At 49.1% G+C, this 56,226-nt stretch carries 56 protein-coding genes and 1 tRNA gene (2 of these 57 cut by a window edge); 44 read left to right on the top strand and 13 right to left on the bottom strand.

What is annotated here, in order from left to right:
* From TDIS_RS02660 to TDIS_RS02570, 19 genes are all read left to right on the top strand, one after another.
* Positions 1-240, top strand: the 3' portion of a protein-coding gene (locus tag TDIS_RS02660; RefSeq protein WP_068669031.1) for a flagellar biosynthetic protein FliO. 21 nt of this gene lie to the left of the window's left edge; only the last 240 of its 261 coding nucleotides appear in the window; the start codon falls outside the window, past its left edge; the stop codon is at positions 238-240.
* Positions 241-259: 19 nt separating this feature from the next.
* Complete coding sequence (gene fliP, locus TDIS_RS02655) at positions 260-964, top strand: flagellar type III secretion system pore protein FliP (protein ID WP_279614531.1); 705 nt, start codon at positions 260-262, stop codon at positions 962-964.
* A gap of 12 nt (positions 965-976) precedes the next feature.
* The gene (gene fliQ / locus TDIS_RS02650; RefSeq protein ID WP_068669027.1) at positions 977-1,246 is read left to right on the top strand and encodes a flagellar biosynthesis protein FliQ; all 270 of its coding nucleotides are present in this window, start codon (positions 977-979) and stop codon (positions 1,244-1,246) included.
* On the top strand, positions 1,243-2,028 hold the full coding sequence (gene fliR / locus TDIS_RS02645; RefSeq protein ID WP_084270917.1) for a flagellar biosynthetic protein FliR: 786 nt from the start codon (positions 1,243-1,245) through the stop codon (positions 2,026-2,028). The genes fliQ and fliR overlap by 4 nt, the downstream gene beginning before the upstream one ends.
* A 2-nt stretch (positions 2,029-2,030) precedes the next feature.
* Positions 2,031-3,098 (top strand): flagellar biosynthesis protein FlhB, encoded by a 1,068-nt coding sequence (gene flhB, locus TDIS_RS02640; RefSeq protein WP_068669023.1) that lies wholly within the window; start codon positions 2,031-2,033, stop codon positions 3,096-3,098.
* Positions 3,098-5,179 (top strand): flagellar biosynthesis protein FlhA, encoded by a 2,082-nt coding sequence (flhA, locus tag TDIS_RS02635; protein WP_068669021.1) that lies wholly within the window; start codon positions 3,098-3,100, stop codon positions 5,177-5,179. The genes flhB and flhA overlap by 1 nt, the downstream gene beginning before the upstream one ends.
* Positions 5,169-6,152 carry a flagellar biosynthesis protein FlhF gene (locus TDIS_RS02630; RefSeq protein ID WP_068669019.1) on the top strand — a complete coding sequence of 328 codons (984 nt, stop codon included), beginning with the start codon at positions 5,169-5,171 and terminating at the stop codon, positions 6,150-6,152. The genes flhA and TDIS_RS02630 overlap by 11 nt, the downstream gene beginning before the upstream one ends.
* Positions 6,153-6,166: 14 nt before the next feature.
* Positions 6,167-6,961, top strand: coding sequence for a MinD/ParA family protein (locus TDIS_RS02625; RefSeq protein ID WP_068669017.1), 795 nt, complete (start codon positions 6,167-6,169; stop codon positions 6,959-6,961).
* On the top strand, positions 6,958-7,716 hold the full coding sequence (locus TDIS_RS02620; RefSeq protein ID WP_068669015.1) for a FliA/WhiG family RNA polymerase sigma factor: 759 nt from the start codon (positions 6,958-6,960) through the stop codon (positions 7,714-7,716). The genes TDIS_RS02625 and TDIS_RS02620 overlap by 4 nt, the downstream gene beginning before the upstream one ends.
* 1 nt (position 7,717) lies before the next feature.
* Positions 7,718-8,101, top strand: coding sequence for a chemotaxis response regulator CheY (locus tag TDIS_RS02615; protein WP_068669014.1), 384 nt, complete (start codon positions 7,718-7,720; stop codon positions 8,099-8,101).
* 2 nt (positions 8,102-8,103) lie between these two features.
* Positions 8,104-8,967 carry a flagellar basal body-associated FliL family protein gene (locus tag TDIS_RS02610; protein WP_068669012.1) on the top strand — a complete coding sequence of 288 codons (864 nt, stop codon included), beginning with the start codon at positions 8,104-8,106 and terminating at the stop codon, positions 8,965-8,967.
* A 164-nt stretch (positions 8,968-9,131) separates the two neighbouring features.
* Positions 9,132-9,533: a DUF6115 domain-containing protein gene (locus TDIS_RS02605; protein WP_068669010.1), complete on the top strand. Its 402-nt coding sequence runs from the start codon at positions 9,132-9,134 to the stop codon at positions 9,531-9,533.
* The gene (locus TDIS_RS02600) at positions 9,530-10,405 is read left to right on the top strand and encodes a flagellar hook-length control protein FliK (RefSeq protein ID WP_068669008.1); all 876 of its coding nucleotides are present in this window, start codon (positions 9,530-9,532) and stop codon (positions 10,403-10,405) included. Before TDIS_RS02605 ends, TDIS_RS02600 begins: the two co-directional genes overlap by 4 nt.
* Positions 10,406-10,431: 26 nt before the next feature.
* Complete coding sequence (locus tag TDIS_RS02595) at positions 10,432-10,803, top strand: response regulator (RefSeq protein ID WP_068669006.1); 372 nt, start codon at positions 10,432-10,434, stop codon at positions 10,801-10,803.
* Positions 10,800-11,873 (top strand): protein-glutamate methylesterase/protein-glutamine glutaminase, encoded by a 1,074-nt coding sequence (locus TDIS_RS02590; protein WP_068669005.1) that lies wholly within the window; start codon positions 10,800-10,802, stop codon positions 11,871-11,873. Before TDIS_RS02595 ends, TDIS_RS02590 begins: the two co-directional genes overlap by 4 nt.
* On the top strand, positions 11,870-12,691 hold the full coding sequence (locus tag TDIS_RS02585; RefSeq protein WP_244147466.1) for a CheR family methyltransferase: 822 nt from the start codon (positions 11,870-11,872) through the stop codon (positions 12,689-12,691). Before TDIS_RS02590 ends, TDIS_RS02585 begins: the two co-directional genes overlap by 4 nt.
* Positions 12,692-12,710: 19 nt before the next feature.
* Positions 12,711-15,401 carry a hybrid sensor histidine kinase/response regulator gene (locus TDIS_RS02580; protein ID WP_068669001.1) on the top strand — a complete coding sequence of 897 codons (2,691 nt, stop codon included), beginning with the start codon at positions 12,711-12,713 and terminating at the stop codon, positions 15,399-15,401.
* Positions 15,401-16,339, top strand: a complete 939-nt coding sequence (locus tag TDIS_RS02575) for a DnaJ C-terminal domain-containing protein (RefSeq protein ID WP_084270916.1) — start codon at positions 15,401-15,403, stop codon at positions 16,337-16,339. The genes TDIS_RS02580 and TDIS_RS02575 overlap by 1 nt, the downstream gene beginning before the upstream one ends.
* The gene (locus tag TDIS_RS02570) at positions 16,311-16,784 is read left to right on the top strand and encodes a chemotaxis protein CheW (protein WP_084270915.1); all 474 of its coding nucleotides are present in this window, start codon (positions 16,311-16,313) and stop codon (positions 16,782-16,784) included. Before TDIS_RS02575 ends, TDIS_RS02570 begins: the two co-directional genes overlap by 29 nt.
* Here the strand turns inward: TDIS_RS02570 and TDIS_RS02565 are convergent.
* The gene (locus TDIS_RS02565; RefSeq protein WP_084270914.1) at positions 16,769-17,374 is read right to left on the bottom strand and encodes an HNH endonuclease; all 606 of its coding nucleotides are present in this window, start codon (positions 17,372-17,374) and stop codon (positions 16,769-16,771) included. The genes TDIS_RS02570 and TDIS_RS02565 overlap by 16 nt on opposite strands.
* A gap of 89 nt (positions 17,375-17,463) precedes the next feature.
* On the opposite strand from TDIS_RS02565, the gene ychF reads away from it, so the two are divergent.
* From ychF to TDIS_RS02550, 3 genes are all read left to right on the top strand, one after another.
* Positions 17,464-18,570, top strand: coding sequence for a redox-regulated ATPase YchF (ychF, locus tag TDIS_RS02560; protein ID WP_068668997.1), 1,107 nt, complete (start codon positions 17,464-17,466; stop codon positions 18,568-18,570).
* A 76-nt stretch (positions 18,571-18,646) separates the two neighbouring features.
* The gene (locus tag TDIS_RS02555) at positions 18,647-18,814 is read left to right on the top strand and encodes a hypothetical protein (protein ID WP_153303730.1); all 168 of its coding nucleotides are present in this window, start codon (positions 18,647-18,649) and stop codon (positions 18,812-18,814) included.
* A 125-nt stretch (positions 18,815-18,939) separates the two neighbouring features.
* Positions 18,940-21,102, top strand: a complete 2,163-nt coding sequence (locus tag TDIS_RS02550; RefSeq protein WP_068668993.1) for a putative bifunctional diguanylate cyclase/phosphodiesterase — start codon at positions 18,940-18,942, stop codon at positions 21,100-21,102.
* Here the strand turns inward: TDIS_RS02550 and TDIS_RS02545 are convergent.
* Positions 21,082-21,648: a hypothetical protein gene (locus tag TDIS_RS02545; RefSeq protein WP_068668991.1), complete on the bottom strand. Its 567-nt coding sequence runs from the start codon at positions 21,646-21,648 to the stop codon at positions 21,082-21,084. The two genes, TDIS_RS02550 and TDIS_RS02545, sit on opposite strands and share 21 nt — an antisense overlap.
* A gap of 473 nt (positions 21,649-22,121) precedes the next feature.
* On the opposite strand from TDIS_RS02545, the gene TDIS_RS02535 reads away from it, so the two are divergent.
* The 13 genes from TDIS_RS02535 to TDIS_RS02475 all read left to right on the top strand — a co-directional run bounded on the left by TDIS_RS02535 (position 22,122) and on the right by TDIS_RS02475 (position 31,968).
* Positions 22,122-22,196 (top strand) — tRNA-Val (locus tag TDIS_RS02535).
* Positions 22,197-22,269: 73 nt separating this feature from the next.
* A complete protein-coding gene (gene thrS, locus TDIS_RS02530; RefSeq protein WP_068669350.1) occupies positions 22,270-24,174 on the top strand; it encodes a threonine--tRNA ligase in 1,905 nt (634 codons plus the stop codon).
* 10 nt (positions 24,175-24,184) lie between these two features.
* A complete protein-coding gene (gene infC / locus TDIS_RS02525) occupies positions 24,185-24,709 on the top strand; it encodes a translation initiation factor IF-3 (protein WP_084270912.1) in 525 nt (174 codons plus the stop codon).
* Between the two features lie 17 nt (positions 24,710-24,726).
* A complete protein-coding gene (gene rpmI, locus TDIS_RS02520; RefSeq protein ID WP_068668987.1) occupies positions 24,727-24,936 on the top strand; it encodes a 50S ribosomal protein L35 in 210 nt (69 codons plus the stop codon).
* A gap of 71 nt (positions 24,937-25,007) precedes the next feature.
* Complete coding sequence (gene rplT, locus TDIS_RS02515; protein WP_068668985.1) at positions 25,008-25,364, top strand: 50S ribosomal protein L20; 357 nt, start codon at positions 25,008-25,010, stop codon at positions 25,362-25,364.
* Between the two features lie 9 nt (positions 25,365-25,373).
* Positions 25,374-26,384 (top strand): phenylalanine--tRNA ligase subunit alpha, encoded by a 1,011-nt coding sequence (gene pheS, locus TDIS_RS02510; protein ID WP_068668983.1) that lies wholly within the window; start codon positions 25,374-25,376, stop codon positions 26,382-26,384.
* Positions 26,385-28,784 (top strand): phenylalanine--tRNA ligase subunit beta, encoded by a 2,400-nt coding sequence (gene pheT / locus TDIS_RS02505; protein WP_068668981.1) that lies wholly within the window; start codon positions 26,385-26,387, stop codon positions 28,782-28,784.
* Between the two features lie 4 nt (positions 28,785-28,788).
* Positions 28,789-29,088, top strand: coding sequence for an integration host factor subunit alpha (locus TDIS_RS02500; RefSeq protein ID WP_068668979.1), 300 nt, complete (start codon positions 28,789-28,791; stop codon positions 29,086-29,088).
* A complete protein-coding gene (locus tag TDIS_RS02495) occupies positions 29,075-29,386 on the top strand; it encodes a MerR family transcriptional regulator (protein ID WP_068668977.1) in 312 nt (103 codons plus the stop codon). Before TDIS_RS02500 ends, TDIS_RS02495 begins: the two co-directional genes overlap by 14 nt.
* A gap of 73 nt (positions 29,387-29,459) precedes the next feature.
* Positions 29,460-29,861, top strand: a complete 402-nt coding sequence (locus TDIS_RS02490) for a desulfoferrodoxin (protein ID WP_068668975.1) — start codon at positions 29,460-29,462, stop codon at positions 29,859-29,861.
* Between the two features lie 15 nt (positions 29,862-29,876).
* Positions 29,877-30,041: a rubredoxin gene (gene rd / locus TDIS_RS02485; RefSeq protein ID WP_068668972.1), complete on the top strand. Its 165-nt coding sequence runs from the start codon at positions 29,877-29,879 to the stop codon at positions 30,039-30,041.
* 33 nt (positions 30,042-30,074) lie between these two features.
* Positions 30,075-31,277: an FprA family A-type flavoprotein gene (locus TDIS_RS02480; RefSeq protein ID WP_068668971.1), complete on the top strand. Its 1,203-nt coding sequence runs from the start codon at positions 30,075-30,077 to the stop codon at positions 31,275-31,277.
* Positions 31,270-31,968 (top strand): DVU0298 family protein, encoded by a 699-nt coding sequence (locus TDIS_RS02475; protein ID WP_068668969.1) that lies wholly within the window; start codon positions 31,270-31,272, stop codon positions 31,966-31,968. The genes TDIS_RS02480 and TDIS_RS02475 overlap by 8 nt, the downstream gene beginning before the upstream one ends.
* Here the strand turns inward: TDIS_RS02475 and rnr are convergent.
* From rnr to TDIS_RS11135, 5 genes are all read right to left on the bottom strand, one after another.
* A complete protein-coding gene (rnr, locus tag TDIS_RS02470) occupies positions 31,951-34,104 on the bottom strand; it encodes a ribonuclease R (RefSeq protein WP_068668967.1) in 2,154 nt (717 codons plus the stop codon). The two genes, TDIS_RS02475 and rnr, sit on opposite strands and share 18 nt — an antisense overlap.
* Positions 34,105-34,199: 95 nt before the next feature.
* Positions 34,200-36,437, bottom strand: a complete 2,238-nt coding sequence (locus TDIS_RS02465; RefSeq protein WP_068668965.1) for a flagellar hook-basal body complex protein — start codon at positions 36,435-36,437, stop codon at positions 34,200-34,202.
* Between the two features lie 56 nt (positions 36,438-36,493).
* Positions 36,494-37,888 carry a flagellar hook protein FlgE gene (locus TDIS_RS02460; RefSeq protein WP_068668963.1) on the bottom strand — a complete coding sequence of 465 codons (1,395 nt, stop codon included), beginning with the start codon at positions 37,886-37,888 and terminating at the stop codon, positions 36,494-36,496.
* Between the two features lie 11 nt (positions 37,889-37,899).
* On the bottom strand, positions 37,900-38,565 hold the full coding sequence (locus TDIS_RS02455; protein WP_068668961.1) for a flagellar hook assembly protein FlgD: 666 nt from the start codon (positions 38,563-38,565) through the stop codon (positions 37,900-37,902).
* Between the two features lie 9 nt (positions 38,566-38,574).
* Positions 38,575-39,393 (bottom strand): flagellar hook-length control protein FliK, encoded by an 819-nt coding sequence (locus tag TDIS_RS11135; protein ID WP_161939457.1) that lies wholly within the window; start codon positions 39,391-39,393, stop codon positions 38,575-38,577.
* A gap of 770 nt (positions 39,394-40,163) precedes the next feature.
* On the opposite strand from TDIS_RS11135, the gene clpB reads away from it, so the two are divergent.
* On the top strand, positions 40,164-42,749 hold the full coding sequence (clpB, locus tag TDIS_RS02445; protein WP_068668957.1) for an ATP-dependent chaperone ClpB: 2,586 nt from the start codon (positions 40,164-40,166) through the stop codon (positions 42,747-42,749).
* The gene (fmt, locus tag TDIS_RS02440) at positions 42,746-43,684 is read left to right on the top strand and encodes a methionyl-tRNA formyltransferase (protein ID WP_068668955.1); all 939 of its coding nucleotides are present in this window, start codon (positions 42,746-42,748) and stop codon (positions 43,682-43,684) included. The genes clpB and fmt overlap by 4 nt, the downstream gene beginning before the upstream one ends.
* A 3-nt stretch (positions 43,685-43,687) precedes the next feature.
* Here the strand turns inward: fmt and nikR are convergent, their stop codons facing one another.
* The 3 genes from nikR to TDIS_RS02425 form a co-directional block, all read right to left on the bottom strand.
* Positions 43,688-44,107 (bottom strand): nickel-responsive transcriptional regulator NikR, encoded by a 420-nt coding sequence (nikR, locus tag TDIS_RS02435; protein WP_068668953.1) that lies wholly within the window; start codon positions 44,105-44,107, stop codon positions 43,688-43,690.
* Positions 44,108-44,320: 213 nt separating this feature from the next.
* Positions 44,321-45,634 (bottom strand): NfeD family protein, encoded by a 1,314-nt coding sequence (locus TDIS_RS02430; protein WP_068668951.1) that lies wholly within the window; start codon positions 45,632-45,634, stop codon positions 44,321-44,323.
* On the bottom strand, positions 45,631-46,302 hold the full coding sequence (locus TDIS_RS02425; protein ID WP_068668949.1) for a uracil-DNA glycosylase: 672 nt from the start codon (positions 46,300-46,302) through the stop codon (positions 45,631-45,633). Before TDIS_RS02425 ends, TDIS_RS02430 begins: the two co-directional genes overlap by 4 nt.
* A gap of 99 nt (positions 46,303-46,401) precedes the next feature.
* On the opposite strand from TDIS_RS02425, the gene icd reads away from it, so the two are divergent.
* The 4 genes from icd (at position 46,402) to TDIS_RS02405 (ending at position 52,026) form a co-directional block, all read left to right on the top strand.
* Positions 46,402-47,625, top strand: a complete 1,224-nt coding sequence (gene icd / locus TDIS_RS02420) for an isocitrate dehydrogenase (NADP(+)) (protein ID WP_068668947.1) — start codon at positions 46,402-46,404, stop codon at positions 47,623-47,625.
* Between the two features lie 46 nt (positions 47,626-47,671).
* Complete coding sequence (leuS, locus tag TDIS_RS02415) at positions 47,672-50,263, top strand: leucine--tRNA ligase (RefSeq protein WP_068668945.1); 2,592 nt, start codon at positions 47,672-47,674, stop codon at positions 50,261-50,263.
* Positions 50,250-50,759, top strand: coding sequence for an LPS-assembly lipoprotein LptE (locus TDIS_RS02410; RefSeq protein WP_068668943.1), 510 nt, complete (start codon positions 50,250-50,252; stop codon positions 50,757-50,759). Before leuS ends, TDIS_RS02410 begins: the two co-directional genes overlap by 14 nt.
* A gap of 142 nt (positions 50,760-50,901) precedes the next feature.
* Complete coding sequence (locus TDIS_RS02405; RefSeq protein ID WP_068668941.1) at positions 50,902-52,026, top strand: KamA family radical SAM protein; 1,125 nt, start codon at positions 50,902-50,904, stop codon at positions 52,024-52,026.
* Here the strand turns inward: TDIS_RS02405 and TDIS_RS02400 are convergent.
* Complete coding sequence (locus TDIS_RS02400; protein WP_068668939.1) at positions 52,023-52,613, bottom strand: RNA ligase partner protein; 591 nt, start codon at positions 52,611-52,613, stop codon at positions 52,023-52,025. The two genes, TDIS_RS02405 and TDIS_RS02400, sit on opposite strands and share 4 nt — an antisense overlap.
* On the bottom strand, positions 52,609-53,799 hold the full coding sequence (locus TDIS_RS02395; RefSeq protein WP_208595661.1) for a dicarboxylate/amino acid:cation symporter: 1,191 nt from the start codon (positions 53,797-53,799) through the stop codon (positions 52,609-52,611). The genes TDIS_RS02400 and TDIS_RS02395 overlap by 5 nt, the downstream gene beginning before the upstream one ends.
* A gap of 37 nt (positions 53,800-53,836) precedes the next feature.
* On the opposite strand from TDIS_RS02395, the gene argB reads away from it, so the two are divergent.
* Positions 53,837-54,739, top strand: a complete 903-nt coding sequence (gene argB, locus TDIS_RS02390) for an acetylglutamate kinase (RefSeq protein WP_068668937.1) — start codon at positions 53,837-53,839, stop codon at positions 54,737-54,739.
* Positions 54,720-55,256 carry an orotate phosphoribosyltransferase gene (gene pyrE / locus TDIS_RS02385; RefSeq protein WP_068668935.1) on the top strand — a complete coding sequence of 179 codons (537 nt, stop codon included), beginning with the start codon at positions 54,720-54,722 and terminating at the stop codon, positions 55,254-55,256. Before argB ends, pyrE begins: the two co-directional genes overlap by 20 nt.
* A 1-nt stretch (position 55,257) precedes the next feature.
* On the opposite strand, the gene TDIS_RS02380 is transcribed toward pyrE, so the two are convergent.
* On the bottom strand, positions 55,258-55,647 hold the full coding sequence (locus TDIS_RS02380; RefSeq protein ID WP_068668933.1) for a hypothetical protein: 390 nt from the start codon (positions 55,645-55,647) through the stop codon (positions 55,258-55,260).
* Positions 55,648-55,775: 128 nt separating this feature from the next.
* Between TDIS_RS02380 and hcp the strand changes: the two genes are divergently transcribed.
* Positions 55,776-56,226, top strand: partial view of a hydroxylamine reductase gene (hcp, locus tag TDIS_RS02375; protein WP_068668931.1) — the beginning only. It continues 1,163 nt past the right edge of the window; only the first 451 of its 1,614 coding nucleotides appear in the window; its start codon is at positions 55,776-55,778; its stop codon lies beyond the right edge, outside the window.

Below are 56,226 nucleotides of genomic sequence, written 5' to 3'. Positions count from 1 at the left end.
AAGGTATTAGGGGTTACCTTCCTCCTTTTAGGAGGTTTTCTTCTCTTGGTTTACTTTTTCAAAAGAGGAAGGATGCAGGCTTTCTCAAAAGAGGGGGCTATTCGGATAAAAGACGTCAGACCTCTAGGCTTCAAGGCTCAGCTTATTCTGTTGGAAGTAAAGGATCGGACTCTACTCTTAGGTCTTTCGGAAAAGGGAATAAACCTTATTCGGGAATGGGAGAATGTTAAGGAGGCTTAGCCTTTCCCTCATAGGATTAATGTTGATTGCCTCGTCGGCCCTGGCGGTCACCCTTCCCACGGTGAAGTTTTCTTTGGAGCCCGCTAAAGGTCCGGAACAGGTGGCCCCGGTACTTCAGATACTCCTTCTTCTCACCATTCTTTCCGTGGCTCCCGCCCTTTTGCTTATGCTCACCTCTTTTACCAGACTGGTGGTGGTCTTCAGTCTTTTGAGGCATGCTTTGGGAACTCAACAAACCCCTCCTAACCAAGTTCTCATTGCCTTAGCCCTTTTTCTGACTTTCTTTATTATGGCTCCGGTCTTTAGAGAGACCTATAATCGGGCTATCCAACCTTATTTTGATCATCAACTTACCGAGGCTGAAATGTTCCAAGAGGCTATTAAGCCCTTTCGGACCTTTATGCTCAAGAACACCAGAGAAAAGGATCTGGCCCTTTTTGTGAGACTTCGAGGGGAGAAACGGCCTCAAAGCCCGGAAGAGGTCTCCATCCTGACCCTTATTCCGGCCTTCATGATAAGTGAGCTTCGGACAGCCTTTGAGATAGGCTTTTTGCTTTACATTCCCTTTTTGATTATTGATATGGTGGTCTCAAGCGTGCTTCTTTCTATGGGAATGCTCATGCTTCCCCCGATGATGGTTTCTCTTCCTATGAAACTTTTACTTTTTGTTTTGGTAGATGGCTGGAATATCCTAGTGGGCTCCTTGGCTAAGAGTTTCTTTTAAGGAGGATCGGTGATGACCGAAGCTACGGTGATCCATCTTGCCAGACAGGCGGTGGAACTCACTCTCCTTATTTCAGCCCCCATGCTCCTGGCGGGACTTGTGGTAGGCCTTATCATCAGTATTTTCCAGGCGGTCACCCAGATTCAAGAGATGACCTTGACTTTCGTGCCCAAAATCGTGGCTGTTATGCTGGCCTTACTGGTGGCCTTCCCCTGGATGATGCAAAAGCTTCTTGAATTCACCGAAAATATCATCCTGGGACTTCCGGGGCTTATTAAATGACGATGGATCTCTTTTCGCAACTGGTGCCTCTATCCTTTACCTTTGTTTTAGTTTTAGTTCGGGTAGCCTTCTTCCTATTTTTTATGCCTCTTGTGGGAACTTCGATAGTTCCAGCCCCTATAAAAGCCGCTCTTTCGCTTGTACTTTCCTTGATTTTGGTCTTTAGCGTTCCTTATGCCGTAGAACCTCCCACAGAGATCTATCAATGTTTACTCTTAATTATTCCCGAAGCTTTATTGGGGTTCTCTTTGGCACTTGTCTTGCGGTTTATCTTCGCCGGTATCCAGCTTGGGGGAGAACTGGTCGGGATGCAAATCGGTTTCGGAGTGGCCCAGGTTATTGACCCTGTAACCGGAGTGCAGTCTCCCGTCCTAGCGCAACTTACCTATCTTACGGCCTTTCTCCTTTTTTTGACCTTCAATCTCCACCATCCCTTTATACTGGCCCTGGGGGAAGGTTTAAGACATTTTCCTCCAGGCTCTCTCGGACTGAATTCGAAGATCTTCCTTTTTCTCGTCAGAGAAGGGGTAACCCTGTTCGTGATCTCCCTCAAAATTTTGGCTCCCCTGCTGGCTATCATGTTTCTAGTGCAGCTGGCCCTAGGCATTGTTTCCCGATTTGTGCCTCAGATAAATATCATGCTTGTGAGTTTTCCACTCACCATCGGGGTAGGACTTTTCTTTTTTGGGCTTACGTTGATGCTGATTCCAAAGGTGCTTTCTCCGGCCTTTGCTCGGGCTGTAGGGCTCTTTCCGGCCATACTTAAGTCTTTCGGAAGTTAGAGATGCCTGAGGAACCACTTCAGGAAAGAACCGAGGAACCTACACCACGGAGGCGTGAGGAGGCCCGAAAACGCGGACAGGTGGCCCGCAGTCGAGAACTGGCTGCGGTTGCGGTTATAGGTGGAGGACTCCTTGCTTTTATGCTAAGCGGAACCTTTATGCTTACGCAGCTTTTTTACGCCCTAAGATTTTTTTTGGGGAGGCCATTTCCCACTTTTGATCTCCAGGGAGCCTACCTTAGCTTTAAATATGCCCTCAAATTTGGGATTCTCAGTGTTTTACCTCTGATGTTTTTTCTGATAGTTATTTCCTTGCTCTCTCATTTTGCCCAGACCGGAGGGGTAGCGGCCTGGGAGGCCCTCGCTCCCAAAGCTGAACGGATAAATCCAGTCGAAGGCTTTAAACGTCTTTTTTCCCTTCCATCCTTAGTGGAGCTCGCCAAGTCTATTTTGAAGATCGTTATTATCTCTGTAGTGGCTTATTTAGTGATTCGTAAACATCAAGAGGAAATTTTGGCCCTTTTAGGAGAAGATCTTTGGAAGGTGGGGCAGGGGATCTATTCTCTCTCTCGGGATTTGGTCTTCAAATTGCTAATGGCTCTATCGGTCTTGGCGGTTTTTGACTTTTTCTTTCAGCGATGGGAAGTGGAGAGGAAGCTCAAGATGACCCGAGAGGAACTCAAGGAAGAACTTAAACAGACCGAGGGTGATCCCTGGCTTAAGGCCAAGATACGTCAGATCCAGAGAGAGATGGCTCGTAAACGCATGATGGCCGAGGTCCCCAAGGCCGATGTGGTTATTACCAACCCGGACCATGTGGCAGTGGCCCTGAAGTATAAACTGGGAGAAATGCCAGCTCCCCAGGTAGTGGCCAAAGGTAGGGGATTTTTGGCCCAGAAGATAAAAGAAATAGCTCGGGACCATGGTGTTCCCATAGTGGAAGATCCTCCCTTAGCCCGTCTCATCTATGCCAGGGTAGAGGTCGAGGAATACATTCCAGAAGATCTTTATAAGGCTGTGGCCAAAGTCTTGGCCTATGTATACAAGCTGAAAGGTAAGAGGGTGCACTGATGGCCGAAAAAGCGACGACTCTCCGTCAATATCTTGACCTTAGCAACGCCATCGTGGCTGCGGGTGTGGTAGGTCTCCTTACCATCATGGTCTTCCCGGTGCCTCGCACCCTCATGGATATCCTTTTGGCCTTGAGTTTTACCGTTTCTCTAACGGTGCTTCTTATGTCTATGTATATTGTGAAACCTCTTGATTTTACGGCCTTCCCCGCCCTGTTACTGATCACTACCCTTTATCGTCTATCATTGAACATTGCCACCACTCGTTTGATTCTCCTTCACGGTCACGAGGGGCCTTGGGCGGCCGGTAAAGTGATCATGAGTTTCGGTCAGTTTGTAGTGGGAGGCAACTATGTGGTAGGAGCCATCGTTTTTGCCATTTTGGTGATCATCAACTTTGTGGTGATCACCAAGGGCGCCGGCCGAATTGCGGAGGTGGCCGCACGTTTTACCTTGGATGCCATGCCTGGGAAACAGATGGCCATTGATGCCGATCTCAACGCGGGTCTTATTGATGAATCCGAAGCCCGGCGGCGTCGAGAGGAGATTCGGAAGGAGGCCGAGTTTTATGGGGCTATGGATGGTGCCAGTAAGTTTGTCCGCGGCGAAGCCGTGGCCGGTCTCATCATTACTAGCATCAATATTGTGGCCGGACTGGTAATAGGTATTCTTCAAAAAGGTTTGTCCCTCTCCGAGGCGGCCCGTTCTTATACTCTTCTTACTATTGGAGACGGTCTGGTTTCTCAAATTCCGGCCCTTATTGTTTCTACTTCAGCGGGTATTATTGTGAGCCGAGCGGCCTCTGAATCGGGTATGGGCCGAGATTTTGCTCGTCAGTTTTCCGCCCGTCCCGAGGCCCTAGCTATGGCGGCTTTGGCCATTTTCTTTGTTGGCCTTCTTCCGGGATTGCCCACGCTCCCGTTTACCGTTTTGGCCTTTGGGGTAGGAGGTCTGGCCTATGTTTCTTATCAGATAAAGAAAGAAGTGCCTGTGGAAGAAAAGCCTGAGGAGGAAGTCCCGACACCACCTACCGAAGAAGTGGAGAATTTGCTTCCCCTTGATCTTCTGGGCATTGAAGTGGGGTATGCCCTGATTTCTTTGGTGGATGAAGCTCAGGGAGGCGACCTCCTTGAGCGCATCAAGAATCTACGAAAACAATTTGCCCTGGAAATGGGCATCGTTATTCCTCCCATCCATGTAAGGGACAATCTACAACTTAAACCTGCGGAATATGCCATTTTGATAAAAGGAGTAGAGGTGGCTCGGGCGGAACTTATGCCTGGCCATTATTTGGCTATGGCTCCGGATGAACGGGCTCCGGAGATCGAGGGGGCTATTCCTACCCGGGAGCCGGCCTTCGGTCTTCAGGCCTTTTGGATTCCGGAAGACAAGAAGGATGATGCCGAGGCCAAAGGTTATACTGTGGTCAACCTTTCCACGGTTATCGTGACCCATTTTGCAGAAGTAATCAAACGCCATGCAGACGAGCTCCTTACCCGTCAGGAAGTTCAGAAACTCCTTGACGGTCTTTCCCGTCAGTATCCTAAGGTGGTGGAGGAATGTCTTGAAGTCGTAAACCTTGGGATCGTTCAGAAGGTCCTTCAGAACCTGGTAAGGGAAGGCATACCTATTAGGGATCTCTTGACGATTGTGGAGACTATTACCGACTATGGCGAGAAGATCAAAGATCCGGATACTCTTACCGAATATGTAAGACAAAGACTTGCCAGGGTTATCGTAAAGCCTTATTTAGATCCTTCCGGCAAACTTCATGTGGTAGCCGTAGGGGAGGATATAGAGGACACCATTCGAAGGGCGCTTCAGCGAACCTCTGAAGGTATGTTTCTTCTTATAGAACCTCGGTTGGGAAGCCGTATAGTGGCTATTCTTTCCCAGGCGGCTGAAAGGATGGTTCATGCCGGATATCACCCGGTTTTCCTTGCCACGCCCACCGTAAGGAGACACCTGCGGAAGCTCATCGAAAGGAGTCTGCCACAGGCGGTGGTCCTTTCTCATGCTGAAATACCATCGGAGGTAACGGTAGAAATACTCGAAACCGTGAGGATGGGCCGTGAGGATTAAAAAGTTTCGGGGCAAGAACGCTCTTGAGGTTTTGAATGAAGTCAAAAAGGAGCTTGGCGAGGAGGCCCTTATTCTTTCTTCTCGAAGGGTTGAGGTCAACGGGGAACTTCTTTACGAACTTACGGCCGCCGTAGATAAAAAGCCGGACGATTTTAATCGCCGGGCGCAAGATTATGGAAATAGCGATCTAGCTACTTTAAAAGAGGAAATCTCCGGAATCAAAAGGATGCTTGAGGATCTCCTTTCAGAAAAGTTGAAGCGCAGCCGTTATATTCGACTACTTGAAGCCGGTCTTCCTCCTGAAGTTGCTCGAGAAATAGAAGATCCACTTTCTTGGATACGAGCCAAGGTGGCCCAAAGAAAAGAATCTCCTTTTTCCAGAATCCAGATCTTTATCGGTCCTCCTGGTTCCGGTAAGACTACCAGTCTCTTTAAAATTGCTTCCTGGCTTAAATATCGCCGTAAGGCCATGGTGGGCATGATTTCGTTGGATGGAAAGCGTATCGGAGCTAAAGCTCAGGCCCTTCGTCTGGGAGAACTCCTTGAGATTCCGGTCATGGTCACCACTTTGGAAGACAGCGAAGAGATAAAGTCCTTTTCTTCATATTTCGAATATCTACTCCTGGATACCCCTTCTTGGGGAAGGTCCTTTCGCCGGGAAGATATAAAAATCCTCTTAGAGGCCTTGCCTTACGCCCGGATTCAGGCCGTTATAAAGAGCGTGGAAAATCCTCGCGAAATTCTTCGCTTTCTCGAAGAATTGAAGATCCTTCCGGTGGAAGGTCTGGTTTTAACCCACCTCGATAGGTTGACCTTAGGGATAGCCTTGGGGTTTCTGCTGAACAACGGTTTTCCTCCCATAAGTTTTGTTTCTTTGGGAGATAAGGTGCCTGAAGATTTAGCTCGGGCAACTCCGGATATCTTAGAAAGAATTTTTATGCGTGGCCTTGAGGCTATTTGTGATTTAAAATAAAGAAGGAGGATTAAATGCGTATAATCGCGGTTTCAAGCGGAAAAGGTGGGGTCGGAAAGACTAATGTAGTCTCCAATCTGGCCCTAGCCTTGGTTAAAAAGGGCTATAAAGTCCTGATATTTGATGCCGATTTAGGACTTGCCAACGTAGATGTCCTCTTGGGGCTTTCTCCTAAAAAGGATATCAGGGACGTACTTTCTGGAGAGGCCACCCTTCAGGAGATCACTATCTGGACGGATTACGGTTTTGGAGTCATTCCGGCAAGTTCCGGAGTGGTAGAACTAACTAGGCTGGATCCTTCAGAAAAGCTCATGTTGAAAGACCAGTTTGAGGAGGTTACGCAGGGGATCGATTTTCTTTTTTTTGATCTTTCGGCCGGTATTGCAGACAATGTGCTGTTTTTCAATCTTGTAGCTCAAGAAAGGATTGTTATTACGACCCCCGAGCCTACCGCTATGGCGGATGCCTATGCCCTTATAAAGGTCCTATTCCGTCGTTATCAAGTCAAACGTTTCTATTTTCTAGTCAACATGCTCAAAGAGGTTAGGGAGGGGAAAGCGGTTTATCAACAAGTCTCTAGGGTGGTAGAGCGCTTTTTGGGGCCCATTGGTCTTACTTTTTTGGGAGGATTGAGGGAAGATCCCTGTGTAACCCAGGCGGTTAGGAAACAAGAACCCTTTCTCACAGTTTGCCCGGAAGCCAAAGTCAGTCAGGATCTCATGGCGGTTTGTGAAAAACTCCTCAAGCTAAAACCCGAAATTCAGGGAGGACTTGAGGCCCTGTGGTCGGAAACCTTTCGAGTGGCATGAGAAATTATTTTCGGAACAAGAGTACAGAAGAGCTTATTTTCGAACATCTTTCTTTGATAAAATATCTTGCCGGGCGGTTTGCTGGCCGACTTCCGGCTAGTCTAGATCAAGAAGATCTGGTAGTGGCGGGAATCATAGGCCTAATCGAAGCTGCTCAGAGGTTTGATCCTTCGCGCAATATTCAATTCAAGACCTTTGCCGAATTTCGTATCCGAGGAGCCATGTTAGATGAATTGCGGAATCTTGATTGGGTCCCCCGTTCAGTGAGAGAAAAAGCCGCTAAGCTAGAAAAGACCATAATTGAGCTCGAAAACCGTTTAGGCCGTCCTGCAGAAGACGAAGAGATTGCTAAAGAACTGGGAATTTCCCTTGAGGCTTACTATCGATTGCTAGAGGAAGTTAAAGGAATCTCTTTTGTGGATATTGAAGCCCTAAAACGCAAAATAGAAGACCTCCAGGAAGACGATTTGGTGGAACTTCTTTCGGATTCAGGAGAAAACGATCCTTTTGATAAATTAGGACTTAAAGAATTGGGCGAAGCGCTAGCTCAAGCTATTTCTGAATTGCCAGAAAAGGAAAGGTTGGTTATAACTCTCTATTATTATGAAAATCTAACGATGAAAGAAATTGGGAAGGTGTTAGGCTATACGGAGAGCCGTATATCTCAACTCCATAGTAAGGCCTTGTTAAGGTTGCGAGCTAAATTAAAAGAAAGGTTAGGAGAAGATTATAAGGATCTGTTAAAGGAGGGATAGGATGCCGCTTAATACTGATATGAAGATCTTAGTAGTGGACGATTTTGCTACTATGCGGAAGATTATTAAGAATATTTTAGGACAGCTTGGTTTCAAGAATATTATTGAAGCCGATGACGGGACTACCGCTTGGGAAATCCTTCAAAAGGAGCCGGTGGATCTTATTATTTCCGACTGGAACATGCCCAAAATGAGCGGTCTAGAACTCCTCAAAAAGGTGCGTGGAGATGACAAATTAAAGGATACGCCCTTTCTTATGGTAACGGCTGAGGCTCAGAAGGAAAACATTATAGAAGCCGCCAAATATCGGGTAAGTCAGTATATTGTGAAACCCTTTACGCCCGAAACTCTTAAAGAAAAACTTGAAAAGATCTTCGGAGTCTAATTTTGGCGGAAGAAATTAAGGAAAAGGAAGGGGTCCCAAAAGAGGAATCTATTTCTGAAAGGAATTCCTCTACGGAAGAGGTATCTTCCGAAGGAGTTCCTTCTGATGAAAAACTTCCGGAAGGGCATGTTTTGGAAGAGTCTTCCTCTGAAAAGACGCCACCAGCAGAACACTCATTAGAAGATACCTCCTTGGAAGAGGCTCAAGAAGAATCTAAAGGATCTTCAGAGGCAATCTCAGACGTATCTCTTGAGCCTGAGGATATTTCCGATGAGTCCTCGGACGAATTAATAAAGGCCTTGGAAGAAGAGGTTCGGGAGAAAGAAGCCCCGGAGATTCCTCAAGGAAAAAAGAGTAAATTTGTTACCTTTTTAATGATAATAGGATTGGTCTTGGGAGTTGCGGGTATAGGGGTAGGTATTTATACTTTGTGGAAGCTGGTTAAAACGCCTCCCTTAACGGGGGTTCCTACCGATAACCTTTCTAAGGAACAGCCCCAAAAACCTCCTGTTGAGACTCCCAAAGAGCCTTTGGGGGCACAGCCTATAAAACCTATAGTAGAGTATTCAGTGGTGCTCAAACATTTTTTGATACCTCTTCAAAGCGAAGGGGGAGCCCCGGTTTTTATTAAAGCTACCGTGGTTCTTTATTTTGAAAATCAGAGACAAGTCCTTTTGGCCAAAAAACTGGAAAATCCATTAAGAGGCATCATTTTCGATGCTTTTAAGAACATTCCTTTTTATTATTGGCGAAGTCGAGAAGGTATATTTAAAGTCCGTGAGGCTTTGCTTGAAACTTTAAAGAAGAAGGCTCCTCAGGGTCTGTATCCTAAAGATATAGAAGTCACAGGCTATATTCTGAAGTGAGACCGAAATGCCAAAAGGAGTAAAGGAGTCTTTAGGTATAAGACCGCTCCTTCCTCCTTTATATTCGGACAAAGAATCTTCTAAAAAGGACAACTAAGAAAAAAGAGTAATGCGAGGAAAAAAAGTCCATAAAAGATTCTGAAGAGGAAAATTGATAGATGTTAATGTCTAATGATCTGTGGGAATTATATTTTTTTATTCAGATTGTTTTAGATGCATTACTACTCGTGGCTTTGCTGCTCCTGTTTTTGAAATTTAGAAAGTTAACTCGTTTACCTATCGGGGATCTTTCTGAGCGTCTGTCATTGGCAGAAAAGCTTACCAAAGATTTAGAAAGATATGTCGAAGAAGAGAAAAAGCTGCTTGAAAAGGTAAAACTTGCTCTTGAAACCGGGACCAAAATCTGGGAAGAATCCGGAGAGGGGAGGAAGAGTATCAAGGAGAAGATTTGCGAGCTTAGTAGGAAGGGACTGTCCACCGAAGAAATCTCTAAGAAGTTATCGCTTTCCGAAGGTGAAGTGGAACTGGTGCTTTCTCTCGAAAGATTTAGAAGGGGTGAGAGATGAGGGTTACCGCCCCGGCGCCAGTTACTTTTTTGCCGGAAAGCCTCTTTTCTCTATTTTCTCGTCCGGGGCGGGAGCTTACCGTAAGGGTAATCAAGGTCGAAAGCAAAACCCTGACCCTCGAGACCGGGGGAGAGAAGTTTCAAGCGCGAATTGCTGGAAGTCTTCTTCCAGATGATTTTCGACCAGGAGAAACTATAAGGGTTAGAGTCCTTTCTAGCGGTCCCCCTGTGCTACTCCATATTGTAGAGGGCGAAAAGATCTCGGGAGCCGAGGCGCGTCTCCTCCAAATCTTTCAAAGTGTTCAGGCTGAACTTCCCTCTTTAGTTTCCCGTTTCCCCACAATTTCTGAAAGACCTGAACTTTATCCCCTGGTAAGTTTCTTCGTGAAACTTCTTGAAGCCGAGGAGAAAAAATTTGTAGAAGGTCCTGAGAGAAATAGATCTCAAGATATAAGGTCAAAGGATAAGAGAGGCTCTTCAAACAAGACGGTTGCTTTTGAGGAAGGTGAACTTCGCATCGCTTCTCAGTTGATCCATGATAAAGGTCTCCTTTTACCCTTTGCTTTTGCCGACCGAACTTCATGGGGTTTCCTTGAGGCTGGAGAAGAAACTAAGGCTACCGCTCAAGGCAAACGTTATTTTTATCTTCGTCTTTTTTTATCAGAACTCGGTCTAGTGGAAGCCTTTTTGGGACTTTATCCTTCTTCTAAACTAGACTTGCATTTTTACTTTTCGAGAGAAGAGGCTTTAGAGCTTGCGAGAGAGCAGCTTTTTGAACTAAAAGAGCACTTAGCGGAGAGGGGCTTTTATGTGGAAGTTACTTTAGAAAGAAGTCATTATGAGCCTGGAGTAATTCTTGCCCGAGAAGGGTAAAGTAAAAACTTTTTTGGGGGAAGATTATGAAGGCCCTGGTAGTAGATGATTCTAAATCCATCAGACAGATAGAGAGGAAATATTTAGAAGAAATGGGCTTTACGGTTGTAGAGGCCGAAAACGGAGAAGAAGCGCTCAAAGTGCTGAAGGAAAATCCAGATGTTCGTCTTATTATTCTTGATTGGCACATGCCGGTAATGAACGGCTATGAATTTCTCAAGGCCGTAAGGGCCAAGCCGGAGTGGAACGAGATAAAAATTATGATGGTAACTACGGAAAATCAACAGAAGAGCGTCATTGATGCCATTATGGCCGGGGCCAATGAATATCTTATGAAGCCTTTTGATAAGGAGATGTTAGAGAATAAGATCCGTTATCTTTTGGAGGGCAGTTTGTGAAGATCAAGGTTCTAATCGTTGATGATTCACCGATTATAAGACGTCTCCTTTCAGACATTCTTTCCAGAGAGTCAGATATAGAAATCGTGGGACAGGCCAAGAATGGCCGAGAGGCCATAGAACTTGTCAGGGCCTTAAGACCAGATGTTATCACCCTAGATGTGGAAATGCCGGTGCTGGATGGTCTTACGGCCTTAAAAGAGATTCGTCGCATTTATCCTAAAGCGAAGGTCATCATGTTTTCGTCCCTTACAGAGGAGGGTGCCAAAGAGACCATTGAGGCGCTGTCGTTAGGGGCCTTCGATTTTGTGACCAAGCCCTCTAGTGGTTCCCTTACCGAGAGCATGAACCGCATCCGAAGTGAGCTTCTGCCCAAAATCCGAGCGGCGGTGCCAGCCAAAAGACCGCCAGTGCTTCCGCGAAGACCGGTACCTGTGGCTCCTCCTAAAACTTTTCCTGGGATAAGGCCTCAGCTTATAAGGCCTAGGGTCTATACCATTTTGGGCATAGGTGTTTCCACCGGTGGTCCCAAGGCCCTGATGGAGATCATCCCCAAGCTGCCAGCTTCCTTTCCCGTGCCCATACTGGTAGTGCAGCATATGCCTCCTGTTTTTACCGGCCAACTTGCTCGGAGGCTGGATCAGGTTTCAGCCTTGCGGGTTAAAGAGGCCACCAATGGTGAGCCTGTTCAAAAAGGTACGGTCTATTTGGCTCCTGGGGACTATCACATGGAAGTGAAGAGTTCTGGAAAGATGAAAAACATTTATCTGCATCAAGGGCCTCCGGAGAACGGTTGTCGGCCGGCGGTAGACCCCCTTTTTCGGTCTTTGGCCGAAGTTTATAACGGCACTACGGTAGCTCTTGTGCTTACTGGTATGGGGCAGGATGGTATGAAGGGGGCTCAAAAAATTAAAGAAAAAGGAGGTTTGGTGTTGGCCCAGGATGAAAAGACCTCCACGGTTTACGGTATGCCTCGGGCGGTAGTGGAGGCTGGGCTTGCAGATATGATTCTTCCACTTCCAGAGATCGCTTTCAAACTCCAAGAGATCTTTATGAGGAAGGGCAAATGATGAAACCGGAAATCTTTAATTTTTTTACCCTTTTGGTGGAAAAGGCTAGCGGCATTTCTCTTAAAAGCGGGAAAGAATATCTACTTCAGAGTCGTCTGGACGAGCTGGCCAAGGCTTTGGGGTACAAAAACCACGAAGAACTCTATCAGGTAGCCAAGACCAAGCTCACCCGTCAGCTTTTGGATCAGATAATCGATGCCTTGACCACCAATGAGACCTACTTTTTTCGCGATCAACATCCCTTTGAGGCCTTACGCAAGGAGATCATTCCGGAACTTATAGAAAAACGTAAAACCAAAAAGGTTCTTAAATTCTGGTCGGCCGCCTGTTCCACCGGACAGGAACCTTACAGTATAGCTATGCTCCTTAAAGAATATTTTCCGGATTTGCTCTCTTCATGGCGTATAGAAATTCTGGCCTCCGATATCTCAGATAGTGCTCTAAAAAAGGCCAAAAGTGGTATTTATTCTCAAATAGAAGTTAACCGTGGACTACCAGTCACGTTTTTAGTAAAATATTTTAAACAACAAGGGGCTCATTGGGTAATCGATGAAAGTTTGAAAAAATTGATAGTTTTTAGAAAAATCAATCTGGTGGAACCTTTGAGACTTACACCTTCGTATGATGTTATCCTGTGTCGGTATGTGTTGATCTATTTTTCGCCAGACATGAAAAAGAAAGTTTGGGATAATCTCTGTCGGGTATTGGCTCCCGGGGGATATATCTTCCTAGGGGCTACGGAACTAGCTCCTTCTCTTCCACCGGATATGGAAAAGAAAACGATCGGTCGAACGGTTTGTTATCGCAAGAAGGATTAAATAAATAAGGAGGACTCTTATGTCTTTTGAGGATGATGTCCTTCAAGATTTTTTGACAGAGGCCAAGGAAGGTCTTGAAAAACTTGACGAAGAGTTTGTAGAGCTTGAGCGGGATCCGCAGAATACCGAAATTCTGAAAAGTATTTTTCGGACCATGCACACCCTCAAGGGAACGGCTGGCTTTTTCGGTTTCAAAACCCTGGAGGGGATTGCACATTTTGCAGAGGACATTCTTTCCAAGCTTCGAGATGGGCTAGTGGTGGCAGATGAAGAGATTATTGACATCCTACTGCGCGCAGTAGATCACATTAAGGCCATTGTAGCCCATCTCGAGGAACATAAACAGGAGCCGGTGGATGAGACTTATCTTGATTTTCTAGTGGAGCTTAGCAACTTCGCAGAAAAGATAGCTAAGCGGGCCAAGGGCGAGGTTGGAGGCACCAAACCTGCGGATAAAAGGCCTTTGGAGTCAAAGGCTTCCAAAGAAGAGCCTGTGGAAGAAAAAGATACAGAGGAAAAGCCTAAGGAAGAAAAAGCTGAAGATGAAGAACCAGCCGGAGAAAAGGCCCTGGAGGACAAAAAATCTGAGGAAGTTCGTTCTTCTTCATCGACCCCTTCGATAACGGAAAAGAAAAAAGAGGAAGCTCCTAAGACCTCTAAAGTAGCCCCTCAGGTTACCCTTACGGAGACTCATATTCGAGTGGACGTGAAACTCCTGGATCATCTCATGAACCTTGCCGGGGAACTGGTGTTGGCCCGTAACCGTTTGGTACAGATTGCCGGAGAGATCAACGATACCGAACTGATGCGGGCTACGCAAAGTCTTTCGTTGGTGACCACCGAAATGCAAGAGACCATTATGAAGACCAGAATGCAGCCCATCGGCACGGTATTTAATAAGTTCCCGCGGATTGTAAGAGATCTTGCCCGCTCAACCGGGAAGAAGGTGAATCTCCATATTGAGGGTGCGGATACCGAGTTAGACCGTTCTATTATTGAGGCTATCAAAGATCCACTTACGCATCTCGTCCGCAACTCCATTGATCACGGTATAGAGAGCCCGGACGAGAGGGTTCAGATAGGCAAGCCTGCAGTAGGAACTTTGGTACTCCGAGCCTATCACGAAGGTGGCCAGGTCATTATTGAAATCGAAGACGATGGTCGTGGTATAGACGTGGAAAAGGTCAAGAAAAAGGCCATCGAGAAGGGACTTATCACCCCTGAAGAAGCCGAGCGGATGAGTGACCGTGAGGCCATTGCCCTTATCTTCCGGCCCGGTTTTTCAACCGCAGAGAAGGTCACCAACATTTCGGGCCGTGGTGTGGGCATGGACGTGGTTAAGACTAATATAGAACGTCTCGGTGGTAGCATTGAAATTAACAGTGTTAAGGGTTCCGGAACTACGGTTCGGGTGAAGATACCGCTGACCCTGGCCATTGTCCCGGCCCTGATAGTCCTTTCGGGCGGGGAACGCTATGCTATTCCGCAGGTAAATCTTAAGGAGCTGGTAAATATTGAAAGCGATGAGGAAATACACCGTATTGGAAATTCAGAGTTTTATCGTTTGAGAGGAGAGATTATTCCCCTAATCCGGCTATCGCGGATATTAGGGAGCCCAAATGGTGATTACGAAAGGAGTCTGGTTATCCTTTCCACAGGGGTTATGGATTTCGGGCTACTCGTAGATGAAGTTCGGGATTCAGAAGAGATCGTAGTCAAACCTCTCGGTCGGCTTCTCAAGGGCATACCCATTTACGCCGGGGCTACCATTATGGGGGACGGAAAGGTGGCCCTTATTTTGGATGTGGTAGGTCTTTCTCGATACGTAGGATTCAAGGCCGAAGAGATGGAGCGAGCTTTTGGGGAAGAAGATCAAAGGGCGATCTCCGGGGAGGAAAAACAGTTTATTCTGCTCTTTAATGTCCATCCTTCGGAGCAATTTGCCATTCCGCTTTCGCTGATCTCAAGACTGGACAAAATTGAGGCCTCCAAACTTGAGTACGTGGGAGGAAAAGAGGTTGTTCAATACAAAGGTAAATCGGTTCCGGTTATTAGACTAGAGAACTATCTGCCTATCCAGCCTCTCCCAGAGCAAGAGGAATACAATCTTCTTTTCTTCGAAGACCGTAAAAAAAAGGTGGCCATTTTAGTCTCTCAGATTGTGGATAGTCTTGAAACTGACCTTGAGCTTGATGAAGATATTTATCATACGGAAGGTATTTTGGGAAATCGCATTATAAATGGACGCACCACTATTTTTGTAGATATCTATAAAATCATAGAAATGTATGATCCGGACTGGTTCAGTCGGCCGGAAATTTTAGAGAAAAAAAGAATTCTTTACGCTGAAGATTCAGCTTTTTACCGTCAACTAGTTAAAAATTATCTTCAGTCGGCAGGTTATGAGGTAGAGGTAGCGGAAGATGGCCTTGAAGCTTGGGAAAAATTGCAACAGAAACAATTTGATCTCCTTATCACGGACATAGAAATGCCCAAGATGGACGGTTTTGAGTTGGCTAAGAAGGTAAGGTCTGATGAAAGACTTGCCAACATGCCAATTATGGCTTTAACCAGCCTTTCTGGAGAAGACGTGTATCGCAAGGCCAAGGAAACCGGGATTGATGAGTTTCAGGTAAAACTAGATCGAGAGGCCGTCATTAGGACTGCGGCCGAACTTTTAGCTGAAAAGACTGCGGAGGCTACGGCTTAATGATGTCTGATCCCTTCAAGGTTCTGGGTATAGAGAAAGGGGCAAGTTGGGAAGAAATTCGCCGGGCTTATCTTCGTAAGGTAAGGAAGCTTCATCCCGATCGGGGGGGAGATCCTGAGGCCTATCTTCGTCTTCAGGCTTCTTATGAGGCCTTGCGGAGCCTCTATGAGTCCCGTAAAAGGGCTCAGATTGTAAGGGAGCGTCCTGGGAAGGGGGACTATTTTCTTTCTTTTATCGAACTTACGGTGAGAGAAGCGGCTCAGGGAGCCGAAAAATGGATTAAGGTCCCGGATGAACTTGCTGTTTGTGGAGAGTGTCAAGGCTCCGGCTTTGATCCAAGAGGCCGGCGCCGGATATGTGAGTGGTGTTCCGGGGAGGGGTTGATTTCCGAAAAGGAAAGCCCTCTCTACAAGCATCCCTGTCCCCGTTGTAAAGGGGAGGGCGAGATTCTTCTTGATATTTGTCCTCGTTGTCGGGGGCGTGGTGAAGTTAGGGGTGAGAAGGAAATTCTGATCCTTATTCCCGCAGGTGTTCGGGATGGAGACCTTCTTTTTGTTCCTCGTTCACCAGATGGTCCGGCCTTAGATGTCTTTCTGGAGGTCTTGATCAAGAAGGACGAAGACTTCTTTTTTGAAGATGATAATTTGGTGGCCCGGATAAAAGTGCCCTTCTGGAAGGCTGTTCTAGGAGGGCGGGTGAAGGTAAAGACCTTAGAGGGAGAAGAGGAGATTGAAGTGCCTCGCGGTCTTCCTTCCGGGGCCAGACTTATCCTCAATCATCGCGGGCCTTTTCGCCCTGATGGCCGTCGTGGGAACCTGGTCCTAGAATTTGAACTCTGGTTTCCTAGGGAATATCCTGCGGAGGCTTTGAGATATTTTCAACGATTTTATGAGATAATGGAGGAGGAATATGGCGGAACTTCCGGTATTAAGCAGTGAGAAGAGACCAGCCTTAGGCGAAAAGACCGAGACCTTCGTAACTTTCTGGCTGGGTTCGTTTCTTTTCGGACTCCCTATTGCCGAAGTTATTGAGATCAATCGAGATCTTGAGACCACGCCCGTGCCTCTTTCACCGGATTATATAAAAGGTATTGTAAATCTTAGGGGACAAGTGCTTACGGCTTTAGATCTGGCTGAAAGGATTGGTCTTTCGGCAGAAGGGGAACGCTCTTATAACCTTATTGTGCGCAACGAGGAGGACGAAAGAGTAAGTCTCTTGGTGGAAAAGATAGGGGACATCTTGGAAGTGCCGGTGAGCTCGCTTGAGGAACCTCCGGAAAAGATCGAAGGTCTTGATCGCAAGTTTGTAAAATATGTTTGTCAGCTTCCGGAAAGACTTTTAGTGGTGCTCAATACTCGGGAGATCCTTCAGCGTTCGGGATAAAGACCGGCAAAATCCAGAAAGGGTTTCCAGATTTCTTTCTTTTCTTCTGGAAATTTTTCGAGAAATAGACTTTTCCATTTAGGTTGTTCCGGTTTTTTTAGGAGTTGCATACCTGCTTCTTCGGGAGTGCGATCGCCTTTCTTGAGATTACATTTTCGACAACAGAGAACCACATTAGTCCAGACGGTTTTGCCTCCGCGGGAGCGCGGAATAACATGGTCTATAGTGCGATCTTTGGGGTTCCTTACGGACTTCCCACAATACTGACAGGTGTAGTTGTCCCGCATGAAAAGATTAGCCCGGTTGAAAACTACTTCCAGCCGTGGAAGCCTGTCATAAGCGGTGAGGTAGATGGCGTCAGGTGCTACTATAGAAAGGGAAGGACTACGAATGAGACGTCCGTTATTATAGAACCGGCTGGCTTCAAGCCATTCCTCAAGAGTGTGGGTGGTCCAGTCCGGGGTAATGACTTTGGCCGTACCTTTAACCAGATGGCAAATAGCCCTGAGGACGGTAGTAATTTGAACAGCTTGGTAATATTTATTGAGAACCAGAACCTTGTCTTGAAGGATATTTTCTCTACCCCTCAAACGACTACCCGGCCACTGAAAGTTTTGTTATCCTTATTTAAGGATATAGTTTTTGGCTGAAAAGTAAACCGGTTAAAAATCAGACGACTATGGGATTTAAATTAGGTATTGTGGGCTTGCCTAATGTAGGCAAGTCCACCCTTTTCAATGCCCTTATCCAGACCGCCAAGGCCGAGGTGGCCAATTACCCTTTCTGTACCATTGAGCCCAATGTGGGGGTGGTGGAGGTTCCGGACGAAAGACCGCAAATTATTGCTCAAAGAGAGGGGGCGGCCCGGGTGGTACCGGCGGTGATCGAGTTTGTGGACATTGCCGGTCTGGTTAAAAATGCCAGTAAAGGGGAGGGACTTGGCAACCAGTTCCTGGCCCACATCCGAGAGGTGGATGCTATCGCCTTGGTTTTGCGCTGTTTTGAGGATGAAGATATTGCCCACGTAGAGGGCACGGTGGACCCTGTGCGAGATGCCGAGATCGTGGAACTGGAACTAATAGCCAAAGACCTTGAGACCGTGGAGAAGAGGCTGGCTAGGGTGGACAAGCCTGCCCGATCCGGGGATAAAGCGGCCCGCAAGGAAGTGGAGCATCTGAAAGCTCTGCGGACTATTCTTGAGGCCGCGGAACCAATAAGAAAACACACTGAAGAACTTTCGTCAGAGACCTTGGATTACGCGGAAAAAGTCCTTTTTCTGCTTACTTTAAAGCCGGTGCTTTATATCGCTAATATTGGAGAGTCCGATCTTCCGGAAGGGAAAGCTAATCTAAAAACTCTTAAAAAGAAGGCCGAGGAGGAAGCAATACCCTTGGTTTGTGTTTGTGCGGAACTTGAGGCTCAGCTTGCTGAGCTCTCCCAAGAGGAACAGATAGAGATGCTTGCGGCTTATGGCCTTAAAGAATCTGGACTTACAAAAGTTATTCGGGAGGGCTATCGGCTCCTTGATCTGGTGACCTTTTTTACCGTAAATGAAAAGGAGGCTCGGGCCTGGACCGTACCTCAGGGAACGCCCGTGGTTAAAGCCGCCGGCAAGATTCATTCCGATATGGAACGGGGCTTCATCGCCGCCGAGGTCATTAATTTTAAAGATTATTTGGAGGTCACTTCCCTGTCGGAAGCCCGTCAGAAGGGGCGCTTAAGACTTGAAGGCCGAGATTATCTTATTCAAGACGGCGACATCGTTTACATTCGCTTTAAAGCCTAAATTGTTTCTCCTTGACTTTTTGCAGACACGACTTTATGATCCATTAATGGATCATAAAGTCGTGGGGAGCATGGATATGCTAGGCAGTTGGTTCACTAGTTTGAATATTAGGGCTTTTATGTTTCTCATGGCGGGCCTGGTCGTCCTCTTCTGGAGAGTAGCTTTCATTTATGCCACGGCCCGGATTAGGGAGATGCAAGGTCTCGTCTACGAGATTCGGACCTACGATCGGTCCATTCGTTAGACCGGGTAAAAGGCCCTTACGGAATTCTCTAAATTTCAGTCCGCTTTTCCGATGGTCTTACTTATCAAGGATTCTCCCCTTCAAAACGAGTGCCTTACCGAGTTTAAGGACCGATGAGGGATTTGATGAGCTTTCTGAGAAGACGTTTTTCCATCTTCCTTCTCAGTATGAGTTTGCTAATCGCCGTGGCCATGGCCACAGCCTCTTACCTCTTCTTGCGGTCCCTCGACTATACCCCTTCCTCGCTGTGGGCGGTCTTGTTTTTTAACGCCTTTCTTTCACTTTTGGGCCTGGGAGGGGGTGTCTTTTTCCTTGACCATCGATTTACCCGGGCCTTGAGGACCCTTGAAGAGGGTGTACACGATGTGAACCGGCTAGAAGACCTCACCCAGGCTCGTTTTGCTGAGATCGATTCCGGCTTTGAGGATCTCAATCGGATTCAGAGAGAAATATTGGAGTTAGTGGAAAAAGTTAAGCAGATTGCGGTGGACAAAGAGGTTCTGGAGTTTGAACTCCAGCTTGCCGAAAGACTAGTCCTGACCCCGCAGGTGCTCCAGGATTGGCCTTTTTTTCTGAGACAGCTTCTTAAAAAATTGCAGTTGATCTTTGACTTCGCTTACTTTTTTGTGGCCTTTAAAGAGGAGAAGGACTGTAAGGTTCATGTGTTTAAATGCTGTCCAGCGCTTGAAGTCTACCGGCAAGAAATTGAGAGTATGATTTCCGAGATTCTGCAAAACGAGATCTCTCCTGAGAAAGGGGACTTAGCCCTGACCTTCGTACACGAAAATCTTTTTGAGAAGGAAGTTTCTCAGACTAATATTGGGCCCAAGGAAATTTCCCAGATGTGCAAAGTTGTAATGCTTCAAAATCCGGGACTTGTGGGCGGTGTGGGAGTGGGCGTAAGAAGTCAGGAGCTCGAAAACGAGGCTAAGGTCCTCTCGCTGGAAAGCCTTCTTACTACCCTTTTGAATCTGGTGACCTCTGTCAAAGCCATCGAGGCCTATACCCGCGATCTAGAATACTACGCCAATCGTGACTTCTTAACCGGCCTTTACAACCGGCGCGTATTTAGGGAACTGCTGGAGGCCGAGGTAGAAAGGGCTCTGCGCCACCATTACAAATTTGCGGTGCTTTTTATAGACTTGGACAACTTCAAATTGATAAACGAGGCTTATGGTCACAAGTTCGGCGACGAATTTCTGGCCAGCCTAGCGAACTTCATCCAAAAAAATCTACGCAAGGAGGATATCCTGGCCCGCTACGGAGGGGATGAATTTGTGGCCATCTTACCCTATACCGATGACCGAGAGGCCTGTACTATAGCCCGGAAACTACTTGAGAGGTTGCACCGAGTTTCCTTTAAGACCCCCGACGGTAAGGATCTCCAGGCTTCCTGCTCGGTAGGAGTGGCCGTCTATCCGGATCATGCCCAAAATGGGGCCGCTCTTGTAGCCCTGGCAGACAAGGCCGTGTATCGAGTCAAGGGCCTAGGCAAAAATAAAGTGGGCCTACCCGAGCCTGGCGATCTGGTCCAGCTCCTTGAGAACCGGGAAAGACAGCACCTTTCCCTCCTCGAAGCCCTGGAAAAACAGATGGTAATCCCCTTCTTTCAGCCTATTTTTAACTTAGAGAAGAAAAAGATCGAGGCCTACGAGGTCCTCATGCGCATTCAAGATGAAGAGGGTAAGGTTTTTCCAGCCGTGAAGTTCATTTCAACTGCCGAGAGGACCGGTCTTATCACTCAGCTAGAAATGATCCTTTGGGAAAAGGCCCTATCCAAGGCCTCGGAGACGGCTGGGGATTTTCTTCTGTTCTTCAATCTCTCTCCTTGGACCCTTTTGCGAAGCGAGTTTCTGGAGCGGCTGAAAGAACTTCTTGAGCGTTATCGTTTTCCTCCTGAAAGGATCGTGATCGAGCTTACAGAGAGGGAATCCGTGAAGAATCTCGAGGAACTCAAATCTGCAGTTTTGAAGCTCAAGAGTAGGGGTATGCGGCTGGCTTTAGACGACTTTGGCTCTGGATTTTCTTCCTATCGCTATTTGAAAGATTTACCCATTAATTTTGTGAAGATCGAGGGAGAATTCGTGCGTTCTATGCGAGTACAGGAGATAGACCGGGCCTTTGTGGCTAGTGCAGCCACTATGGCTAAGCTTTTAAACATAAAGATCGTGGCAGAATGCGTGGAAGAGGCTTCTCTTCTGGAGGAACTCCGAAAGCTCGGTGTGCATTATGCCCAAGGTTATTATATCGGTAAACCCGCTCCAGAACTAAGAGGGCAAATTCATTAATTGGGAAAGGGTAAGGCCGAAGATTCGGCCGGTCTCTTTAGAGACTTCGTGATATATTTCTGGAATCCGGAGACTTTGGTAGGGCAAAAGTCTCAACTCGAGTTTTCCGAGTCCGCGTTTTTCTAAGTGTTTGCGGATGTGCTCTTCAATCTTGTATACCTCTTTGGTGAGGGTGATAAGGTAGAGATGCGTATTGGTTAACTTGAGCGTGAGTAGCCCTTCTTTAGAGTCTTGAAAGACGTTTGTTAGGAGATCTTTGAAGATCAATTCGTGAATGTGGCTTAGCTCTTTAAAGAATTTTTTGAGAAAAGGATATAGAATATGGTCGTTGTTGGGAAAGTAGGCATAGCAACGTCCTTCTTTTTTACGGATAAGGTATTTGGCCTTACAGAGTTCGTCTAGGGAGTTTTTGATGGGGGCCCAACCCATGCCTGAAAGATCCGAAATCTTCCTTCCTGAGAGACCAGGATAATGATAGACGATAAAAAGAATGCTCCACTTTGAAAGGGAATTTAACGTTTTTAGGAAAAAGAAAATTTCCTGCATCCTACAATTTAATAAAGGGTACCGAAGAGAATTCTTGAGCGTCAAGCATCTTTGTGATCTAATTTTAGATCCGATTTAGCCTGTCGGAGATATGTTCTATTTATAATACTGAATTTTCCTAAATAAGTTATATTTAACCGTGATATGACCCAAAATATTAAAGTCTTCTCCAGGATTCTAAAGGAACTAAAAGAAATTAGATCTTTTTCGTTCAAGGGTCTTTGAGCTTGACTTGAGGGCCATAAGGTGCTTGGCTTCGAAGAGAGAACCCCGGTATTTTTCCGCCAACGGTAGCGGTAGAAGATCTGCTCGGCGATACCGTTTTCTGGCTAAGGAAGCTACGGCGTTGCCTGATATTTTGGCTTCAGCCTCTGATCGATAGAGGCTTTTCAACCAATCCCCAAAAGCGAAGGCGGATCACGGTTATTGACAATTCCGAGCTTGATTGCTAAAAGATTAAAAATGTCAAAGGAAGGCGCGTAGCTCAGTGGGAGAGCGCTTGCTTGACGCGCAAGAGGTCGGCGGTTCGATCCCGCCCGCGCCTACCATTGTTAAAAAGGCCTCTTGGGGAACTTCCCGAGAGGCCTTCATTTTGTTTCGAAAGAGGTAGGGGAGGTGGAAATAAAACTAAGTTTTGAGGGCAAAGAGTTTGCGGTGAAAGCTGGCACTCCTGCAAGGGAGTTGGTTGATCTTCTCGAACTTTCCGAAAAGAAACCTCTGGCCTTTAAAATAGATGAGGAACTCCTTGATTTGCACTCCCCTGTTAGGCATGGAGGCGAGGTAAAGCCCATTTTTCCGGAATCGCCCGAGGCCCTTGAGATTTTAAGGCACACGGCTTCTCACGTTCTGGCCCAGGCAGTGAAGGAGCTCTTCCCCGGGGTAAAGCTCGGGATCGGTCCAGCCACCGAGGAAGGCTTTTATTATGACTTTGATTATGATAGGCCCTTCACCGAGGAGGATCTTAAGGCCATTGAAAAGAAGATGAAAGAGATTGTGAAAAAGCGTTATCCCTTGGTGCGGGAAGAGCTTTCTAGAGAGGAAGCCGAAAGGCTCTTTTCGGAATTGGGAGAACGTTACAAGCTTGAACTTATCCGGGAAATTCCTGAGGAAACGGTAAGTATTTACAAACAGGATCGATTCGTAGACCTCTGTCGTGGGCCCCATCTTCCGCACACTGGGTTAGTCAAGGCCTTCAAACTCCTTTCGGTAGCTGGGGCCTACTGGCGGGGAGACGAGAGGAATCCTCAGCTTCAGCGCATCTACGGCACGGCCTTCTTCCGTAAAGAAGACCTGAAGGCCTATCTTGAGAGGCTAGAGGAGGCCAAACGGCGAGATCATCGCAAGCTTGGTCGAGAGCTTGAGCTTTTCAGTATTGAGGAGGAGATTGGCCCGGGTCTTATTCTCTGGCTTCCCAAAGGGGCTATTGTAAGAAAGGAAATAGAGGACTTTTGGAGGGATGAGCATTTAAAGCGAGGTTACCAGTTGGTCTATACTCCTCATATTGCCCTGCGGGATCTCTGGAAGATATCCGGTCACCTTGATTTCTACGCCGAAAATATGTTTGCCCCCATGGAGATTGATGAGCGGGCTTATCAGTTGAAACCTATGAATTGTCCCTTTCATATTCTTATTTACCAGAGCCGGAAGCGAAGCTACCGGGAGTTCCCTATTCGCTACTGCGAGCTGGGGACGGTTTATCGTTATGAGAGAAGCGGGGTACTCCATGGTCTTCTTCGAGTGAGGGGGTTTACCCAGGACGATGCCCACATTTTTTGCCGTGAAGATCAACTTGAGGAAGAACTCTACAAAGTCCTGGATCTGGTGGTTCACTTTCTTTCGGTCTTTGGGTTCAAGGAATACCAGATCTATCTCTCCACCCGTCCAGATAAGTATGTGGGTTCAGAGGAGATCTGGGAGAAGGCCGAGGGGGCTTTAAGGGCGGCTCTGGAAAAGAAGGGTCTTCCTTATGAGATTGATCCTGGGGAAGGGGTCTTTTACGGGCCCAAAATTGACCTCAAGATTCGCGATGTTCTAGGACGTTTCTGGCAGTGCTCTACCATTCAAGTGGACTTTAATATTCCGGAACGCTTTGATATTTCCTACATTGGGCCGGATAATCGGCCTTATCGGCCCATAATGATTCATCGTGCGCTTCTGGGGTCGTTGGAGCGGTTTTTCGGGGTTCTTATTGAACATTATGCCGGAGCTTTTCCGGTCTGGCTTTCGCCGGTTCAGGCGGTGGTGATGACTGTGGCCGATCGACATCAGGAGTTTGCGGAGATGGTGTATGCGAAACTGGCCGAGGCCGGTTTCCGAGTGGAAAGGGATTTTCGTAACGAAAAACTGGGTTTCAAGATCCGCGAGGCTCAGGTTAAGAAAGTGCCCTATATGATAATTGTGGGGGATAAAGAGTTAGAAAATAGCCGTATTACTGTCCGGACCCGAAAAGGCGAAAATCTTGAATTTACGATTGAAGAATTTGCAGAAAGATTAAAAGAGGAGATAATCCAAAAAATAATATGGTAGGGAGGGTTATTTGGGAAGCATTGACAAGCGTAAGTACCGGGTAAATGAGAAAATTCGGGCGAGGGAAGTAAGGCTCATCGGGCCGGATGGTAAGCAGATAGGGGTAGTATCCCTGCGGGAGGCTCTGGCCAAGGCCGAAGAATACGGGCTTGACCTGGTGGAGGTGGCTCCACAGGCCAGTCCTCCGGTCTGCAAGATCATGGATTATGGACAGTTTCTCTACCAGGAAGCTAAGAAGGCCAAAGAGGCCAAAAAGCGTCAGACACAAGTGGAGCTCAAGGAGATCAAGGTTCGTCCCAAGACCGAGGAGCACGATCTTCAGACCAAAATCCGGCACATAAGACGCTTTCTAGAAGACAAAAACAAGGTTAAAATACGGGTGTTTTTCCGAGGGCGGGAGTTGGCCCACCCGGAGTTGGGGAAACAGGTCTTGCAAAAGATCGAGGAAGCGGTTAAGGATTTGGGCCGAGTTGAAATGGCTCCGCGCATGGAAGGCCGCCAGATGATCATGATTCTGGGGCCGGTTAAAAAATAGTGGCTTTGGGGGAAGAGATGGGCAAGAAGAATAAGATGAAAACTAACCGTTCGGCAGCCAAGCGTTTTAAAGTCACCGGAAGCGGAAAGATCGTGCACTTCCGGGCCTGCAAAAGCCATCTTTTGAGAAAGAAGAGCGCCAAGCGCAAACGTAACCTCCGGAAGGACAAGGTGCTCGAAGGGGGTTACGTAAAAAGGGTTGAGAAACTCATTCCCTACAAGTTCTAGGGATGTCTTTGAAAATAGGCCTTGTTTTCGGTTTGGGACAAGGAAAAAGTTAATCGGGAGGTGAGTTAGAAATGCCCAGAGCTAAAGGCGGTTTTAAGACCCGGAGGCGACATAAGAAGTATCTCAAGTTGGCTAAAGGCTACTGGGGACAGCGTAAGAATTGTTTTAGACGAGTTCGGGAGACGGTGGAGAGGGCCTTGGTTTACGCCTACCGTGACCGTAGACAAAAGAAGCGCGACTTTCGCCGTCTCTGGCAGGTGAGGATCAATGCTGCGGCCCGGATTCACGGCCTGAATTACAGCCGGTTTATGGGGGGATTGAAGAAGGTTGGTGTGGATCTAGATCGTAAGATCCTGGCTAATCTGGCGGTTACCGAGCCGGAAGTCTTTGCCAAACTGGTGGAAAAGGCCAAGCAGGCCTGGCAATAAAGTTTACGGATGACCGAGCGGGAACTTGAAGAATTAAGAGGCCGGGCCCTTGAAGAGATCGAGGCCGTTCAAGATGTTAAGGCCCTAGATTGGTTGCGAATTAAGTACCTGGGCAAAAAGGGCCTGGTCACCGCTATTGTAAAGAATATCAAAGATCTTCCTCCGGACCTGCGGCCGGTTATAGGGCGTCGGGCCAATGAGCTCAAGCGAGAGCTTGAGGAGCTGATCTTTCGAAAACGAGAAGACCTCTTGCGGGCCGCTGAGGATGAAGCCCCGGGCCTGGATCTTACCCTTCCTGGCAGGCCTTATGAGCTGGGGAAACTCCATCCCATAACCCAGATCTTGCGTGAGATCTGTGCCATTTTCGAACGACTGGGGTTTAGTATTGCCCGAGGGCCTGAGATAGAATTGGATTACTATAACTTTGAAGCCTTGAATATCCCGCCGGATCATCCGGCTCGGGATATGCAGGATACTTTCTACTTCCCGGAAGGCTTTCTCCTCCGGACCCACACTTCACCCATCCAGATCCGGACTATGTTGACCCGTAAGCCTCCTCTGCGGATCATTGCCCCAGGTAAAGTTTACCGCTGTGATTCGGACGTGCGTCATACCCCCATGTTTCATCAGATAGAAGGCCTGATGGTGGACCGGTCGGTCAGTTTTTCGGATCTAAAGGGTGTCCTTACCTATTTTGCCAAAGAGGTTTTCGGTACCGAGACTCGGGTGCGTTTCAGGCCCAGTTATTTCCCTTTTACAGAACCGAGTGCGGAGATGGACATAGAATGTGTGATCTGTCGGGGGGCAGGCTGTCGGCTTTGTGGAGATACGGGTTGGCTTGAGATCCTAGGGGCGGGCATGGTGCACCCCAATGTTTTTAAGGCCGTGGGTTATGACACTGAAAAATGGCAAGGTTTTGCCTTTGGCCTGGGCATTGAAAGGATCGCCATGCTCAAATACGGCATAGATGACATTCGGCTCTTTTACGAAAATCACCTCAAGTTTCTGGAGCAGTTTTAGATGCTAGTGCCGTTAAGCTGGCTCAGGGAATGGGTGGAAACGGAACTTTCGGCCGAAGAATTGGCCGAAATTCTTACTATGGGTGGTCTGGAGGTTGAAGGGGTAGAAGAGGCCTATAAAGCTCTGGGGCCGGTGGTTTCGGCCGAGATTCTTACGGTAAACCCCCATCCTGAAGCCGAAAGCCTCAGAGTCTGTGAGGTTACCGACGGTAAAGATCGCTATACTATAGTTTCCGCAGCTCCTGGTCTTGAGGTTGGTCTCAAAGTGGCCCTGGCCTTTCCGGGGGCTATCACCTTTTCCGGAACCAAAATTTCTGAAACTAAGATTCGGGGTATGAAATCCGAGGGGATGTTCCTTTCTCCTTATGAGGCCGGGGTTTCTGAAGAAAAAGACCGTCTCCTTGTCCTTCCGGAAGAAGCTTCTCTTGGTCGGCCCTTCCACGAGGTTCTCGGTCTTGCGGAACCTGTGCTAGAGGTGGCTATTACTCCCAACCGTGGGGATTGCCTTTCGGTTCTGGGGGTGGCCCGGGAGGTGGCGGCCCTTACCGGTGCCAAACTAAGATTTCCTGAAATTCCGGATCTTCCTTTAGGAGAAGGACTCGAAAAAGAGGCTGAGGTGGAAATTCTGGAGCCGGATCTTTGTTATCGTTACGCCGGACGTCTCATTACGGGAGTTACTGTAGGGGAGAGTCCTTTCTGGATGGCCAAGAAGCTCTGGATGTGCGGGCTTCGGCCTATAAACAACCTGGTGGATGTAACCAATTACGTGCTCCTTGAGTTGGGACAACCGCTACACGCCTTTGACTGGGAAAAGATATCGGGTCGAAAGATACTGGTAAGAAGGGCCCGGGAAGGAGAAAGTATCTTGACCCTAGACGGGGAAAGGCGGGCTCTATCTCCGGATATGCTTGTGATTGCGGATGCCGAACGGCCGGTGGCGGTGGCCGGGGTGATGGGAGGTGAAGAATCTGCGGTCAGTGAAAGTACGCAATCGGTCTTTTTAGAGTCGGCCTGGTTCAATTCTATCTCCATAAGACGTACGGCTCGAGCTCTGAAGCTCTCTACGGAGAGTTCTTACCGTTTTGAGCGGGGAGTCGACCCAGAAGGCGTGATTTTAGCCCTTGAGCGAGCTACGGCTCTTATCCTTGAGATTGCAGGTGGGAAGGTGATTCCTGGAAGGATCGACAAATATCCGAAGGCCTGGCAACCTCAAGTCATAAATCTCCGGCTTACGAGACTCAAGAATTATTTAAAGGTGGATCTTTCCGAAGAAGAGACGGCTGAATATCTCAAAAGGATTGGTGGAGAGGTAGAGAGTAAGGGTGGGGTGTTCTATTTCATACCTCCTTCTTTCAGACATGATTTGAGTCTTGAGGAGGATCTTATCGAGGAAGTGGCTAGGCTATACGGTTACGATCGACTTCCGGTGAGTATACCTGTAGCCGAACTTTCGGCTACGGCTCCTGAAAGGGAGGAAATTTTAGTCAACGAGATAAAAGATATCCTACGAGCCTTAGGCTTTTATGAAGTCATCAATTACAGTTTCATTTCTCCGAAAAGCCTGGAAGCCCTTGAGCTACAGAAAAATGATTCCCGGTTGCAGGTCTTACGTTTAGCCAATCCTCTTGCCGAAACTCAGTCCATCATGCGCACTACTCTTATACCCGGTCTTTTAGAAAACGCCCGTTTCAATTTCTTCCGGGAAATTCAGAGACTCAAGATTTTCGAGATTGGCAAAGTCTTTTTCCCCAGGGGAGAAGAACTTCCCGAGGAGAGAATTTCCTTAGGTCTTCTCATACTAGGAACAAGCCAACCTGAATTCTGGGGAGGTAAGTCTCGCAAGGTTGATATCTATGACCTCAAAGGAGTTTTAGAGGCCCTTCTGAGAGAGCTTTCCCTGGCTGGAGTAGAGCTAAGACCCTACGCGGAGGAACCTTTCCTCAAAAGAGGGTGTTCCTTTGTTATTGAGGCTCAAGGCCGCAAGGTCGGTTTTGCCGGAGAGGTCAAGAATTATTTGAGACATAAATTTGAGCTTCCAGCACCGGTATTATTGGCTGAAATAGATATTTCCGGGCTTCTTGAGCTTCCAGAGGTACCAAAGAAATTTCGAGGCCTTCCGCGCTATCCAGCAACTTTCCGGGATCTTACCATGATTGTAAGAGATGACCTGCCGGTGGGAGAGGTCTTGAATTATATCTCAAGTTTTGATATCCCATATTTGGAAGGGGTATTGGTTACCAACGTTTACAAGGGTGCTCCCATTCCGGAGGGGGAAAAGAGTGTGAGCTTGAGGTTTATTTATCGGTCTCCGGAAAGGACTCTCACGGATGAAGAGGTCAATGCTATTCAAGAAGACGTAGCCCAGAAGATCTTTAAACACTTTCAGGCTCGACCCCGCTAGAATTATGGCGGCCAAGAAAACTTTTACCAAGAGAGATCTTGCAGAACGGCTTCACCAACGATTTGGTTTTTCGGTAAGGAGCATGTATCGGTTTGTGGAAGCTATTCTTGAGGAAATCAAAGTGGCTCTGGAACGCGGCGAAGAGGTCAAGATTGTACACTTCGGAACTTTTAGGGTACACAAGAGGAAACCCCGGCGAGGGATAAATCCCCGGACGGGGGAGAGTATTATTATTTCCGGGGGTAAAACGGTTCTTTTCAGGCCGTCTCCTACTCTTAAAGCTTTTTTGCATGCTGAAAGATGAGGGCCGCTACTACACCATTGGAGAAGTGGCCGAGTTTCTCGGCCTAGAGCCCCATGTTATCCGTTACTGGGAGAAGGAATTTCCTCAACTTAAACCTCTCCGTATAGCTGGACGGCGTTTTTATCGCTCTGATCAAATAGAAATCCTGAAAAGGATAAAGAGACTCCTTTATGAGGAAGGTTACACTATTGCCGGAGCCCGCAAAGCACTCTCCCGTTCGTCCAAGCCTGCCAATCCTGAAGAGCTATTGAAAGAAGTCCAAAGGGAACTTCGATTTTTATACGAGATGCTTTCTTGAATCTGGACTTGACAAATCCATTTTACCTATTTAGGTATAGTAAATAAACTAAATCCACAAAAGGGGGCTTAAGATGACTGAGAAATTAGGTATTTACAGGTGTAATGTATGCGGCAACATTGTAATGGTACTCAACACTGGCCAAGGAGAGCTGGTTTGTTGTGGTCAACCCATGGAGTTCCTCCGTGCCGGTTCTGTAGATGCTTCGGAAGAAAAACATGTTCCGATAATTGAGAAGGTGGAGGGGGGCTTCAAGGTCAAAGTGGGCAGTGTACCTCATCCGATGGAGGAAAAACATTATATCCAGTGGATCGTGCTTCAGGCGGATGGCAAGTCCTATATCCAGTTTTTAAAGCCTGGAGAGGCTCCAGAGGCCTTTTTCTGCGTAGAGGCTGAAAAGGTGACTGCCAGAGAGTACTGTAATTTGCATGGGCTTTGGGAATCCTCCAAAGTTTGCGAACCTTACAAGTCTTAGTTAGGGAGGCCGAAGATGGAGAAGTATCAGTGTAATGTCTGCGGTTACATCTATGACCCCGCACAGGGAGACCCCGATCAGGGCTATCCTCCGGGAACGGCTTTTGAGGCTTTACCAAATGACTGGACCTGTCCGGTTTGTGGAGCCGCTAAAAGTGAGTTTTCGCCAGTGAAAGGTTAAAGAACAAAGTACTATTAGTAAGGAGGTGAGTAAATGGGAGCGGTCAAGATCAAGGATGGTTTTTATTGGGTAGGGGCCGTGGACTGGAATGTGCGAGACTTTCACGGTTACACCACTCATCGTGGTACTACCTACAACGCTTATTTGCTAGTGGATGAAAAGATAGCCTTGTTTGATACAGTGAAGGAGCCCTTTTTTGAGACTCTTATGGCCCATATTCGGGAAGTCATTGGAGATCCCGAAAAGATAGATTACCTCATCATCAACCACATTGAACCCGATCACGGTGGGGCCATCGCTAAGGTGGTGGAGGCTATTAAACCCGATAAGATCTTTTGTACTCGCAACGGTCGGCTGGGAATGATCGGCTATTTTCACCAGGAGGATTGGCCTTTCGTGGAGGTCAAGACCGGGGATGAGCTCAAGCTTGGCCGCCGCACGGTGAAATTTATTGAAACCCCTATGGTCCACTGGCCGGACAGCATGGTTTCCTATATCCCTGAGGATAAACTCCTTGTTTCCCAGGATGCCTTCGGGGAACATTACGCCACCAGCACCCGCTTTGACGATGAGGCCGACTTCTGTGAACTTTTTCAGGAAGTGGCCAAGTATTACGCTAATATCGTGCTTCCCTTTTCTCCACAGGTCCAAAAGACCCTGAAGGCCATCAAGGACCTCAAGCTTGAGATTGAGATGATCTGTCCGGATCACGGGGTGATCTGGCGAAAGCACGTTAAAGAAATCATAGAGGCTTATGATCGCTGGAGCCGATATGAGGCCAACTCTAAAGTGTTGGTAATTTATGACACCATGTGGAATAGCACGGAAAAGATGGCATGGGCGGTTTACGAGGGGGTGGTGAAGGAAGGCATTGAGGCCGAACTGTTTAAACTTTCGGTCTCGGACGAAACCGAACTCATGGCTGAAGTCCTTGAGGCCAAAGGGCTCGCTTTTGGGTCCTCCACTTTGAATAACGGATTGCTACCCACCGTGGCGGGCTTTACCACCTATATGAAAGGCCTTAGGCCCAGGCAGAAGCTGGGGTTCGCCTTCGGTTCCTATGGATGGAGCGGTGAGGCTGTAAAACACCTAAACAAGATTTTTGAAGAGACCAAGACCGAGATCGTGCACGAGGGCTTTAGGGTGAAGTATGCTCCCACCGCAGAGGATCTCAAGAAGTGTGAGGAGCTCGGAAGGCTTTTGGCGCAGAAGGTAAAGGAAGCCTGTAGTGTTTAGAAGAGCTTTCAAGAGAGAGGTCCTGAGCTTCCTCAAAGGGGTCAAAGACCTAAAAAGCCTCTACGAGGGGCTCAGGGCCTTTCCTCCTCGTAAACTGGTGAGTCCTCTCATCGGAGCCTTCTGTCATCGGGACGAACGGGTAAGGTGGCTGGCTATTCTGGCCTTGGGGCCCACGGTGGCCCGTATAGCCGATGAGGACATGGAGGCTGCCAGGGTTGTGATCCGGCGTCTCATGTGGATGCTGAACGAGGAGTCCGGGGGAATGGCCTGGGGGGCTCCGGAGGCTCTGGCCGAGTGTCTCTACCATCATGCGGGGCTGGCAGAAGAGTATACCCATATCCTGGTTTCTTATATTCGTCCGGATGGCAACATGCTTGAGTATCCTCCGGCCCAACGCGGGGTAGCCTGGGGTATCGGACGATTGAGTGCCAAGGAAAGGGAGCGTCTGGTGGAGTTAAGGGCCCACGAGTATCTCCTGCCTCTTCTTGAGTCTCCTGATCATGTAACCGCCGGACTTTCAACTTGGGCGCTAGGAAGACTTCTGCCCTTTCCTGGGAGTGAAAGACTGAAGGTCCCTCTTGAAAGACTCCGTGCCGATGACTTTGAACTTTTCTTCTTTGAGGGGCCGGACTTCAGGCGGGCCCGGGTTTCGGAACTGGCCGTAGAGGTTCTTTCAGGACTTACCGTTTAGTTTTTCTATTAATTCGAAGGTGACGTGTCTCCTGCGCAGGTTGACATCTTTGACCCGGACCCTCACCCGGTCTCCTATACGAAAAGTTCTTCCGGTTCGGCGGCCCACGAGCCGGTGATTTTTCTCATCCAGAAAATAATAGTCGTCGTGCAGATCCACCAGTCGCACCACGCCGGAGACGAAGTATTCCTCAAGTTCTACAAAAAAGCCGAAGGCCGTGACCCCGGAGATGATGCCGGTGAAGGCCTCTCCAATGTGCTCCCGCATAAAGCGCACCTGGACTCTTTCAAACATCTCCCGTTCGGCTTCCATAGCCGTGCGCTCTCGCTGGGAGAGGTGCTTACCTTTATCAACTAGTTCCTCGTAAGAATAGGGAGGCCGTTTCCTTTTGAGGGCCGCTTTAAGGGTCCGGTGGACGACTAGATCCGGATAGCGCCTAATCGGGGAGGTGAAGTGACAGTAACAGTCCGAGGCCAGGCCAAAGTGTTTTATGTTTTCCGGGGAATAATGGGCCTGTTTCATGGAGCGAAGAAGCAAGGTATTTACCAGATAGGCGTAGGGTTTACCGGCCGAAAGTCTGATGACCTCCTGAACCCACAAAGGATCGGCTTCCACAGGCACTTCAAGATCCAGTCCTAGGCTACGAGCGAACTCTACGAACTCTTTAAGTTTCAAGGGCTCCGGGGCCTCATGCACGCGGTAAAGAAAGGGGTAGCCCTTTTCCGTAAGAAAACGGGCTACGGCCTCATTGGCCGCGATCATGAATTCTTCAATGATGAAGTGAGCTAGATGCCTTTCCCGGCGCACGATGTCCTCGATTTCGCCTTGGAGATCAAGTCTCACCTCCGGTTCGGGGAGATCTAAATCTATACTTCCACGGGCAAGACGCCTTTCCCGGAGGAGCATGGCCAATTCCGCGGCGTTCTCAAGCATCCGCAAAAGAGGCTTGTACTTCCGGCGTAGCTCTCGATCACGGTCAACCAGCATGGCCTTGACCTCGGTGTAAGTGAGACGAGCGTGGCTGAAGATCACCGCAGGATAAAATCGGCTTCGGCGAACCCGGCCCTCGGGGTCGAAATCTATCTCCACGGTCATGGCCAGTCTCTCCACCCGGGGATTGAGACTGCAGATTCCATTTGAAAGTTTCTCCGGAAACATAGGAATGACCATGTTGGGAAAATAGACACTGGTTCCGCGAAAATAGGCTTCTTCATCGAGGGCCGAGCCCGGGGGAACATAGTGTGACACATCTGCGATGGCCACATAGAGCTTGTAGCCCGTGCGGGTCCTTCTTACGCAAACGGCATCATCAAAGTCCCGGGCATTTTCGCCGTCAATGGTGACTAGGGGGACCCGGGTAAGATCCCTACGGCCAGCTTTATCCTCCGGTCGCACTTCCTCCGAGATGGTCTCCAACTCCTTTCTTACCCTGCGATTCCAACGGTGGGGGAGGTCATAATTGTAGATTACGGCTTTGGCTTGGGTGTTGAGATTCTCCGGATCTCCCAAGACTTCTACGATGCGTCCTTCCGGGATGCGTCTTCCTGGGGAGAAATCCGTAATTTCGGCCACCACCATGTCCCCGTGTTCGGCTCCGCGGGTCCTGTCGGGAGGAATGAGAATTTCTATGGGAAGACGCTCGTCTTCGGGTATAACGGTGGAAACCCTATGGCTCTGGTAGAAGAAGCCCACGATTTTCTTGCGCCCCCTTTCAAGGACCCGGATGACCGAACCTTCGGGGCCTTTGCGGGTATGCTTCTCTATGCGGGCCACCACCAGATCCCCATGAAGGGCCCCTTTGAGTCTTCCTGGAGGGATGAATACGGAGGGCTCTTTTTCGTCCTCGGGATTTACAAAGGCGTAGCCATCAGGGTGCACCGAAAGCCTTCCGGTGACAAGGGGCATGCTTTCAGGGAGTCCGTAACGCTTGCCCTTGATGTGGATAAGAAGTCCCTTTTTTACTAGACGTTTGATGAGTTTCCTGAAAGTCGGCCTCTCGCTTTTGGGAATATTTAGGAGATGGTAAAGTTCTCGCAGGAGAAGGGGCCTTCCGGCCTCTCGCATGGCCTCCCGGATGGCTTCCTCAATAGGAAGGTCAGATAGACTTTTCTTTTTCTTTTTTTTTCGACGAGCCATCTTACTTAGCCATTCTATCCGAAAAGATCAATTTATGAAATGAAAAAAGGCGGACCGAAGGCCCGCCTTTATAATATCCCGAAATCTTTTAAGAATTATCGTTTGAGGTTGATGAGCTCGTCTAGCATGGTGTCGGTTACCGTAATAATGCGGGCGTCGGCCTGAAAGCCCCGCTGAAAGATGATCATCTTCACAAACTGCTCACCCAGATCTACGTTGGACTGCTCTAGGCTATTAGGGGCGATGGAGCCAAGCCCATTGGTGCGGGGTTTTCCGGTGATAGGCGGCCCAGAATGGGTGGTCTCTCGGAAGAGGTTGCCGCCTACCTTGTCTAGTCTTTCCGGGGCGTTGAAATTAGCGAGGGCTACCATCCAGAGCGGAATCACCCGGCCGTTAGAATAATGTCCAGTTATGACACCATCGGTGTCCACGGAAAGAGATTCCAGAGATCCCGGTCCGAAGCCGTCCTGGTCATAAAAGATGGTGGAGTTACTTGTGGCGTACTGGGTGGTTCTTACAGACTCCGAACGCCAAGAATCTTTATAGAAGTAACCAAAATTGAGTTCAATCTGCTGAAGGTCATTCCGAGAGGCCCCTTGATACTGTTCAGAGCCTGCGGGACGGTTATCCACTAGATCTATTCCCAAAAAGTCTGCAATAAAGATGGGATAGCCATTGGCTCCAAGGGCATCAAAGCCATCCAAAGGATCAGGTACCGGAAGTCCATTCTGATCTATAACTTTTACCAAGGCACCCGTATTAGCGTCCAGACGGTAGGTTTGATAGAAATTTTTGACGTTTCCCTGGTTGTCAAAGGCTAGTCTACCGTACATGAGTACGCCTTGTTTGGCCTTGGCAAAAGTGCTTCCGGAAGGAATGTCTTTTGTAACTGGCACACTCCCTTCTTCCGTTAACCACTTCATAGGATCAGTGTCTTTAGTGAAATCCCGTTGGTCTTCCGTGGGACTGCAAGTTACCAAGAATTCGTAAGTATTGTCCTTGGTGGTGGTGTCATAATAGATAGTTATCTCATGCGGAGTTCCCAGAGAATCGTAGATGGTTAGGGTGGTGCGGTAGGTATATTCGGTAGAGGCCAAGGGAGTTTCGTTACGAGCATCCCAGCGGTCAAAAAGAGAACTAACTTCTTGAAGTGCATACTTATTATCTACTGTAATCGTGTTTCCGGTTCCGCCTGTGCCAACCAAACTCCAATCAATAGTTGCCATCTGTGTAGTTCCATCTAGGAAAAAGTACGCTGAGGTTTCGTTTACATTTTGTCCGCGGGCCAGGATGGTTCCGGTCTCAGAGGCAGGATCAGTAGCTCCAGGATCGGGATTTTCAACTACATAATAGTCCCATCGTCCATCGCCACCATCGTAATAAAGCCATATCCTCAAGTTCCGATCCGTGCCGTTGGCGTCTTTAAGGGTGAAATCCGTATATACCCAGTTATTGTTACTGATAGGCGTGCCTCCGTCACTAATTTCTACCCTTCCTTCTCGTCCAGGAGCGGAGATCAAATTTCCCGTAGTCGTATGGGTAACGGTACTCCAGTCAATTATTATGTTTTCTCCTGTAGAGGGTAGCTGGATGGTGGCCCGGGTAGCTGTAGAATCCGTTCCCTGGGCCAGGATAGCTCCGGTAGCACTATTTTTTCTTATCTCGTAATCCCATTTGTTAAGAATGGCGTTGTAGGTGAGTTTTACGTAAATCTTATTGTCGTTTCCATCTATATCCCGGATTACAAAGGTAGTCTCAGCCGATCCGCCATCAGTTATATTTCCGTTAAGGTTAATCACCATGGTTTCGATATCTTCGCGGGCGTCCAGATTAGTGATGACATCGATCTTGGAAGTGGCTACCGGAGGAGAGGTGCGATCGATGCGGATATCGGTAATGGCTCCGGTGATATCCCCGGTATTTTCGTCTATTTGCCAGCCTTGGATCCGGAACCCAGCGGGGTTTACTAAGTAACCGTTTTTGTCCACCATGAATTGACCGTCTCGGGTATAAAAAAGGTTTCCGGTTGAGCCGGGCTCCTTTACAATGAAGAAGCCATTTCCGGCAATAGCTAAATCTGTGGGATTGGCGGTGGACTCAAAGGATCCTTGCCCAAAGGTAGGATAGAGGGCCTGGACTGTAGCTCCTCGACCAAGCTGTCCAGAGCCTGAGGCTGTGTTGATGCTCTGGGCCATTACATCCTGAAAGGTGACCCGAGCCCCCTTGAAAGCCGTAGTATTGAGGTTGGATACGTTATCTCCTACCACACTCATACCGTGTCCCAAACTTTTAAGTCCGCTGGTTCCAGTAAAAAGGGCATCCGTCAAAGCCATGGCCCATACCTCCTCTTCCTATTTTCGGAATTTTTTACTTGAAACCTGAATGTTTATTACTTAGCCCTCAAAAAATCTTCCAGCATCTGGTCCGCAGTAGTTATCACACGAGCGTTGCTCTGAAAGGCCCGCTGGAGGGTGATCAAGTTGACCATCTCGGTGGCGAGGTCTACATTCGAGCCTTCCAGAGCTCCTGAGTTAATGGCTCCAATAGCTGATCTTCCGGGGGCAAAGATTTCCGGAGAGGCCCCGGTTACGGATTTGAAAAGGTTGCCACCGACCCGTTTAAGGGCATCATCCGATCCGGTGAAGTCCGCCAGGAAGATACGAGCTACCTCCTGGGATTGCTGATTGCTATAGTAGGCTCTTATTACTCCCTCTAGGTCAATTTCGAGGTGGTCGAAGATCCCGGGGGGATAGCCGTCTTGATGCTGATAATAAACGGCAAAGGGAGCTCCATACATATGAACAGATTGGGGAGTTCGGATGAGGCTACCGGTAGCATCAAAGTAAAAACCTAGATCCAGGGTCACGGTTTGAGGGGTACCGGTAAAATTCAGCGTGAACTGAGGCCTTCCGGTGGCCGTAAGATCAATCGGGGTGAGGCTTCCAGTGTTGACGTCATCCACGGTAAAAAAAGTCGCGTCTACGATTTCCCCAGCGGCCCCGAAGTTGAGGGTCCCCCAAAGAAGGGCTCCGGAATAACGTCCCGAGCCTCGCCAGTCCTCGGTGGGATCGGCTAAGGTAACTAAGATTTCGTACTGATTATTTTGGTCGGTGGTATCAAAGTAGATGGTCAATTGGTGTTCCACTCCAGTGGGATCATAAACTTTTGTGTCCGTAATGAATTCGTAATTTCCGGGATTGATGGGGTCGTCTGGGTTGGTAGCATCCCAGGCCTCAAGGAGGCTTAAGGAAAGGGCCTCGGGTTCCTTTCTGGCATCTAGATTCATTTCTAGACTGATCCTTTCGGTGGCTCTACCGGAAATGGTTTTGGGTATTTCAATAGGAGAAAGGTCTGCCACACCATTCGGTGTGGCTCCGGGATCGGCGCCGAGTAAACTATAACCTAAGGAATTGACCAGTCTTAGGGTGTTGTTCTCGGTTTCTGCCAGCAAAAATTGGCCGTCGCGGGAAAAAAAGTTCTCTCCGCTGGAATCTTTAAGTATAAAAAATCCCTTCCCCAAGATAGCCAGATCGGTTGGAATATCCGTGGAAAGAAGGTTCCCAGGCGAAAAGTCGATATCTATGTCTTTTAGCATACTTCCCAAACCCTTTTGGGAGGAAAAGACTTCTCCGGAGACCTCAAGAAAGACATCTTCGAAAAGGCCACGACTACCCTTGAAGCCGGTAGTATTTAGATTGCCAATGTTATCGGCCGCGATCCGCATGCCCTGGCTTTGGGTTTTGACTCCGGAGGTTCCAAGGTATATGCTCCCCAAAAGGCTCATGGTCTTTCCTCCTAAGAGAGACTTTCGGGATCAAGGATCTCCTTAAGATCTGAGATATCTAGTTTTTCGTGTTCATTAAGGATGATCTGGGTCTCTTCCCCCAGCACCGCCCCTGTAACCCGCCCGTAAACTTTTACGGTTACGGACTCCTGCTCTTTTCCCGGTAGGACAACCTTCAGACGATAGTTCCCATCTGGAACCGTGTTTCCGGACTGGTCGGTGGCATCCCATTCAATGGTGTGGCTGCCCTCTGGAAGGGCCCCCAGATTCAAACGTTTAATTACTTCACCGGACTCGCTATAAATGACCACCTCTACCTGGTTGGCGGGCTCGTCAAGTTCAAATTCGGCCCCTAGGAATCGACCGTTTTCCACTCGTCCGTAAGACCCTTGGGCCTTAACCAATTTGCCCACCAGGGAGGCGGTGGTGGAAAAATTGTAGGCCTTGGCCATCTCAAGTAGCTTTTCAAAGCTTTCGTTGAGGTTGAAGAGCTGATCCACCTGACTGAACAGAGCCATCTGCATGGCCATCTCATTATTTTCGATAGGTTTCATGGGGTCCTGATACTGAAGCTGGGTAACAAAAAGCTTGATGAAGTCCTCTCTTCCAAGGACTTTCTTGGGGGTTCGAGTCAAAGCCAAAGGCTGTCCGGTCTTTTCATCCACTCCGGCAATCATTTCTTCCTCCTAAACCACAATGTTTAAAAGTCCTTCTTTTTCAGCTTCTGTAATGGGAGCTTCCTTTGACGAAGCTAATTTATCAACCCTCATAGGTCCTCTTTTTTTCTCCTCTCCAGTATCTTGATAGGTATAAGAGGTTTCGCCGCCTCCGCCTCCAAAGAAGCCTATCTGAAATTCGGAGAGATTGAGTCCCAGTTCCTCTAGGGAGTGTCTTAGATGGGGTAGGTGTAAATGGAGTTCTCTTGCGGCTTCTGGCTTTTCCACGGTAAGGACAACCTGTACCTCTCCTTTGTGGACCTTGAGATCTATTTCCATCTCTCCAAGTTCCGGAGGCTCAAGTTTGATCTTGGCCCGCCTTTCTCCCGAGGGCTGAATTTCATAGATGAAATCCTTGATGATATGTTCAACTTCTCCGGGAGGTATCGTTTCCTGAGGATGAAGAACATGGCGAGAAGATTGATAGATCTCTTGTGAGGAAACGGAAACTCCCTTGTCACCTGGGATGATCTTAAGTTCTTCTGTATTAAAGATTCGATGCTTTGTTAAATCCCTGGAGTCCTTATTTTCTATTTTTGATCCGACCTTTTTTCGGTAAGAGATTTCGTTGCGTATGCCATAAATCTGCTTGCCGTTTTCTTTAGGTGTTTCTTGGAGCTTTAAAGAGAGATTTGAATCCGTTTCTTGGGAATGGGTCTTCAATTTTAGATCTGGTTCCGTGTCCGTGCTCTTTTCTCGCCATAAATTATTTGGGGTTTCGAGGCCGTTTTGGTTTCTCGTAGATACTTCGAGAATTGTTTTGGACACATCCTGAAGCTTCTCGTCCATCAAAGATGAGTCTTCTGGATTCTTGTGAAAGGCAGATTCTTGTAAAGGAAGGCGAAGAAAATTTTCAACCTGAAAACCAGAATTATCTTTCACTATATTTGTATAAGATTCTTGGACTTTGATTTTACTTTTGGTATTTGGGAGGAATTTTTCTGGGGATTCGATAGGGGAGTTTAACCCTTCAAAGAAAATTCTTTGAGCGGTTTTGGAGCTAATCGTCTCTCCCTCAGAGGGGAATGGCTGAGCCTCTTCCTGATTAAGATTTTGCGCCAAAGGTTCTGGCAAAAGAAGACCAAGGATAGACGTTAGACCCTTTCCTTGCTCTAAATTTTCGATTCTTAAAGGTTTCTGAGTTCCAAACATGTCTTTTTCCGAGTTGTTCGCTGAGGATTCCAAGGTTTTCGTTTCGTCGTTCGCTTTTCCCTGAAAAAGGTTCATCAGGGCCAGCAGAAGTATTTGGAAAAAATCCGAAGGAAGGTTTGGGGTAGAAGACGAAGTTTGTACGGTCATATTATCGAAATCGATTCCGGAGGTTGGAACTTTGGGAATCATATTCAAGCCCCTTTTCGAATTCTTTCGCTTGATAAGAAAGCAAGGACTGTGCCAGTAATTTTTGGGGAGATTTTGAGGCCTATTCTAGGATTTGGTGGGAAAATTTTTCCGTGTCAGGCAACAATTTCCGGGAAGGGTTTGCTTGACACACTGAGAGGCGTTCTTACCTTACTTTTCGGATCAAAAAGAAAAAACATAAATTTGGGAGGTTGAAAACGATGCGACTTGATAGATTTACCTTCAAGGCTCAAGACGCCCTGCAGGAGGCTCAACGGATAGCGGAGTCCCGCGGGCACCAGCAGCTCGAGCCCGAACACCTTTTAAAGGCGCTGGTAGAACAGGAAGGCGGCCTTGTGCCCATGATCCTTGAGCGCCTGGGAGTGAACAATCGCTTGGTATCCTCTGATCTGGATGAGTATTTGGACAAATTGCCCCAGGTATCCGGGACCGGATATCAGGTCTATCTTTCTATGACTCTCAAACAGATCCTTGATCGGGCCGAGCGCCTGGCCAGGGAGATGCGGGACGAATACATCTCCACCGAACATCTGTTACTCTCCATTCTTGAGACCCATACCGAAGCGGCTCGGATTTTACAGAACCGCGGGATTACTAGGGACAACGTCCTTGAGACCGTAAGGCAGATCCGCAAGGGCCAGCGAATCACAGACCAGAATCCGGAGGACAAATATCAGGCCTTGGAGAAGTTCGGGCGGGATCTTACGGCCCTGGCCCGGGCCGGCAAACTCGATCCTGTGATCGGACGGGACGAGGAGATCCGGCGAGTGATCCAGATCCTTTCCCGGCGTACCAAGAACAATCCCGTGCTGGTGGGAGAGCCGGGCGTGGGTAAGACCGCTATCGTGGAGGGGCTGGCCCAACGAATTGTGGCCGGAGATGTCCCTGATCCTCTAAAAGACAAACGCGTAGTTCAACTTGATTTAGGAGCCCTTATTGCGGGTACCAAGTTCCGTGGAGAGTTTGAGGAGAGGTTTAAGGCTGTTCTCCGGGAAATCCAGGCCAGCGAAGGCGAGATCATTCTTTTCATCGACGAGATCCATACTATTGTGGGAGCCGGTGCCGCGGAAGGGGCCATGGATGCGGCCAACATGTTAAAGCCCGCTCTTGCCCGGGGTGAACTCCACTGTATCGGGGCTACCACCATCGATGAATACCGGAAATATATCGAAAAGGATCCGGCCCTTGAACGGCGGTTTCAGCCGGTTTATGTGGATGAACCTTCGGTAGAGGAGGCCATCGCTATCTTGCGTGGTTTGAAAGAAAAATATGAGGTTCACCACGGAGTTCGAATTACGGATAGTGCCATAGTGGCCGCGGTAACCCTCTCCCACCGGTATATTACCGATCGTTATCTCCCGGATAAAGCTATTGACCTTATCGACGAGGCGGCGGCTAAACTGCGGATAGAGATTGACTCCATGCCCATGGAGATAGACGAGGTTGAGCGTAAGATCAAGCAACTTGAAATAGAAAAGGTGGCCCTTGAGAAGGAAACAGACCCCAAGGCTAAAGAGCGACTGAAAAGAATCGAAGAACAGTTGGCCGAGCTTAGAGCCAAGTCCGAGGAGATGAAGCGGCACTGGCAGGAGGAGCGAGAGGTCATTAAGAAGATTCGAGCTCTTAAGGAAAGGATAGATCAGCTCCGCATCGAGGCTCAGCAGGCCGAGCGCCAGGGGGACCTCAATCGGGTAGCGGAGATCATCTATGGTCAGATTCCTCAGCTCGAAAAGGAGCTGGAGGCCGAAAACCAGCGATTGGCCGAGATCCAGAAGGAACACCGTTTCCTCAAGGAAGAGGTGGATGCCGAAGATGTGGCCCAGATCATCTCCAAATGGACCGGCATTCCGGTGGCCCGTCTCCTTGAGTCCGAACGGGAAAAGCTTCTCAAGATGGAGGAAAGGCTTAAGCAGCGGGTGGTGGGGCAAGATCATGCTATTTCGGCCATTGCCAACGCTGTGCGTCGGGCCCGGGCCGGACTCAAGGATCCCAACCGGCCCATCGGTTCCTTCATGTTCCTTGGGCCCACCGGGGTGGGTAAGACCGAGTTGGCCAAGGCGCTTGCGGAATTCATGTTCGATACCGAAGAGGCCATGATCCGCATAGACATGACCGAATACATGGAGAAGCATTCGGTGGCCCGTCTCATCGGAGCTCCTCCAGGCTACGTGGGCTACGAAGAGGGAGGACAGCTCACCGAGGCCGTGCGTCGCCGGCCCTATTCGGTAATCCTATTTGATGAAATCGAAAAGGCCCATCCGGATGTCTTCAACATCCTACTTCAGATCCTCGATGACGGAAGACTTACCGACGGCAAAGGCCGGACGGTGGATTTCCGCAACACCATCATCATCATGACCTCCAATATCGGAAGCCAGTGGATCCAGGAGATTTCCGAGGATCGGAAGGAGATAGAGAGGCGAGTTATGGAGGCCCTCAGGAGTCAGTTCCGTCCGGAATTTCTCAATCGTATTGATGAGATTGTCATCTTCAATCGCTTGGGACGTGAAGAACTTATGAGGATTGTGGATATACAGTTGCGGTATCTTAGGGAGCGACTGGCAGAAAAACACCTTACCCTTGAGCTTACAGACAAGGCCCGGGAGTGGCTGGCCAATGTAGGTTACGATCCCGTTTACGGTGCCAGGCCTTTGAGACGGGCCATTCAGCGTTATATTGAAGATCCTCTGGCCATGAAGATCCTGGCCGGTGAATTCGTGGAGGGTGATCATATCCTTGCCGATTACGATGAAAAAGAACAACAGATAGTTTTCAGGAAGAAATGAAAAGCTATCGCGTAGTATTCATGGGAACTCCGGAGTTTGCGGTTCCGGCCCTGAAGGCCCTCCTAGGTTCCGAGGAGGTAGTGGGGGTGGTCACCCAGCCGGACCGTCCCCGTGGCCGGGGCCGCAAGCTCCGTCCCTCTCCAGTAAAAGAAGTGGCCCTTGCGGCTGATCTGCCTGTGTTTGAGCCGGAGAAGATCAAGGATCCGGCCTTTCTGGCGGACCTTGCCAAACTGGACCCGGAGTTGATCGTGGTGGCGGCTTACGGCAAGATTCTCCCGAGGGAGATCCTCGATCTTCCCCGATACGGGTGTTGGAATATCCACGCTTCGCTTCTTCCCAAATACCGCGGAGCGGCTCCTATACAATGGGCCCTTATCAACGGTGAAAGGGAAACGGGTATCACCATCATGCAGATGGACGAAGGGCTTGATACCGGTCCTATCCTTTTGCAAAAAAGCCTCACCATCGGAGAAGATGAGACCTTTGGCGAGCTTTACCAGCGTTTGGCCCAGTTAGGAGCCAAAGCCTTGATGGAGGCCCTAGAGCTCTTTAAGGTCGGCCAGCTTTCACCTAGGCCTCAACCTGAAGATGGCGTGAGTTATGCTCCCCCCATAGAAAAAGGAATGGGGCGCCTCGATTTTTCCCGTCCGGCTTCGGAACTGGCTTGTCTTATACGGGCCTTTGATCCCCGACCTGGGGCCCATATTTACTGGAAGGATAAGATACTGAAGGTATTTAAGCCTTTGGTCGTGCATGAAGCTACCACCAAGGCCCCCGGTACGGTTCTTGGGGTAGAGGCCGGGGGCCTAGCTGTGGCCACCGGAGATGGAGTGCTAGTCATTCGGGAATTACAGCTTGAGGGTAAACGTCGCCTCCCAGCTAAGGAATTTTTGCGAGGATATCCCCTTAAGCCGGGTACGGTGCTTGGGGCCTGAAGTTTAGGTCAAATCTTTACCTGTCGTGGTCATGGAAAGACTGCAATGAAGTATTCCCTTCTGGGCCTTTATGCGGTCGGCCAGATCTTTTACTGCTGAGGCCTCACCTTTTACGATAATGACTTCCAGACAATGATTATGGTCGAGATGCACGTGCTGAGTAGATATAATACGAGTATAGTGTTTATGTTGGATATCAATTAGACGATCTGTTAGTTCTCGTTTGTGATGGTCATATACATAAGTAATAGTGCCCACTACTTCTCTTCTACTTTCCTGCCACTCTTCTTCTACGAGTTTTTCCCTTATGAGATCTCTGATAGCTTCGGATCGGTTTCTGTAATGTTTCCTAGAGATATAACGATCGAAATTTTTGAGAAGCAAAGCTGGAATAGAGACCCCAAAGCGTATGAGATCACTCATAAGCTCCTCCTTGGTGTAAGGACTTGATTTTTACCAGCTCAAAGCAATGGGACCTCTCTTTCCCATAGAATATCTGTATCCAACCTTTCCGGGCACTAACGAGAAACGTTGTCCTTTTTATTTTACCATGCTTATATTCAATAATTTTTTGAATGAATTATCAAGACTGTCCTTTTTAAAGAGATACTGCTAGCTTTAATAAAGCTAGCTTCCTTATATTCCAAATTTTTCTTGCCTTAAGGGTTTGACTTTCAGTTTTAGGCCTTCCTGAACGAGCACCTTGATCGGCGTCTTGGGAGGGATGGGGGTTTCGGAGAAGGCTTGCCAAATTTCTCCTTCAATGAATACTTGACCGCCTTCGGGCCCTACTTCCGATATGGTATATCCCTCTTTCCCCAGCAATCCTTCCGGACCGGAGACCGGCCGGCGATGGAGGGCCTTGGCTGCGAGATAGGTTACCACTAGGAAGAAGAGGGCGATAATCGAAACTATCGGGATGAGGAAGGAATAGGGCACTGCAAGGGGTGGTGGATAATCTCCGAAAAGCATGAGGGAACCCAGCAGGAGACAGACCGTGGCCGCCAAGGCTATAAGGCCATAACTTGCAATCTTGATCTCGAGAAAATAGAGAAGAGCCGAGAGCACGATGAGAATTAGACCAGCGTAGTTTACCGGTAGAATGTGCAGGGCAAAGAGAGCCATGACCAGACATATTGCCCCTATTATCCCGGGAAAGAGGGCCCCGGGATTGGACAGCTCGAAATAGATTCCGGCCAGGCCAAGCATTAGAAGAAGATAGGCCACTTGAGGGTGGACCAGAATGCTAAGAATTCGGGTTTTCAGATCTTGTTTGTAGGTCAAAATGGTAACCCCGGTGGTCTTTAGGGTCACTTCTCGATGGTCGAGTTTTATTTTTTGGCCATCAAGGCTTTGTAAAAGGTTTTTCAGATCCTCGGCCAGAAAGTCTATTACTCTAGCTTTTAAGGCTTCTTCAGCGGTGAGGGTGCGACTTTGGGTTACGGCCTCTTCAGCAAACTTTTCATTACGCTTCCGAAGTCTGGCCAGACTTCGGGCCCAGGCCGCGAGGTCGTTTTCGATTTTTTGGGCGGTCTTTTTGTCTATCTTCCCTCCGATAAGGGTTACCGGATGGGCCGCTCCTAAATGAGTACCAGGGGCCATGGCTGCGATATGGGCGGAAAGGACGATGAAGGTACCGGCAGAGGCTGCTCGGGCCCCGCCCGGGGCCACGTAAACCACCACCGGAACCGGAGAGGCCAGAACGGCTTTTACTATCTGGCGGGTGGATTCTACCAGACCTCCAGGGGTGTCAAGCTGCCAGATGACCGCCTGGTAGTTCCCTTGCTGGGCCTCTTCAAGACTTCCGAGGAGGAAATCAGTGGTTACCGGCGTGATGACGTCATCTATCTTGACCAAGAGAATAGGAGCTCTTGAAGAATTTTTCTCTGTGGCTAAGCCTAAAGAAAGGAAAACTATCAAAATCAGGATCGAAAAAGGGAGTTTTTTCATGTTCCTTCTCTAAGGACTCTTTGGAAAAGTTTGAGGTCTTCCCAGGCCGCTCTTTTAGCCGAGGGGTTACGCAATAAATAGGCCGGATGATAAGAAGGCACCACCTTTATACCCTCAAGCATATGGACCCGGCCCCTAAGTTTTAAAAGGGGATCCCTGGTAAGAAGTAAACTTCTAGCAGCCACGCTCCCCAGGGCCAGAATGGCCTTAGGCTTTATCAGGCGGATCTGTCGGGCGAGATAAGGTCGACAGGCCTTCATTTCTTCTTCTTCCGGAGTGCGGTTGCCAGGGGGACGGCACTTGACCACATTGGTGATGTAAATCCTGGTGCGTTTGAGTTCGATGGCCGCAAGCATCTTTTCCAGGAGTTTCCCGGCGGCTCCCACGAAGGGACGCCCTTCGAGATCTTCCTCTCGTCCCGGGGCTTCCCCCACAATCATGATCTCACAAGGGGTTGGTCCTTCTCCGGGTACGGCCTGGGTACGGGTGCGATGAAGGGGACATTTACGGCAGGCCTTGATTTCTCTTTCAAGCTCTTCAAGACTTTCGGGGACCAAAGGGTCAAGTTCAAGGAAACTCTTGACTTCAGGAAAGGCCGGCAAAGAATCTATCCCCAGAATCTGTAGATACTCTAGATAGGTGCCCAAAAGTTTAATAAAATCTCTCACAGGATAAGTTTAGCTCCAAGAGGGATTAGCGTAAAGAGATGTTGTAAAAATTCCGATTTTGGGGTAGGGGATTAGGCCAAAAAAGCAAAGGAGGCAAGAATGGCGGAGAAGATAAAACTCAATCCCGATGGCACGCTGGTGGTTCCGGATGAGCCCATCATTCCTTATATCGAGGGCGACGGTATTGGGGTGGACATCACGCCAGCGATGAAGAAGGTTCTGGATGCGGCGGTGGAAAAGGCTTACGGAAGCCGCCGTCGGATACACTGGAAGGAGGTTCTGGCCGGAGAGAAGGCCAAAGAGGCCACCGGTTCCTATCTTCCGGAGGAGACCCTTCAGGCCATAAAAGAACACGTGGTGGCCATTAAGGGGCCGCTCACCACGCCTGTGGGAGGGGGGATTCGGAGTCTCAACGTGACCATCAGGCAGGTGCTGGATCTTTACGCCTGCGTGCGTCCGGTGCGTTGGGTCCCGGGAACTCCCAGTCCGGTAAAACATCCCGAAAAGGTGGATATGGTGGTCTTTCGGGAAAACACCGAGGATGTCTATGCCGGGATAGAGTGGGAGGCAGGCTCAAAAGAGGCCAAACGTCTGATTGAGTTTATTAAGGAGGAATTCGGAAAAGAGATACGTCCGGACTCTGGAATTGGGATCAAACCCATAAGCCGTTTTGGAACACAGCGATTGGTAAGAAAGGCTATCGAGTATGCCCTTTCTCTGGGCAAACCCAGCGTGACCCTGGTGCATAAAGGCAACATCATGAAGTTTACCGAAGGGGCCTTTGCCAAATGGGGCTATGAGCTTGCCAGGGAGGAGTTTCCGGAAAAGACCGTGCCGGAGTCCGAGGTGGCCGAGAAGTATCCCGAAGGTGTGCCCGAAGGGGTGGTGGTTATTAAAGATCGAATTGCGGATGCCATGTTCCAATGGGCCCTCCTTCGTCCCGAAGACTACAGTGTGCTTGCCATGCCCAACCTGAACGGAGACTATATGTCGGATGCGCTTGCGGCTCAGGTGGGAGGGCTTGGCATGGCCCCAGGAGGCAATATCGGCGACGGATATGCGGTCTTTGAGGCCACTCACGGTTCAGCCCCAAAGTATGCCGGCCAGGACAAGGTTAATCCCAGTTCCCTTATTCTTTCTGGGATGATGATGCTTGAGTATCTTGGGTGGAGGGAGGCCGCGGAGCTTATCTGGGAGGGCCTTTCCCGGACCGTACAGCAGAAGGTGGTCACTTATGACCTCGCCCGTCAGATCGAAGGGGCCAAGGAGGTCAAATGTTCCGAATTCGGCGAGGCCGTGATCGAAAATATCCGAAATATCTAGCAAGACCGGTGTAAACCGGGAAATTTTGGAAGCGCGGAGGCCGGCTATGGGCGAGGTTTACAAACCCGAGGAAATAGAGATCAAGTGGCAGCGGATCTGGGAGGAGAAAGGCGTTTTCAGGGTTAAAGAGGACCCGGATAAGCCCAAATACTATGTCCTGGAGATGTTTCCCTATCCCTCCGGGCGCATCCACATGGGCCATGTGCGAAACTACACCATTGGGGATGTTATTGCCCGCTATAAGAAGATGCGCGGCTTTAACGTGCTCCATCCCATGGGCTGGGATGCCTTCGGGCTTCCGGCAGAAAATGCGGCCCTCAAGCACGGGGTCCATCCCGCGGACTGGACTTACGACAACATAGATTACATGCGACGGCAACTTCGGCGACTGGGTTTCAGCTACGACTGGAGCAGAGAATTTGCCACTTGCGACCACGAATACTATCGGCACGAACAGCGTTTCTTTATTGAAATGCTTGAGCGCGGGCTGGCTTACCGGAAGAAGACTCTGGTCAATTGGTGTCCAAGCTGTCACACCGTACTGGCCAACGAACAGGTGGAGGACGGAGCCTGCTGGCGCTGCGGGACCGAAGTTGTCCAGAGAGAGATGGAAGGATGGTTTTTCAGGATTACGGCTTATGCCGAGGAACTGCTGCGGGATCTCGAAAAGCTCCAGGGAAAGTGGCCGGAGAAGGTCCTTGTCATGCAGAGAAACTGGATCGGAAAGAGCGAAGGCGCAGAGATCGAGTTTGAGGTGGATGGTCTTCCTGAAAAGATCACGGTCTTCACCACCCGACCGGACACCCTTTACGGTGTGACCTTTGTTTCCCTATCTCCGGAACATCCCCTGGCCGAGCGCCTGGCCGAGAGGGCCGGGATAAAGGAAGAACTTCTGGCTTTCAGGGAAAAGGCCAGGCGTGCGCGACGGGAGATCGAGGAAGGTCTGGCCGAAAAGGAAGGGCTTTTTCTTGAAGCCTATGCCATTCATCCTTTGACCGGCGAGAAGGTGCCCATCTATGCCGCCAATTTCGTGCTCATGGAATACGGCACCGGGGCGGTCATGGCGGTTCCCGCCCATGACCAGAGGGATTTCGAGTTCGCCAGAAAGTATGGGCTTCCGATAAAGGTGGTCATTAATCCCGAGGATGCGGAGCTTGATCCCGAGACCATGGAAGCCGCCTACGAGGAACCAGGGGTGATGGTCAATTCCGGGCCTTTCACCGGTCTTCCGAGTGAGGAAGGGAAACGGGCCATTGTGGAACACCTCGAAAAAATTGGAGTTGGCCGGAAGAAGGTTAGCTATCGTCTTCGGGACTGGGGGGTTTCGCGTCAACGTTATTGGGGTTGCCCCATCCCGGTGGTCTATTGCGAGCGTTGTGGCGTCGTGCCGGAGAAACTCGAGAACCTCCCGGTAAAGTTACCTCTCAATGCCCAGATAGATGAAGCCGGTCGTTCTCCTCTGCCTAAACTGGAAAGTTTTCTGAAGACCGAATGTCCCCGCTGCGGAGGGCCCGCCCGGAGGGAGACCGATACCTTTGATACCTTTGTGGAGTCCTCCTGGTATTTTGCCCGCTTTGCTTGTCCCGATGCTAAAGAGCCTTTGGTTTCCGAGAAGGTTCACTATTGGCTTCCGGTAGATCAGTATATTGGAGGCATCGAGCACGCCATCCTGCACCTCCTCTACGCCCGCTTTTTTACCAAGGTCTTGAGGGACCTGGGATATCTCCACCTGGATGAACCCTTCGAAAAGCTCCTTACCCAGGGGATGGTCATTAAAGAGCCCTACAAATGTCCCCGACACGGCTGGCTCTATCCAGAGGAGGTCTCGGAGTCCGGGACCTGTCTCAAGGAGGGGTGTGGAGAAAGGGTGATCGTGGGCCGGCCGGAGAAGATGTCCAAGAGCAAGTGCAACGTAGTGGATCCGGATGAAATGATAAAGCGCTACGGAGCGGATACGGTAAGGCTTTTCATGCTCTTTGCCGCCCCACCGGAAAGGGATCTAGAGTGGAGCGACCAGGGCATTGAAGGGGCCTTTCGATTTCTGAAAAGGCTTTACCACTTGGTTTCGGAATGGTCGGAAAAGATAAGGGAGGTTGAGCCCTACTCCGGCGATGGAAACGATTTGCCCTCGGAACTCAAAGCTCTAAGGCGCAAAACGCACCAGACCATTCGCAAGGTCACCCAGGATCTTGAAGAAAGGCTTCACTTCAATACCGCCATTGCGGCCATAATGGAGTTGGTGAATCATCTGGAAGATACCTTGAAAAAGGCCTCTCCCGAGGCTCCAGGCTTTTATGAAGTCTTGAAGGAAACCCTGCGGGCAATAGTGTTGTTGCTTTCCCCTATGACGCCACATATCTGCGAGGAACTCTGGGAAAAGCTCGGCGAGAAGGGGCTGGTTGCTGAGACCGAGTGGCCGGAATGGAGTGAAGAGGTAGCCCGGGAGGAGGAGATTACGGTGGTGGTTCAGGTGAATGGCAAGGTCAGGGATCAGCTTCGGGTACCGGCTGGAACTCCGGAAGAAAGGGTAAGAGAACTGGCCCTCTCTTCTTCCAAGGTTAAGCGCCACCTTGAGGGCAAGACCATCCGCAAGGTGGTTTTTGTGCCCGGGAGGCTCATCAATTTTGTGGCGAACTAGTTTTCTGATCCTTGTCCTTTTTCTCAATGCCTGTGGATATCGTTTGAGAGAAAAGCCTCCCGGGTTTAGGCCCGAGTGGCAGACCCTTTATGTGGAAATCTTTAAGAACCGAACCGCGGAGACCGAACTAGGGGTCTATCTCTCTGAGGCCTTGAGGCGTAGATTTGCCCGAAGTGGCTTTGTAAAGTTGGCCGCCAGTCCTACCAAAGCCGATCTCGTAATTGGCGGAGAGGTCAAGAGCCTTTCCGTAGGCGGGATTTCTTACAATACTTACACCGAAACCCTAGAACGGCGGGTTTCCGTAACCCTGGCCGTCGATATGCGGACAAGGGACGGACAGATAATCTGGCAAAATCGTAACCTCTCCCGGTATGAGAATTATCCCGTGGAGGGGACATCCTCAGGGGTCCTTGATCCTGGAAAGGAGGAGGCCCTGCGCAAACTATCCGAGGATTTGGCCGACATCATCTACCACCAAATAACCGCTTCTTTTTGACAAAAATTTCCGAAATTTTTTTACAAATTTAAAAAATCTGTAGCCTTCTAAGGCTTGACAGTGCAGAGAGAACTATTAATTTAGGTTTAAAATCGTCCCTCATAGTCCGATTTCTGCTTTAAAAATCTTGGAGGAGGTTGTAATGCCCCATAGGGTGAGGTTCGTAAAGGATTTGGAGGAGATACCTCTCTCGGTTGAGGAAAGGGAAAGGCTTTTGAGGGTATCTGAAAAGTTTCCCTTTTTTTGTACTTCTCACTATTTGAGACTCATTAACTTTAATGATCCCTCTGATCCCTTGCGTCGAGTGGTGGTGCCCGATGAGGGAGAGCTTGAGCCTTGGGGGCGGGTAGATCCGTCCAATGAGGCTAATTATACGGTCATGGAGGGGGTTCAGCACAAATATGATTCCACGGTCCTGGTTCTGGCTTCCAATAAATGTGCTGGGCTCTGCCGATATTGTTTCAGGAAGAGGCTCTTCTTGACGGATGAGAAAAGGGAGGAACGTCTTCGGGATGTAAAGGCCCTGGTAGAGTACTTGCGAGGCCATCCCGAAGTCACCAACGTCATTCTTTCCGGTGGCGATGCCTTGATGCTCTCTACTTCAAGACTTCGGGAGCTCATCTCCGAGGTCGCCAAGGTCCCTCATGTGAGGTTTATTAGATTAGGAACTAGAATCCTTTCCTACTGGCCGGAACGCATCCTCAACGATCCCGAGTTGCTTGAGGTTCTCAAGAAATATAGTCTTCCTGAAAGACGTATCTATGTGGTCACCCATTTCGATCATCCTAGAGAGATTACCCCCGAGGCCGTGCGAGCCTGCCATCTTCTTTTCAAGGCCGGGGTTCAGATTCTCAATCAATGTCCTATGATTTCAGGGGTTAATGATGATCCGGGGGTTTTGGCCGAGCTTTTCAGACAACTGGCTTCTATGGGGGTTTCTCCGTATTATGTCTTTCAATGTCGGCCTACGGTAGGCAATAAACCCTACGCCGTCCCCATTGAGCGGGGATACCAGATATTTGAAACTGCTAGGGGCAGGGTTTCCGGGGTGGCCAAGAGGGCCCGTTTCGTGATGTCTCATGCTATGGGGAAAATAGAGATAGTGGCCATGACTCGGGAGCACGTAATTTTCAAGTTTCACCGGGCCGCTCGTAATCAAGATACCGGAAAGGTTTTGGTCTATCGTCGGAATCCGCAAGCTTACTGGTTGGATGATTATACAGAGCTAGTGGAAGAAATCCCGCTTTTAGATGAGCGTCCGATCTAACCCAGGTACCGGAAACCCTCGAGGGTTTCCCGAATCTCCTTCGGGGGAATGTAGCGGATACCAAGCTTGTCCGCCATAAGAAGGACTCCTCGGTCTGCCGAAAGCACTATGCCATCAAGCTCAAGGGCTAGCAAGATGAGCTCTAGGTCCTCTCGGCTATCTACGATCCCCTCCCGGAGGGCCTCCCGATATTTTCGGCGAAGAATGTTGATGACCTCTCCTGGTTTTTTTCCGGAACTGAGCCTCACGGCCTCTTCGGCCACCCGGAGCCCTTTATTGATCCTTTTCCTCAGGTCTTCGATGAATTCATAAAGTAAGAAGGCCGGAATCTGGAGTTCATACTTTCGGGGGGATTTGACCTTGAAAATGGCCCGGGCCCTGGGCGGGATGTGAAGATCCTTTACCATCTTTTTCAGTTCCTCATAAATGGAAGAAGGCATATAAACGGAGAGTCCGTCGGCCTCCGCCGCTAAGAGAAGGAAGTTTTCAAAGGCTTCGGGGGGACTTTCACCCAGCTGGTGATAAACGTCAGGATTGGTGAAGATGCTGGTATCCGGAATCAGGCGTTCTTTCTCAGAGGCGTTAATGCTTGGCCTCCTTGGGCAACCAGGAATCTATGATTTTAGCCCCCACTAGGTCTCCCCAAACGTTTATGCTAGTTCGTAGCATATCCAAGAATCTATCCACCGCCAAGATCAGCCCCAGGCCCTCAAGGGGAAGGCCCACGGATTGAAGGACTAAGGTCATGGTTACCAGGCCTGCACTGGGAATACCCGCAGCTCCCACCGAGGCCAGAACCGCAGTCAAGAAGATAACCACCTGCTGAGAAAGCGTGAGTTTGAGACCGTAGGAGTAGGCAATGAACATGGCGGCTACGGCCTCGTAAAGGGCGGTGCCGTCCATATTGACGGTGGACCCCAGGGGGAGGATGAAACCTGCCACCTCAGGTTTTACTCCGGCTTTTTCCTCGGCAACTTCAATGGTTACCGGCAGAGTGGCCGAACTCGAAGCCGTGGAGAGGGCTAGAAGCGGAGCTTCCCGCACGGCAAGGAAATACCGCCAGGGGTTTGTCCGGGTGAAGAGATAAAGGAGAAAAGGCAGGGTTACCAAACCATGGATGGCTAGTCCCAGGACTACGGTTCCGGCATATTCCCAGAGGGATATGAGTGGAGAGAGACCTTCCTTGGCCACCAAAGAAGCTACCAGAAAGAAGACTCCTGCCGGTGTCAGGCGGATGATGCCCCGAGTGAGGGTGAGAAGAGTCTCGTTGAGGGCCCCGAAAAATAAGTTCAACGGTCTGGCCTTTTCTCCTATTTTGAGAGCCGCAAGAGCCAACACCATAGCGAAGAAGATGATGGGAATGACCTCCGTGTGGGCGAAGCTCTTGACGATATTTTCCGGAAAGAGCCCGAGGAAGAGCTCTGATAGGGAAATGGTTTTTAATTCGGGTATCTCGCTGGCCCCTATCTCGGCCGAGGGTTTGATGAGGTTCACCAGGAGGAGGCCTATTAGAACCGAAAGGGAGGTGGTCGCAAGGTAGTAAATGATGGTCCTAAGACCCAACCGTTCCAGGGTTTTCAGACTCTTCAGATTTAAGAGGCTTATAAATACCGAGGTAAAGATCAGGGGGGCTACCACCATCTTCAGCAGTTTCAGGAAGGCTTTCCCGATAACCGAAAATTTCAAGACCACCGAGGGGAAGGATATCCCCACCACGACGGCCAGCAGAATGGCCAGCAGAGTTTGATTTTCAATCCGTTTTAAAAATCCCACTTTTAGAGTTCCTCTTTTGTGCTATATATACCAAGTTATGTCGGACCTCAAACTGGATACCGCTCGGGTTTTGGTAGAGGCCTTGCCTTATATCCGCCTTTTTTATGGCAAGGTGGTAGTGGTGAAGTATGGTGGTCACGCCATGGTGGATCCGGCCCTTAAGGAGGCCTTTGCTCAGGACATCGTGCTCATGAAATATGTGGGTATTCGTCCGGTTATTGTCCACGGAGGGGGCCCCCAAATAAGTGAGGTTATGAAGAAAATGGGGCTTAAACCGGTCTTTGTAGAGGGCCAACGAGTAACGGATCCTGAAACCATGAGCGTGGTGGAGATGGTGCTGGTGGGCACGGTAAACAAAAGCATCGTCAGTCTCATAAACCGTCACGGGGCAAGGGCGGTGGGGCTTTCAGGCCGGGATGGAGATCTTATAGAGGCCGAGAAGATGCAGGTTTACCGTTACACCGGTGAGGATCGGCCTCCGGAAATCATTGATATCGGAAGGGTGGGTAAGGTCAAGAAAGTTAATCCCGAGGTTCTCAATACTCTCATGGAAAAGGATTTCATTCCTGTGATAGCCCCGGTGGGGGTGGGGCCGGATAGTGAGGCTTACAACATAAACGCTGATCTCGTGGCCGGAGCGGTAGCGGGGGCCCTTTCGGCCGAGAAGGTGGTTTATCTTACGGATGTGAAGGGAGTGCTTGATGAGGAAGGGCGTCTTCTTTCGACTATTACCCTTTCCCAGGTTGAATATCTTCTGTCGCGGGAGGTTGCCAAAGGAGGTATGATCCCTAAGTTAAAAAGTGCCAAAAAGGCCCTTTCGGCCGGGGTCAAAAAGGCCCATGTCATAGACGGCCGTGTCCCCCATGCCCTCCTGTTGGAACTTTTTACCGACCAAGGGGTGGGTACGGAGATTGTAAAGGATGAAGGAGAAACTATTTAAGCTCTTAAAGGAAAGGGCCTATCTGTTTAAGGAGGAGGGTTTCAGGCTGGCCTCGGGGAGGATCAGCCAACATTATCTAGACTGTAAACAGGTCACTCTTTATTCGGAGGCCCTTCCGCTTATCGGACGCCTCCTCTGGGAGGAAGTGAAGACCTTTGAGCCCGAGGCCGTGGGGGGACTTACTCTGGGGGCCGATCCTCTGGTAGCGGCTGTGTGCTTTGCAGCCGGTCTCGAGGACTATCCTTTAGAAGGTTTTATTGTGCGCAAAGAAGCCAAGGGTCACGGGACTCAAAAGTATATAGAAGGTCATGTTCGTCCGGGCATGCGGGCGGTCATCCTGGAAGATGTGGTTACCACCGGAGGTTCGGCCTTAAAGGCCTATGAACGGGCTAAAGAGTTTGGGCTGTATATCCTTGGAGTGGTGGCCCTGGTGGACAGAGAGGAAGGAGGGAAGGAAGCTCTCTCCGAGAGAGGCCTTATCCTCCGAGCCCTTTTTACCCTCCGCGAATTTTTCTAATTTATTCTAGTTTATTTACTTCGTCGCTGGTGACCACCCGAAAAAGGATCTTCTTTTTGAGGGAGCCCGGTCGAGCCTCCTGGACCACAAGAGATCTGTTTCCGGCAAGAAAGACGTGACGCTTGAAGCCGTCTGGCGGGGTATAAACGATCTTGAGCCCCTGAACGCGACCTTCCCGATCTACTATAATGTCAATCCTCTCAAGGAAATTGATGTTGCCGGGACCGAAGTTGGTTATGATATATCCTAGTTCAGTGGGGAAGGTCTTGGGAGCCGGCACGATATAAAGCGCATAGATCTCCTTTTCCTCCACGCTCAGGACCTCGGCCTTGACAGGGGAAAAGAATATCAAAAGGCCCAATAAGGCCATTATCGGTAAATATTTTTTCATTTGCCAAACCCCCTCAAAGGACTTAGCTTAAGTATAAGATTTCTTTTTGACCTGGGTCAAGGCTAAATGGGGGGAGGTGGTTTATCTATATTGTAGACTTAAAAAATCCAAATAAGGAGGTGTAAGGTATGTTTTGTAATCAGTGTGAACAGACGGCCAAAGGGGTAGCTTGCACCAAGATAGGGGTGTGTGGCAAATCCCACGAAGTGGATGAGCTCCAGGACCTTCTGGTGCACGCCCTAGTAGGCCTTTCGGAAGTGGCTCTTAAGGCTGAGGACAAAGGGGTTAAAAAGCCAGAGGTGGATCACTTTATCTGCGAGGCCCTTTTTTCTACTCTCACGAATGTGAACTTTGATCCCGAAAGGATTGCGGACTACATCCGGCGGACGGTAGAGCTGCGGGAGAACATCAAAAGTGAGGCCGGACTTTCGGATGTTTCCGAAGTTGCCCGGTTTGAACCCGCGGAAACCATAGAGGATTTAGTCAAACAGGGAGAAGAGGTGGAGCTCAAGCCTGAGAAGGCCAAAGATGCCGACATTTTTTCCCTTAAGCTTACTGTCCTTTATGCCTTGAAGGGGA

The sequence above is a fragment of the Thermosulfurimonas dismutans genome, assembly GCF_001652585.1.
GTDB classification, from domain to species: Bacteria; Desulfobacterota; Thermodesulfobacteria; order Thermodesulfobacteriales; family Thermodesulfobacteriaceae; genus Thermosulfurimonas; species Thermosulfurimonas dismutans.
This window is presented reverse-complemented; position numbering and strand designations above follow the sequence as displayed.

Coding starts and splice junctions, on each gene's coding strand:
- rpmI (WP_068668987.1), top strand. CDS start 24,727: ATGGGCAAGAAGAATAAGATGAAAACTAACCGTTCGGCAGCCAAGCGT.
- ychF (WP_068668997.1), top strand. CDS start 17,464: ATGGGATTTAAATTAGGTATTGTGGGCTTGCCTAATGTAGGCAAGTCC.
- fmt (WP_068668955.1), top strand. CDS start 42,746: ATGAAAAGCTATCGCGTAGTATTCATGGGAACTCCGGAGTTTGCGGTT.
- TDIS_RS02585 (WP_244147466.1), top strand. CDS start 11,870: ATGATGAAACCGGAAATCTTTAATTTTTTTACCCTTTTGGTGGAAAAG.
- nikR (WP_068668953.1), bottom strand. CDS start 44,107: ATGAGTGATCTCATACGCTTTGGGGTCTCTATTCCAGCTTTGCTTCTC.
- fliQ (WP_068669027.1), top strand. CDS start 977: ATGACCGAAGCTACGGTGATCCATCTTGCCAGACAGGCGGTGGAACTC.
- TDIS_RS02570 (WP_084270915.1), top strand. CDS start 16,311: ATGGCGGAACTTCCGGTATTAAGCAGTGAGAAGAGACCAGCCTTAGGC.
- rplT (WP_068668985.1), top strand. CDS start 25,008: ATGCCCAGAGCTAAAGGCGGTTTTAAGACCCGGAGGCGACATAAGAAG.
- fliR (WP_084270917.1), top strand. CDS start 1,243: ATGACGATGGATCTCTTTTCGCAACTGGTGCCTCTATCCTTTACCTTT.
- pyrE (WP_068668935.1), top strand. CDS start 54,720: ATGAAGGAGAAACTATTTAAGCTCTTAAAGGAAAGGGCCTATCTGTTT.
- fliP (WP_279614531.1), top strand. CDS start 260: ATGTTGATTGCCTCGTCGGCCCTGGCGGTCACCCTTCCCACGGTGAAG.
- TDIS_RS02455 (WP_068668961.1), bottom strand. CDS start 38,565: ATGATTGCCGGAGTGGATGAAAAGACCGGACAGCCTTTGGCTTTGACT.
- pheS (WP_068668983.1), top strand. CDS start 25,374: ATGACCGAGCGGGAACTTGAAGAATTAAGAGGCCGGGCCCTTGAAGAG.
- TDIS_RS02495 (WP_068668977.1), top strand. CDS start 29,075: ATGCTGAAAGATGAGGGCCGCTACTACACCATTGGAGAAGTGGCCGAG.
- rd (WP_068668972.1), top strand. CDS start 29,877: ATGGAGAAGTATCAGTGTAATGTCTGCGGTTACATCTATGACCCCGCA.
- TDIS_RS02625 (WP_068669017.1), top strand. CDS start 6,167: ATGCGTATAATCGCGGTTTCAAGCGGAAAAGGTGGGGTCGGAAAGACT.
- rnr (WP_068668967.1), bottom strand. CDS start 34,104: ATGGCTCGTCGAAAAAAAAAGAAAAAGAAAAGTCTATCTGACCTTCCT.
- leuS (WP_068668945.1), top strand. CDS start 47,672: ATGGGCGAGGTTTACAAACCCGAGGAAATAGAGATCAAGTGGCAGCGG.
- TDIS_RS11135 (WP_161939457.1), bottom strand. CDS start 39,393: ATGGACGAGAAGCTTCAGGATGTGTCCAAAACAATTCTCGAAGTATCT.
- flhB (WP_068669023.1), top strand. CDS start 2,031: ATGCCTGAGGAACCACTTCAGGAAAGAACCGAGGAACCTACACCACGG.
- TDIS_RS02555 (WP_153303730.1), top strand. CDS start 18,647: ATGCTAGGCAGTTGGTTCACTAGTTTGAATATTAGGGCTTTTATGTTT.
- clpB (WP_068668957.1), top strand. CDS start 40,164: ATGCGACTTGATAGATTTACCTTCAAGGCTCAAGACGCCCTGCAGGAG.
- TDIS_RS02430 (WP_068668951.1), bottom strand. CDS start 45,634: ATGAAAAAACTCCCTTTTTCGATCCTGATTTTGATAGTTTTCCTTTCT.
- TDIS_RS02580 (WP_068669001.1), top strand. CDS start 12,711: ATGTCTTTTGAGGATGATGTCCTTCAAGATTTTTTGACAGAGGCCAAG.
- icd (WP_068668947.1), top strand. CDS start 46,402: ATGGCGGAGAAGATAAAACTCAATCCCGATGGCACGCTGGTGGTTCCG.
- TDIS_RS02380 (WP_068668933.1), bottom strand. CDS start 55,647: ATGAAAAAATATTTACCGATAATGGCCTTATTGGGCCTTTTGATATTC.
- TDIS_RS02595 (WP_068669006.1), top strand. CDS start 10,432: ATGAAGGCCCTGGTAGTAGATGATTCTAAATCCATCAGACAGATAGAG.
- TDIS_RS02575 (WP_084270916.1), top strand. CDS start 15,401: ATGATGTCTGATCCCTTCAAGGTTCTGGGTATAGAGAAAGGGGCAAGT.
- TDIS_RS02605 (WP_068669010.1), top strand. CDS start 9,132: ATGTCTAATGATCTGTGGGAATTATATTTTTTTATTCAGATTGTTTTA.
- pheT (WP_068668981.1), top strand. CDS start 26,385: ATGCTAGTGCCGTTAAGCTGGCTCAGGGAATGGGTGGAAACGGAACTT.
- TDIS_RS02465 (WP_068668965.1), bottom strand. CDS start 36,437: ATGGCTTTGACGGATGCCCTTTTTACTGGAACCAGCGGACTTAAAAGT.
- TDIS_RS02460 (WP_068668963.1), bottom strand. CDS start 37,888: ATGAGCCTTTTGGGGAGCATATACCTTGGAACCTCCGGAGTCAAAACC.
- argB (WP_068668937.1), top strand. CDS start 53,837: ATGTCGGACCTCAAACTGGATACCGCTCGGGTTTTGGTAGAGGCCTTG.
- TDIS_RS02500 (WP_068668979.1), top strand. CDS start 28,789: ATGGCGGCCAAGAAAACTTTTACCAAGAGAGATCTTGCAGAACGGCTT.
- flhA (WP_068669021.1), top strand. CDS start 3,098: ATGGCCGAAAAAGCGACGACTCTCCGTCAATATCTTGACCTTAGCAAC.
- TDIS_RS02405 (WP_068668941.1), top strand. CDS start 50,902: ATGCCCCATAGGGTGAGGTTCGTAAAGGATTTGGAGGAGATACCTCTC.
- TDIS_RS02600 (WP_068669008.1), top strand. CDS start 9,530: ATGAGGGTTACCGCCCCGGCGCCAGTTACTTTTTTGCCGGAAAGCCTC.
- TDIS_RS02480 (WP_068668971.1), top strand. CDS start 30,075: ATGGGAGCGGTCAAGATCAAGGATGGTTTTTATTGGGTAGGGGCCGTG.
- TDIS_RS02550 (WP_068668993.1), top strand. CDS start 18,940: ATGAGCTTTCTGAGAAGACGTTTTTCCATCTTCCTTCTCAGTATGAGT.
- TDIS_RS02620 (WP_068669015.1), top strand. CDS start 6,958: ATGAGAAATTATTTTCGGAACAAGAGTACAGAAGAGCTTATTTTCGAA.
- TDIS_RS02545 (WP_068668991.1), bottom strand. CDS start 21,648: ATGCAGGAAATTTTCTTTTTCCTAAAAACGTTAAATTCCCTTTCAAAG.
- TDIS_RS02615 (WP_068669014.1), top strand. CDS start 7,718: ATGCCGCTTAATACTGATATGAAGATCTTAGTAGTGGACGATTTTGCT.
- TDIS_RS02490 (WP_068668975.1), top strand. CDS start 29,460: ATGACTGAGAAATTAGGTATTTACAGGTGTAATGTATGCGGCAACATT.